A 54,019-nucleotide genomic window follows, 5' to 3' on the forward strand; every position below is an offset into this window, starting at 1 on the left:
CGAGGGCTTCGCGCGGCTGCGCGCGGCGGGAATCGCGGTGACGGAGGCTGTCGGCTGCGACGGCGCACGGTGCGCCATGGCGGGCTTCCTCACCCGGCAGGCGCTCGGCCGCCCGCATGTGACGCTGAAGCTCGCCACCTCGCTCGACGGGCGGATCGCGCTTCCCTCGGGCGAGAGCCGGTGGATCACCGGGCCGCAAGCCCGCGCCCACGCGCATCTCGAACGCGCCCGCGCGGACATGATCGTCGTCGGCCGCGGCACCTATGAAGCCGACGCGCCGCGCCTCGACGTCCGCCTCCCCGGTCTCGAAGACCGCAATCCGGCCCGCTTCATCCTGACCTCCACGCGCATGGGAATCCTGCCCGAAGGCTGGGGCCTGCTCACCCGGCCCGGGGACATCGCGCTTCCCGGCGGCAACCTCGCCCTGATCGAGGGCGGCGCGGGCGCTGCGGCAGCGTTCCTCGCGGCGGACATGGTCGACCGGCTGCTGCTCTACCGCGCGCCGATCCTGATCGGGAACGGCCTGCCCGGCATCGGCGACATCGGCCTCCACGATCTCCCTGCTGCCCATGGCCGCTGGGTTTTGACCGATTCCCGGACACTCGGGATCGACCGACTCGAAATCTACGAACGGCAGCGCTAGAGGCCTCCCATGTTCACCGGCATCATCACCGACATCGGCACCATCGCGAAGGCCGAGCAGCGTGGCGACCTCCGCCTCGTCATCGACAGCGACTATGACATGGGCGGCGTCGATCTCGGCGCGTCGATCGCCTGTTCGGGCGTGTGCCTGACGGTCGTCGACAAGGCGCCCGCTGGCCAGCCGGGCTGGTTCGCGGTCGATGTCTCGGGCGAGACCGTCTCGCGCACCGCGCCCGGCCTCTGGCACGAGGGCGCGCGCCTCAACCTCGAACGCGCGCTGAAGGTGGGCGACGAGCTGGGCGGCCATATCGTCACCGGCCATGTCGACGGCATCGGCACGCTCGTCTCCGCGGTGCCGGAGGGCGATTCCACCCGCCTCACCATCGAGGCGCCGGCCAGCCTCGCGCCCTATCTGGCCGCGAAGGGCTCGATCACGGTCGACGGCGTGTCGCTCACCGTCAACAGCGTCGAGGATCAGGCCGGCGGTGCCTGCCGCTTCGGGCTCAACATCATCCCGCACACCCAGCAACTGACGACGCTCGACGCGCTTGCGCCGGGCCGCCAGTTCAATCTCGAGATCGATATCCTCGCCCGTTATCTGGGCCGCATGGAGCAGCTTCGGAAATGACCCCGGAACCCTTGAAGCGCGCACGCCACGCTTTCCTCTCCTCCACCGAGGAGATCATCGACGAAGCCCGCAACGGCCGCATGTTCATCCTCGTCGACGACGAGGATCGCGAGAATGAAGGTGATCTCGTCATCCCCGCGCAGATGGCCACGCCGTCCGCGATCAACTTCATGGCGACGCACGGCAAGGGCCTGATCTGCCTCGCGCTCGGCAAGGAAAGGGTCGACCAACTCGGCCTCAACCTGATGAGCGCCAAGAACGGCACGCGCCACGAGACCGCCTTCACCGTCTCGATCGAGGCGCGGGACGGCGTCACCACCGGCATCTCGGCCGGCGACCGCGCGCGCACCGTCGCGGTGGCGATCGACGCCGCCAAGGGGCCGGAGCATATCGTGACGCCGGGCCATGTCTTCCCGCTGGTGGCGCGTCCGGGCGGCGTGCTGGTCCGCGCGGGGCATACCGAGGCGGCGGTCGACGTGTCGCGGCTCGCGGGGCTCAATCCATCGGGCGTGATCTGCGAGATCATGAAGGAGGACGGGACGATGGCCCGCCTCGACGATCTCGTCTCCTTCGCGCAGCTCCACGGCCTCAAGATCGGCACGATCCGCGATCTCATCGCCTATCGTCGCCGCCACGACCATAATGTCGAGAAGATTGCCGAGGCTCCCTTCACCAGCCGCTGGGGCGGCGAGTGGAACGCGATCACCTATCGCAACAAGGCGATCGACACCGAGACGCTCGCGCTGGTGAAGGGCAGGATCGATCCGTCGAAGCCCACGCTGGTGCGGATGCACGCGCTCAACATCTTCGCCGACACGCTGGGCGAGGCGAGCGCGCGCGAGGGGCTGCTCGGCGCCGCCATGCAGGCGATCGCGGACGAGGGCAGCGGCGTGGTCGTCATCCTGCACCGCGACATGCCGCTCTCGCGCGTGATCCGCGCCCGCGCCGGCGAGACGGTGCCCGAGATGAACGAGCTGCGCGACTATGGCGTCGGCGCGCAGATCCTCGCGGAGCTGGGCATCCACGACATGATCCTGCTCACCAATTCGCATCACACGCTGATCGCGCTCGACGGCTATGGCCTGAACGTCGTGGCCGAGCGCCCCATCCCTTCGGAGACCCATTGATGGCCAAGATCCTCATCGTCGAGGCGCGCTTCTATTCGCACCTCAACGACCTGCTGCTCGAAGGCGCCCGCTCGGCGATCGAGGCGGCGGGCCACAGCCATGAGACGATCACCGTGCCCGGCGCGCTGGAGATTCCGGGCGCGATCGCACTGGCGGCCGATCATTACGACGCCTTCGTCGCGATCGGCGTGGTGATCCGCGGCGAGACCTATCATTTCGAGATCGTGGCGGGCGAAAGCGCGCGCGCGCTGATGGCGATGACGCTCGACGGCCTCGCCATCGGCAACGGCATCCTCACCACCGAGAATGAGGCGCAGGCGCTCACCCGCGCCCGCAAGTCCGAGAAGGACAAGGGCGGCGAGGCGGCCAAGGCCGCGATCGCCATGCTCGAACTCCAGAAGAAGTTCGGCTGATCGAGAAAGGCCCTCTCCCCGCGCCGGGGAGAGGGCCTTGTCCGTTCAGGCCGCCACCGTCTCTTCCGCGAGCGGATAGTCGGTGTAGCCCTCGGCGCCCTGCGTGTAGAAGGTCGCCATGTCCGGCTTGTTGAAGGGCAGCCCATCCGCGATCCGGCGGACCAGATCGGGGTTGGCGATGAACGGTCGCCCGAAGGCCACCGCATCGGCGATCCCATCCTGCACGGCTCGACGGGCGCTTTCACCGTCGAAATCCGAGTTCAGGATCAGCGCGCCGTTGAACGCCGCACGGATCGCCGGCGCCACCACCGCCACCTCGTTCGGGCGGAAGCTGCTTTCGCCCTGCGGCTCGCGCAGCTCCAGGAAGGCGATGCCGATCTTCGACAGCGCCTCAGCCGCCACCGGGAAGAGCGCGTGCGGATTGCTGTCGTTGGCGCCCTGCACGTCGCCGTTGGGCGACAGGCGCACGCCGGTGCGATCCGCGCCGATCTCGTCGGCCAGCGCCTGCGTCACTTCGGCGAGCAGGCGGATGCGGTTCTCGACCGGGCCGCCATAGATGTCGTCGCGGAAGTTCGAATTGTCGCGCAGGAACTGGTCGATCAGATAGCCATTGGCGGCGTGGAGCTGCACGCCGTCGAAGCCCGCCCGGATCGCGTTGCGGGCGGCATGGCGATATTCGTCGAGCAGGCGCGGGATCTCGTGGATAGCGAGCGCGCGGGCCTCCTCATAATCCTGCTTGCCGTCATAGGTGTGCGACTGATTGGGCGCGGTCGTGACCGACGAGGAGACCGGTTGCTGGCCGGTGACGCTCGAATGGACGACCCGGCCCATGTGCCAGAGCTGGGTGACGATGCGGCCGCCGGCTTCGTGCACCGCGTCGGTGACCGGCTTCCAGGCCTCGACCTGATCGTCGCTCCACAGGCCCGGCGCATAAGGCCAGCCGAGGCCCTCCCGGGTGATGCCCGTGCCTTCGGAGATGATGAGGCCGGCGGCGGCGCGCTGGCGGTAATAATCGACCATGATCCCGGTCGGAACATGGCTGCGGGTGGCGCGGCCGCGGGTGAGCGGGGCCATCACGATGCGGTTGGACGCGTGGATGGCGCCAAGCTCGATCGGATCGAAAAGCGTGGGCATAAATTCAGTCTCCCTTTGCAACGGGACAAGCGTCGCAGGGCGCGTATATGGGACGGGATGGCCCACCAACCAGACCCGCCGACCCCGATCTTCGAAGAAGAGATTCTTTCGCCCCAGACAGCGGAAGCTGGCACGGCAGGCGCGTCGCCGCTGGCCTTCATCGCCCTGATCGTCGGCAATATCGTGCTGGCGATCGGGCCGTGGTTCGTGCGGATGGCGGATGTCGGGCCGGTCGCCTCGGGCTTCTGGCGCCTCGCGCTGGCGGTGCCCTTCCTGCTGTTGATCGCGCGCGGTTCGGGCCAGCGCTTCGGGAAGATGCCGCCGGCGCTGTGGGCGGCGACGCTGATCGCGGGCTGCTTCTTCGCGGCGGACCTGTCGACCTGGCACGCCGGCATCCTCCACACCAAGCTCGCCAACGCGACCCTGCTGGGCAACATCTCCAGTTTCTTCTTCGCCGCCTACGGCTTCATCATCGCGCGCACCATGCCCGGCCGCTGGCAAGTGGTGGCGATGGTGCTCGCGGCGTTGGGCACGGTGCTCCTGCTCGGCCGCTCCTACCAACTGTCGCCGGATCATCTCCTCGGCGACCTGCTCTGCCTGATCGCGGGGCTCGCCTATACGGGCTACATGATCGCGATCGATCGGGCGCGATCCCGGCTCGGCACCTGGCCGACCCTCTCGCTCGCGACGATCGTGAGCAGCACGCTGCTGCTGCCCGCCGCGCTCTTCATCGACGGGTCGATCTGGCCCCAGCATTGGGGGCCGCTGGTGGCGCTCGCCATCGGCAGCCAGGTGATCGGGCAAGGGCTGCTCGTCTATGCGATCGGCACCTTGTCTCCGGTGGTGGTCGGGCTGGTGCTGCTGTGCCAGCCGGTGGTGGCGGCCGTGATCGGCTGGGTCGCCTATGGCGAGAAACTGAGCACGCTCGATCTGGTCGGCGCGCTCGCCATTGCCGCATCTCTGGTGCTGGTCCGCCGCGGCCGGGCGAGCTAAAGCACGCCCATGGCCGACATCGTTCTCCCGCCCGATCCCACGCTCGACGAGATGCGCGCCGCGCTGGGCGCCGTCATTCCCGCCCACGCCATCTTCAACGGTTGGGGCGGCACGGCGCTGGAAAACGCCGCCCGCGCGATCGGCATCGATCCCGGGCATGCCCGCCTCGCTTTCCCCGACGGCGTGACCGGGATGATCGACGCCTGGTACGCCAGCATCGACACCCGACTCGCGACGGCCTTCCCGCCCGAGCGCGTCGCCGCCATGAAGTTCCGCGATCGCATCTCGGCGCTGGTGCTCGCCCGTCTCGCCCTCGCCCGGCCGGAGAAGCAGGCCGCCCGCAGCGCGCTCGCGATTCTCGCGCGGCCCCGCAACGCCGCGCTGGCCGCCCGGCTCGGCTGGCGCGCGGCGGACGTGATGTGGCGGCTGGCCGGCGACACGGCGACCGACCTCAACCACTACACCAAGCGCCTGACCCTCTCGGCCGTCTATGGCTCGACCCTGATGGTCTGGCTCGACGACGAAAGCGAGAACGAGGCCGACACCCGCGCCTTCCTGGCCCGCCGGATCGAGGGCGTGATGCGCTTCGAGAAGTTCAAGGCGCAGATCATTCCCCACCCGGAGCGCCGCTTCAGCATGAGCCGCTTCCTCGGCCGCCTGCGCTATCCGGCGCATTAAGGGGCGTTCGCGCACTGGCGCACCCCGGCACTAATTGATAATGACTTGCAGGGGAGTTTCTCCGTCGAATTGGATTCGTGCCCGTGCGCCTCGATCAACTGCCACTGAACCGCCCGGCCAAAGTTTTGGCGATCGCGTGGGCGGACCTTGCCGACACCGCTGCGAAACGCCTGCGCGAACTGGGCTTTGACGAAGGCGTGACGGTGGAGGCGGTGCATGTGGCGCCCTTCGGCAAAGACCCCATCGCCTGCCGCGTCGGCCGCATGACGGTGGCGCTCCGCCGGGCGCAGGCGCAGGCCATTTCGGTGGAAGCCACCGCCGCATGAACCCCGCACCGATGGTGGCGCTGGTCGGCAATCCCAATGCCGGCAAGAGCGCCCTGTTCAACGCGCTGACCGGCGCCCGCCAGAAGGTCGGCAACTATCCCGGCGTCACCGTCGAGCGGAAGGCCGGCCGGATGAGCCTGCCCGACGGCCGCCCGATCGAGCTGATCGACCTGCCCGGCACCTATTCGCTCGAACCCGCCTCGCCCGATGAGCAGGTGACGCGCGACGTCCTCTTCGGCAAGCAGGAGGGCGAGCGCCTGCCCGGCGCCATCCTCTGCGTGGTCGACGCGACCAATCTCGACAACCACCTGCGCTTTACGCTCCAGCTCATCGCGCTGGGGCTGCCGGTGGTGGTGGCGCTCAACATGGTCGACATGGCCGAGCGCGACGGGCTCAAGATCGACGCCGCCCGGTTGTCGAAGGAGCTGGGCGTTCCGGTGGTCCCCACGGTCGCGGTGCGCAAGCGCGGGATCGACGAGCTGAAGGCCGCGATGGCCGAGATGGTCGGCGACGGCGGCGTGCAGAAGATCGCGGCCGGCCCCGGCTTCCACCATGAGGACATCGTCGTCCTCCAGCGCCGCGCCCGGGCCATCGCGCTCGCCGCGACGACCGAGGAGCATGGCGCCCGCGCCTGGAGCCACCGCATCGACTCGGTGGCGCTCCATCCGATCTTCGGGCCGATCCTGCTGGCGACTTTGCTGTTCGTGATCTTCCAGTCGGTCTTCGCCTGGGCGCAGGCGCCGATGGACGCGATCACCGCGGGCTTCGACGATCTCGGCAAATGGGTCGACGCGACGCTGCCGGCGGGCTTCGTGCGCAACCTGCTGAGCCAGGGCGTCATCAAGGGCACGGGCGCGGTCATCACCTTCCTGCCGCAGATCCTGATCCTGTTCTTCTTCATCCTGCTCTTGGAGGCGACGGGCTATATGGTCCGTGCCGCCTTCATGATGGACCGGCTGATGGCGCGCGTGGGCTTGTCCGGCCGCGCCTTCATCCCGCTGCTGTCGAGCTTCGCCTGCGCGGTGCCCGGCATCATGGCGACCCGTACCATCGACGATCCCAAGGATCGCCTCACCACCATCCTGATCGCACCGCTCACCACCTGCTCGGCGCGTCTGCCGGTCTACACGCTCGTCATCGGCGCGTGCATCCCGGCGCGGCGGGTGCTGCCGGGGATCGGCTTGCAGGGGCTGGTGCTGTTCGGGCTCTACATCCTCGGCATCGTCGGCGCGCTGCTCGCCGCGCTGGTGCTCAGGCGGACCGTCACCAAGGGGCCGAGCCACGGCTTCATGATGGAGATGCCCAAATATCAGCGGCCGTCGCTGCGCGACGTCGGGCTGGGGCTGTGGACGCGCTGCCTGATCTTCCTCAAGCGCGCGGGGACGATCATCCTCGCCTCCAACATCATCCTGTGGGTGCTGGCCTCCTATCCGGTGGCGCCGGCGGGGCAGAAGCAGACCGAATATTCGATCGCCGGGCGGATCGCCTCGGGCATCGAGGTCGTGGTCAAGCCGATCGGGTTCAACCACAATATCGCCCTCGCCCTGCCGCCCGCGATGGCAGCGCGCGAAGTGGCCGTGGCGGCGCTCGCCACCACCTACGCCATCGACGCCGGCGACAATGAGGATGCGACCGATCAGGCGCTCTCGGGCAAGCTCGGCCGCGACTGGTCGCTGCCGACCGCGCTGGCCTTCCTGATGTGGTTCGTGTTCGCGCCGCAGTGCCTCTCGACGATCGCGGTCACGCGACGGGAAACGAATGGGTGGAAATGGCCAGCCTTCATGGTGGGCTATCTGTTCGTGCTGGCATACCTTGCCGCAGGGGCGACTTTCTGGTTAGCCACCGCGCTCGGACTCTAACGAAGAAGGCACGGACATGGCCGGCGTCAACAAAGTCATCCTCGTCGGCAATCTGGGGCAGGATCCCCAGTCGCGCAGTTTCCAGAACGGCGGCAAGGTGGTGAACCTGCGCATCGCCACCTCCGAGACGTGGAAGGATCGCAACACCGGCGAGCGCAAGGAGCGCACCGAGTGGCACTCGGTCGCGATCTTCAACGAGGGCCTCGCCAACACCGCCGAGCGCTATCTGCGCAAGGGCTCGAAGGTCTATATCGAGGGCCAGCTCCAGACCCGGAAGTGGCAGGACAATAACGGCCAGGACCGCTACACGACCGAGATCGTGCTGCAGGGCTTCAACGGCCAGATGGTGATGCTCGACGGCCCCGGCGGCGGCCAGGGCGGTGGTGGCGGCGGCTTCGGCGGCGGCCAGCGTTCGGGCGGCGACGAATGGGGCCAGGGCGGCGACGATTTCGGCGGCGGCTCGAGCTTCGGCGGCAGCGGCTTCGGTGGCGGCTCGCGCGGTGGCGGTTCGACCGGCGGCGCCCCGCGTCCGGGCGGCGCGTTCGACAGCGATCTGGACGACGACGTTCCGTTCTAAGTCCGCCGGTCGCCGGGCTGTCCCCGGTCCCGTTGCATCTCCTTTCCATGACTCCGGGGCGCCGTTGCGGCCGCGCCCGGATCATGCGACGACGAGGCATGTCGTTGCGAAGGGGGATCGAAATGCGTTCCTTGGCTTTGGTGGCGTCCCTGCTGGCCGTTCCCGCCTTTTCCGCACCGCCGGTGAAATCCGGCGATGCGCTTTTGGATCGCTGCCTCGCGCATAGCCCAAAGACGGCGATCGGCGTGTCGCATGTCCTCGACTGCTATCGCGCGGCGCAGGCCCGCGTCGACAATGCGCTGGCGGCCGAGCGGCGCGTGATCGTCGCCAAGCTCCGCGCCGATCGGGCGTCTCAGACGACGCTCGCCGCAGGCGAGGCGGCGTGGACCAGCTATCGCGACAAATGGTGCGCCTTCGAGGCCACGGCCGAGCGCGATCCCGGCTCGCGCGAGGCGACCGGCCTCGAATGCCGGGTCGAGCTGAGCCAGGCCCACCTCACCCGGCTGAAGGGCGCCTATTAGTCCTTCTTGAGGGACTTGAGCGCGGCGAAGGGGCTCGCCTCCGCGCGCTGCGCCTCGGCTTCCTCCTCGCTGGCGACGCCGGCCGCCCGGAGCCGTGTGTCGGCATCGGCCACGCGCGGGAAGGGATCGAGCGCCAGCGCGAAGCCCTGCGCCACGGCCTCGCCCAGATCGATCGCGCCGCCTTCGTAGGTGAGCAGGTCGAGGTCCGACTCCTCCAGCTCCACCTCGTCCTCGGCGGCCGCGCCGCCCTCGGGATCGAAGCGCAGCGAGAAAGGCTCGTCGACGCGCGCCCGGATCGGATCGCCGGTCGCGACGCAGCTCTGCACCGCCTGCGCCCGGATGCGGCCCTCGGCCCACACCCGCTCGCCCTCGCGGCGGATCGTGGCGTCCGCTTCCAATTGATCGATCGAGACGAGGCCGAAGCGCGTCGCCAGCGCCGCCCGCTCCGCCTCGTCCGCCTCGATATGGACCGCACGCGGTTCGCCGCCGATGCCGTCGAGACGGAACGGACGAGCGAATTCGGGGGCCTTGTTCATGCGATATCTCCGGTCAGGATCTGGGCGAGGTCGCGCACCGCCAGCGCCGCAACCAATGCCCTGATCCCCTGCTCGACATGGATACGCGCCGCAACCGGCACGTCGGCGCCCCGGTGGATATTGCGGTCGATCGCCCCGGCAAGGTCTCCCCCCTCGGCCAGCCCCTCGCGATAGGCGGTGAGGCGGCCGCCGAGCTGGCTCATCATCCGCCCGACATGCTTGCCCACCACCAGATCGCCGATGCCGCGCTGGCGGAGCTGCCCGTCCATGTCGCTGATGAACAGCTCCGTCACCCGCGCTGATGATTCGCGCGCCGGCTCGCCCAGTGCCTCCAGCCGGAGCAGCACCAGCGCCAGCACGCTCGACACCATGTCGAACCGGCCGTCGATCGTGTCGGGCACCGCGCCGTCGCGATACCAGTGTGGCAGGCGCGCCCGGCGCACGATCGCGGCATAGAGCGGGGCGAACGCGTCCGCATCGGCGCGCGGCCCCAGGATACGCTTGAAGAGTGTGACCAATTCCGCCTGCCCCGTTCGCTGTCCATCTGCCCCATGCCGCCTTGTGCGGCGCGTGCGCACGGCATATTGAGCGGCTTGAACGCCGATGCAATGGCGCTTGGTCTTGGGCCGGGAAGAGGGCTCCCCCGGCAGGTGGAGGAGATACGAATGACGGCCAGCAAGCGTCGCGTTGGGGTGATGGCCACGGCCGCCCTCGCGCTGGCCGCGGGTCTTTCGGGTTGCGCGGAAATGCGCGGCCATCAGGGCTATGTGGTAGACCGCGCCCTGGTCGCCTCGGTGCAGCCGGGTGTCGATAACCGCGAATCGGTGCAGAAGACGCTGGGCGATCCCAGCTTCGCCGCGCAGTTCGACGACAACACATGGTATTATGTGTCGCGCTCCACGCAGCAATTCTCGTTCGGCCAGCCGAAGGCGGTCACGCAGCTCGCGCTGGCGGTGCACTTCGACAAGGCCGGCGTCGTGACCGGCGTGGACCGCACCGGGCTGGAGCAGATCTCGACGATCCACCCGTCGGCCGACAAGACACCGACGCTGGGCCGCAAGCGCAGCCTGTTCCAGGAGCTGTTCGGCAATATCGGCGCGGTGGGCGCGGCGGCGACGCAGGGCCCGACCTCGGACAACCCGACCGGCGGCTCGCGCCCGTAAAGGCAGGCGCGGCGCGGATCACCCGCGCCGCCCTCCTCCCCCACGCGCCACCGGGACGCGCAGGGGCATCTCACCGCCTAGCGGGCGATCCCGGCGGCGGCGAGCACCGCCAGCGTCACCAGTTCCGACGCGGTCGACGTCATCGAGGCGATCTGCACCGGCTTGTCCATGTTGACGAGCATCGGCCCGATCATCGCATCGCCGCCCAGCTCCTTGAGCAGCTTGGCCGAGAGATTGGCCGACTGGAGCCCCGGCATGACCAGGATGTTGGCCGGGCCGGACAGGCGGCTGAACTCGTAATATTGCTTCATCTTCGGGTTGAGCGCGATGTCGGGCGCCATTTCGCCCTCATATTCGAAGCTCACCCCGCGCCCGTCGAGCACGGCCACCGCCTCGCGGATATTGCCCAGCCAGTCGCCCGTCGGATTGCCGAAGGTCGAGTAGGAGAGGAATGCCACGCGCGGCTCCTGCCCCATGCGGCGGGCAACCTCGGCGGTCTGCTCGGCGATGTCGGCGAGCTGCTCGGCGGTGGGGCGTTCGATCACCGTGGTGTCGGCGATGAACACCGAATGGTTGCGGCCGACCAGCAGATGGATGCCGAAGGGGTGATGCCCTTCGGCGCAGTCGATCACGCGGCGCACCTCGTCGAGCGTCTGGCGGAAGTGGCGCGTCACGCCCGTCACCATCACGTCGGCCAGCCCCATCTCGACCATCAGCGCGCCGAAGATGTTGCGATCGCGGTTGACCATCCGTTCCACGTCGCGGCGCAGGAAGCCCTTGCGGCGGAGCTTCTCGTAGAGCCGGTCGACCATCTCGGCCCGGAACGGCGCGCGACGGCTGTTGTGCAGCTCGAAGCCCGACGGATCGTCGACGCCCAGCGCCTTCAGCCGGTCATGCACATCGTCATGGCCGATCAGCACGGGGATGCCATAGCCGCCCTGCTGGAAGGCGATGGCAGCGCGCAGCACCACCTCCTCCTCGCCTTCCGCGAACAGCACGCGCTTGGGGTTGGCGCGCGCCGTCTCATAGACCGAGGTGAGCACCGAGGTCGTCGGATTGAGCCGCGCCTTCAGCTGCTCGCGATAGGCGGCCATGTCGGCGATCGGCTTGCGCGCGACGCCGGTGTCCATCGCCGCCTGCGCAACCGCAGAGGGCACCAGCTCGATCAGGCGCGGATCGAACGGCGCGGGGATGATGTAGTCCGGCCCGAAGCTGTGCGCGACGCCATAGGCCGCCGCCACTTCCTCGGGCACCTGCTGGCGCGCGAGATCGGCCAGCGCCTTGGCCGCCGCGACCTTCATCTCCTCGTTGATCGTGGTCGCCCGCACATCGAGCGCGCCGCGGAAGATGAAGGGGAAGCCGAGCACATTGTTGACCTGGTTCGGATAGTCCGACCGGCCGGTGGCGATGATCGCGTCGGGGGCGGCCTCCAGCGCGTCCTCGGGCAGGATTTCCGGGTCCGGGTTGGCCATGGCGAAGATGATCGGCTTCTTGGCCATCTTCCTCACCATGTCCTTGGTGAGCGCGCCCGCGACCGACAGGCCGAAAAACACGTCCGCGCCCTCGATCGCCTCGTCGAGCGTGCGCGCGGTGGTCTCGGCGGCGTGGGCCGATTTCCACTGGTTCATGCCCTCGGTGCGGCCCTTGTAGATCACGCCCTTGGAATCGCAGAGGATGACGTTGTTCGGCTTCACGCCCAGCGCCTTGGCCAGCTCGGTGCAGCTGATCGAGGCCGCGCCCGCGCCGTTGACGACGATCTTCAAGTCCTCCAGCCGCCGCCCGGTCAGATGCGCGGCGTTGATGAGGCCGGCGGCCGAGATGATCGCGGTGCCGTGCTGGTCGTCATGGAAAACCGGGATGTTCATCCGCTCGCGCAAAGTCTGCTCGATCACGAAGCATTCGGGCGCCTTGATGTCCTCGAGGTTGATGCCGCCGAAGCTCGGCTCCATCAGCTCGACCGCGTTGATGATGCGGTCGACATCCTCGGTCGCCAGTTCGAGGTCGATCGAGTCGATGTCGGCGAAGCGCTTGAACAGCACCGACTTGCCTTCCATCACCGGCTTGGACGCCAGCGCGCCGAGATTGCCGAGGCCGAGGATCGCCGTGCCGTTCGAGATGACGGCCACCAGATTGCCCTTGGCGGTATAGTCGTAAGCAGTATCGGGATCGGCGGCGATCGCCTTCACCGGAACCGCGACGCCCGGCGAGTAAGCCAGCGCCAGATCGCGCTGGGTGGCCATCGGCTTGGTGGCGACGATCTCGATCTTGCCGGGGCGCCCCTGCGAATGGAACAGCAGCGCCTCGCGCTCGGAAAACTGTAGGCGCTCGGCCATGGACGTCTCTCCCGATGTTCGTTTTGGCCCCAATGCGGCATCGGACCGCGCGCCACAAGGCAAAGCGTCTTCTCATTTTCACGAAAGCCGATATCGACGCCAGACGATGGCAACCGCAGCACAGCAGGCCGGCGCGCAGACGCCGATGATGGCGCAATATCACGGGCTGAAGGCGGAAGCGCCGGATTGCCTGCTGTTCTATCGCATGGGCGACTTCTTCGAGCTGTTCTTCGAGGATGCCAAGATCGCGGCGGCCTGCCTCGACATCGCGCTCACCCAGCGCGGCGACGGCGTGCCGATGTGCGGCGTGCCGATCCATGCCGCCGACGCCTATCTGGCGCGGCTCATCAAGGCGGGGCACCGCGTCGCCGTCGCCGAGCAGGTCGAGACGCCCGAGCAGGCGAAAAAGGCGCGCGGCTCGAAGGCGCTGGTGGCGCGCAAGATCATCCGCCTCGTGACCGCCGGCACGCTGACCGAAGAGACGCTGCTCGACAGCCGCAGCGCCAACTGGCTGGTGGCGCTCGCCGAGCAGGGCGGGCGGATCGGGCTCGCGGCAGCGGATATCTCGACGGGGCGTTTCGAGCTGGCCTCGGTCGCGGCGACGGGCCTCGATGCCGAGCTGGCACGGCTGGGGCCGTCCGAGGTGGTGGTGGCCGAAGGGTCGGAAATCGGCCCAGACGATGCCGTCGCGACGGTGCGCTCCACCTTCGCCAGCGCCGAGGGCGAGCGGTTGCTGAAGGCCCGCTTCGGCGTGGCGACGCTCGACGGCTTCGGCTCGTTCGACCGGCCGGCGCTGGCGGCGGCAGGCGGGCTCCTCGCCTATCTCGACCGCGCCGCGCAGGGGGGCACGACCTTCCTCCAGCCCCCCGCCCCGCGCACCGCCGAAGACCATATGGCGATCGACGCGGCGACGCGCGAAAGCCTCGAACTCACGCGCACGCAAGGCGGCGAGCGCAAGGGCAGTCTGCTCGATAGCATCGACCGCACGGTGACCGGGGCCGGCGCCCGCCTGCTCGCCGCCGACATCTCGGCCCCACTTCATGACGCCATCGGAATCGAGGCCCGGCTGAATCTGGTCGGCCGCTTCGTCGAGGACGGGGGCCTGCGCGACCGGCTGCGCGGATCGCTGCGCGCGCTGCCCGATATCGGCCGCGCGCTCGGCCGCCTCGTGGCAGGACGCGGTTCACCCCGCGATCTCGGCCAGCTCCGCGACGGCCTCGCCGGTGCGCGCGACCTGCACGAATTGCTCGACCGTCTCGAAGGCCCGCCCGCGCTCCTGACGGCCCTCCTGCCGAGCTTGCGCGGCCATGGCGCGCTGGTCGACAAGCTCACCCACGCGCTCGTCCAGACGCCGCCGATCGATGCGTCGGACGGCGGCTTCATCGCGGAAGGCTTCGACGCCGCGCTCGACGATCTGCGCGGCCTCGCTGGCGACGGCCGCCGCGCCATCGCCGCGCTGGAGGCGAAATATCGCGAGCAGACCGGCATCTCGGGCCTGAAAATCCGCCATAACGGCGTGCTCGGCTATCATATCGAGGTCGGCGCCAAGTTCGCCGATCCGCTGATGAAGGCGGAGTCCGGCTTCACCCACCGCCAGACGCTGGCCGGCGTCGTCCGCTTCAACGCGCCCGAGCTGCACGAGCTCGCCACCAAGGTGTCGCAGGCCGGCGCCCACGCGCTCGCCGCCGAGCAGGCGCATCTCGAAGAGCTGATCGACCTCGCCCTCTCGCACCGCGACCCCATCGCCGCTACCGCCGACGCCATCGCCCGGCTCGACGTTTCCGCAGCGCTGGCCGAGCGTGCGATCGAGGGCGGCTGGTGTCGCCCCGAAGTCGTGCCAGAGGCCTGTTTCGAGGTGGAGGGTGGCCGCCACCCCGTCGTCGAGGCCGCCGTCGCCGCGACCGGCGAGCGCTTCGTCGCCAATGACTGCACGCTCACCGAGCCATCGCGGCTGTGGCTCGTCACCGGGCCGAACATGGGCGGCAAATCGACCTTCCTGCGCCAGAACGCGCTGATCGCGGTGCTGGCGCAGGCCGGGAGCTATGTGCCGGCGAACATCGCCAAACTCGGGCTGGTCGACCGCCTGTTCAGCCGCGTCGGCGCGTCGGACAATCTCGCGCGCGGCCGCTCGACCTTCATGGTCGAGATGATCGAGACCGCCGCGATCCTCTCGCAGGCGACCGAGCGCTCCTTCGTCATCCTCGACGAGGTCGGGCGCGGCACCTCGACCTATGACGGCCTCGCCATCGCCTGGGCGGTGGTGGAGGCGGTGCACGAGGCTAACCGCTGCCGCTGCCTGTTCGCCACGCACTATCATGAGCTGACCCGGCTGGCCGAGCGGCTGGACGCGCTCTCGCTCCACCATGTCCGCGCCAAGGAGTGGAAGGGCGATCTCGTCCTCCTCCACGAGCTGGCGCAGGGCGCGGCGGACCGAAGCTACGGCCTCGCCGTGGCGCGGCTCGCCGGGCTCCCCAAGCCGGTGCTGGCGCGCGCCAAGGACGTGCTGGCCCGGCTGGAGAAGGGCCGCGAGAAGACGGGCGGCATCGCGGCGGGGCTCGACGAGCTTCCCCTTTTCGCCGCCGCCGTCGAGCGCGAGGCGGAGGCCGTCGATCCGCTGCGCGAGGCACTCACCGCCGTCGATGCCGACGCGCTCTCCCCCCGCGAGGCGCTGGAGCTGGTCTATCGGCTGAAAGGCCTCGCCGCCGGCTGAACGCGAGGCTGGCGCTCCCCCGCCAACGCGCTACATCTTGGGCCATGGTCTCCCGCTTCGAAAGCCTGCCCAGCCGCCGCGCGATCGTCGATCGCCGTAAGCTCGCCGACGCGATCGCGGCGCTGCCCGACGATCCGGCGGTGTTGAAGCGCGAGGCGACGTTGCTGCTCCGCGAGGCGCTCAACAAGGGGCGCGAGGAGATTGCGCGCCGCCTCTCCGAGCATCCCTCGCGGGGGCATGAGATTTCGGCGAGCTACGCCTTCCTCACCGACCAGATCCTGCGCATCACCTTCGATCTCGCCACCGAGCGGCTCCTCCCGTTCAGCAACCGCACGACCGGCGAGCGGCTGACGCTGATGGCGGTGGGCGGCTATGGCCGCGCCGAGATGGCGCTCCATTCGGACGTCGACATCGGCTTCCTCACCCCCTGGAAGCAGACCGCTTGGGCCGAGCAGGTGATCGAGACGATCCTCTATCTGCTCTGGGATCTGGGGCTGAAGGTCGGCCATTCGAGCCGCTCGCTCGACGAGATGGTGAAGATGTCGAAGGCCGACCTCACCATCCGCACGGCCCTCCTCGAAGGCCGCTTCGTCTGGGGCGATGCCGCGCTCTACGACGAGGCAAAGCGCCGCTTCGAGGTGGAGGTGATGCAGGGCACGGCGCGCACCTTCGTCACGGAGAAGCTCGCCGAGCGCGACGAGCGGCACCACCGCATGGGCGACAGCCGCTATGTCGTCGAGCCCAATTGCAAGGAGGGCAAGGGCGGGCTTCGCGACCTCCACACGCTCTTCTGGATCGGCAAATATATGTTCGAGGTGCGCTCCGTGCCCGAACTGGTCGATGCCGGGCTCCTCACCCGCGAGGAGCTGAAGCAGTTCCAGCGCGCGGACAATTTCCTGTGGGCGGTGCGCTGCCATCTCCACATCCTCGCGCGCCGCGCCGAGGACCGGCTGACCTTCGACCTCCAGCGCGATGTCGCCCACCGGATGCGCTATAATGACCGCCCCGGCCGCTCGGCGGTCGAGCGCTTCATGCAGCATTATTTCCTGACGGCGAAGATGGTGGGCTCGCTCACCGGCGTCTTCCTCGCCCATCTCGACGAGGCCTCGGCGCGCCGGGGCCGGCGCTTCGCCATGCCCGCGATCGTCAGCCGCCGGCGCCCGCGCAAGCTCGACGGCTTCGTGATCGATCGCGGCCGGCTCGCCACCCCGTCGGACGGCTTCTTCGCCGAAGACCCGGTGCGCCTGCTCGAACTCTTCACGCTGGCCGACCGGCACGGGCTGGAGATCCACCCGCTCACCATGCGCCAGGCCTCGCGCGACGCGAAAATGGCCGATGGTGTGCGCGACGATCCGCGCGCCAACGCGCTGTTCATGGAGGTGCTGACCAGCCCCCGCACCCCCGGCATGGTGCTGCGCTGGATGAACGAGGCGGGCGTGTTCGGCCGTTTCATGCCCGATTTCGGCCGCGTCGTGGCGCAGATGCAGTTCGACATGTACCACCATTTCACGGTGGACGAACACACCATCCACGCGATCGAGCTCTTGAACCGCATCGAGAAAGGCGAGCTGATCGCCGACCATCCGATCGCAACCGAGCTCATCCACCAGATCGTCGCGCGGCGCGTGCTCTATGTCGCGGTGCTGTTCCACGACATCGCCAAGGGGCGAAGCGGCGACCATTCGGTGCTCGGCGCCGAGGTGGCGATGAAGCTCGGGCCGCGTCTCGGCCTCACCCCCGCCGAGACGGAGATGGTGGCGTGGCTGGTCGCCAAGCATCTGCTGATGTCGGCCACCGCTTTCAAGCGCGACCTTTCCGACTTCAAGACCATCCTCGATTTCGCCGAGCAGGTGCAGTCGCCGGAGCGGCTGCGGCTTCTCCTGCTGCTCACCATCGTCGATATCCGCGCCGTCGGGCCGGGCGTGTGGAACGGCTGGAAGCGCCAGCTCCTCGGCGATCTCTACGAGGCGGCCGAAGAGGTGATCCGCCTCGGCCACAAGCAGAAAGGCCGGCGCGAGCGGATCGAGGGCAAGCAGGCGCAGACCCGCACCGCGCTCGGCTGGGACGAGGCTCGCTTCACCGCCTTCGCCGCGCGGATGCCGGACAGCTACTGGGTGGCCGAGGCGCCCGACATCCTCGAGGCCAACGCCCGCGCCATCGCCGCCGCCGATGACGCGCGGGAGGCCCTCTCGATCACCACCACCGCCGACGCCGCGCGCGAGGCGACTCTTGTGGCGGTCTACGCCTCGGACCATCCGGGCCTGTTCTACCGCATCGCCGGCGCCATCCATGTGGCGGGCGGCAACATCATCGATGCGCGCATCCACACGACGCGCGACGGCATGGCGATCGACAATTTCCTCGTGCAGGACCCGTTCGGCCGCCCCTTCGACGATCCCGAGCGGCTGGTCCGCCTGCGCGCCGCGATCGAGGATGCGCTCGCCAACCGCACCCGGCTGGCCGACCGGCTGGCCGCCAAGCCGCTGCCCCGCATCCGCGCCGACGCCTTCGACATCGAGCCGGTGGTGCTGATCGACAACAAGGCCTCCAACCGCTTCACCGTGATCGAGGTCAACGCGCGCGACCGGCCGGCGCTGCTCCATGCGCTGGCCTATGCGCTGTTCCAGTCGAAGGTGACGATCCATTCGAGCCACGTCGCCACCTATGGCGAGCGCGCGGTCGACACTTTCTACCTGACCGATCTGACCGGCGACAAATTGTCGGGCACGCAGCGGCTGAAGGCGCTCGAGCGGCGCCTGCTGGCGGCGGCGGCCGGCGAGGTTCTGAACGAGGTAGCCTGAACGACGAAAAAAGGGGGCAGATATGGGCGTGACCGGAATCGGCGGACTCTTTTTCCGCGCGCGCGATCCAGAGGGACTCGCCGCATGGTACAAGACGCATCTCGGCATCGACGCGGGCGGGATGTCGGTCTGGTCGCAACAGGCCGGCCCCACCGTCTTCGCCCCCTTCTCCGCCGACACCGACTATTTCCCGGCCGACCGGCAATGGATGCTCAACCTGCGGGTCGAGGGGCTGGACGATCTCGCCGCCGGACTCACCGCCGCCGGAATCGAGGTCGAGCGGCGGCCTGAATGGGACATGCCGGGCGTCGGCCGCTTCGCCCGCATCCACGACCCGGAGGGTCTGGCGATCGAGCTATGGGAACCCGAGGCGTGAGCTTTCCCCGGCTCTGGCACGCCGTGACGGCGGCGCTGGCGCTGGCCGGGCTCGGCATCGAGTACAAGGTGACGATCAGCGGCCATCCGGGGCAGCTCGCGGAACGGACGCTGATCTATCTGAGCTTCTTCACCATCCTCACCAATGCGCTGGTGATGGTGGCGAGCGTCGGCCTCGCGCAGCGGACGGGCGCGCTCCACCGCTGGGCACGGCGGCCGACGACGCGGACGGCCGTGTCAGTCTACATCACCGTGGTGGCGGTGATCTTCCAGCTCCTGCTGGCCGGGCTGCATCCGCTGACGCCGCTCGGCTGGTGGGGCAATCTGCTGGTGCACCAGCTCGTGCCGGCGCTGTGGCTGGGCGGATGGGTGCTGTTCCACCCGCATGGCGGGATCGGGCGGACGGCGCACTGGCGCTGGCTGATCTATCCGCTCGCCTATGGCGGCTGGACGATCGCGCACGGGGTGGCGACGGGCTGGTATCCCTACCCGTTCCTCAACGTGGCGAAGCTGGGTGCGGCGCGCGTAGCCGTGAACATGGCGCTGATGGCGCTGTTCTTTGCGGGCCTGGGTCTCGCCTTCCGCTGGATGGACGAGAAGCTCGCCACCCACATAGCCCGCCGGGCACGGGGCTGAGCGGGGTCCGGCATATGCCCCGGACCCCGGACATCAGGCTTACTTCGGCGCGATGACCATCAGCATCTGACGGCCTTCCATGCGCGGGAACTGCTCGACCTTGGCGATCTCCGCCACGTCGGCCTGCACGCGCTGGAGCACCTGCATGCCGAGCTGGCCATGCGCCAGCTCACGCCCACGGAAGCGGAGCGTGCACTTGACCTTGTCGCCTTCCTCGATGAACTCGACGATCTTCTTCATCTTGGTCTGATAATCGTGATCGTCGATGTTCGGACGCATCTTGATCTCCTTGATCTCCTGCGTCTTCTGGCTCTTGCGGGCGAGGTTGGCCTTCTTCTGCGCCTCGTACTTGTGCTTGCCCACATCGAGGAACTTGCACACGGGCGGATCGGCGTTGGGAGAAACCTCGACCAGATTGAGGCCCATCTCATGCGCCTGCTCGATCGCCTCGCGCGTGTACATCACGCCCAGATTCTCGCCCGCCTCATCGATCACGCGCACCTTGGGCACGTTGATGAATTCATCAAAGCGGGGGCCATTCAGAGGCATCGGGGGCGCGCCCAGCGGGCGGCGCATCATCGGCGGTCGTATAGCGGCTTCTCCTGTTTGTCGCCTGAACGTCGGCGATATAGTGATTCATGAGGCAGAACGGAAGCCGTACTCAACGCCGCCCGACAAGGATCACCACACATCCTGTAAGGCATAGTAGCACACCCGCCACATCCGCGCGCGTTACTGGCACCCGTTCGACCAGAACCATCCACGCCACGGCGCACAACACATAGATGCCGCCATAGGCCGCATAGGCCCGCCCAGCCGCCGAAGGCTCGGCCAGCGTGAGGAGCCAGCCGAACAGGCAGAGCGAGGCGATTCCCGGCGCCAGCCACCAGACGCTCGCGCCGGACCGCATCCACGACCAGAAGGCGAAGCAGCCCCCGATCTCCGCGAGGGCCGCCGCCAGATAGACCGCGAGCGTCGGCGCGAGGCCGGTCACCGCGCGAGGTCGGGCGCCAGCGCTTCCCGCTTCAGACGCTCGACCAGCGCGTCGAGGCCGATCACCTCCTGCTTGGCGTCGGCGCCGAGCGGACGCAGCGCCACGGTGCGCTCCTCCGCCTCGCGCTTGCCGAGGACCAGCAGGTACGGAACCTTCGCCAGCGAATGCTCGCGCACCTTGTAGTTGATCTTCTCGTTGCGCAGGTCGGTCTCGACTCGGATGCCGGCCGCGCGCAGCGTGGCGGCCACTTCCTCCGCATAGCCATCGGCGTCCGACACGATCGTCGCCACCACCGCCTGCACCGGCGCCAGCCAGAGCGGGAAGCGGCCGGCATGATGCTCGATCAGGATGCCGATGAAGCGCTCGAACGTGCCGAGGATGGCGCGGTGGAGCATCACCGGGCGATGACGGTTGCCGTCCTCGCCGACATAGGACGCGTCGAGACGCTCGGGCAGCACCGTGTCCGCCTGAATCGTGCCGACCTGCCAGGTGCGGCCGATCGCGTCGGTCAGGTGGAATTCGAGCTTGGGCGCGTAGAAGGCGCCCTCGCCCGGCAGTTCCTCCCAGCCGAACTCTTCGGTCGCGCGGCCCGAGGCGGCGACGGCGTCGCGCAGCGTCTGCTCGGCCTTGTCCCACATCTCTTCCGAGCCGAAGCGCTTGTCGGGGCGCAGCGCCAGCTTGATGGCGTAATTGTCGAAGCCCAGGTCCTTGTAGACGCTGTCGAGCAGGTCGCAGAACTGGCTGATCTCGGCGACGAGCTGGTCCTCGCGCACGAAGATATGCGCGTCATCCTGCGTGAACTGGCGGACGCGCATGATGCCGTGCAGCGCGCCGTGCGGCTCGTTGCGATGGCAGCAGCCGAACTCGGCCATGCGGATCGGCAGGTCGCGATAGGACTTGATGCCCTGACGGAAGATCAGGACGTGCGCCGGGCAGTTCATCGGCTTGAGCGCCATCAGGTCGCCCTTGCCGGAGAGGACGGGGCCGTCCTCGTCGGTGTTGGGGATCTCGTCGGGCACGACGAACATGTTCTCGCGATACTTGCCCCAGTGGCCCGACTGCTCCCACTGGCGCGCGTCCATGAGCTGCGGGGTCTTCACCTCGACATAGCCCGCGCCGTCGAGACGGCGGCGCATATAAGCCTCGAGCTGGCGCCACAGGACGAAGCCGTTGGGATGCCAGAACACCGAGCCCTGCGCCTCGGACTGGAGGTGGAACAGGTCCATCTCCTGCCCGATCTTGCGGTGGTCGCGCTTGGCGGCCTCCTCGAGGCGCGTGAGGTGCTGGTCGAGCTGCTTCTTGTTGAGCCAGCCCGTGCCATAGATGCGCGAGAGCATCGCGTTCTTCTGGTCGCCGCGCCAGTACGCGCCCGACACGCGCGTCAGCTTGAACGCCTGCGGGTCGAGCTTGCCGGTCGAGGCGAGGTGCGGGCCACGGCACATGTCGAGCCAGTCGCCGCCGGACCAATAGACCGTCAGCTCCTCATTCTCGGGAAGCTCGGCGGCCCACTCGGCCTTGAAGGTCTCGCCCTCAGCCGTCCAGCGCGCGATCAGCGCCTCGCGCGTCCAGACTTCGCGCTTCAGCGGCTTGTCGGCGGCGATCAGCTTGCGCATCTCGGCCTCGATCGCCGGCAGATCCTCCTCGGTGAAGGGGCGATCCTTGGGCGCGAAGTCGTAATAGAAGCCGTCGTCCGTCGCGGGGCCGAACGTGATCTGCGTGCCGGGGAACAGGCTCTGCACTGCCTCCGCCAGAAGGTGCGCATAGTCGTGCCGGGCGAGTTCGAGCGCGTCGGCCTCGTCCTTCGCCGTCACCAGCGCGAGCTGCGCATCGACCTCCAGCGGGCGCGTGATGTCGCGGAGTTCCCCGTCGACCTTGGCCGCGATCGCTGCCTTGGCGAGGCCCGGCCCGATCGCCGCCGCGATGTCCGCCGGGGTAGTCCCCGGAGCCACCTCACGGACGGAACCGTCGGGCAGCGTGATCTTGAGCATCGCGGACATGGAAAAGACTCTCGATGAGATAGGGAAACGACCGATGTCGCTTACCCGCGTGGTCATGATGGAGGCAAGTCGCCCCGTCACCGATCAGGCGACGGCGATGACTCCCGCTCCGAGATAATGTCCCGCGGCGTCGAAATCAAAGCCGACGACGATCGATCCCGCCGGCGCGCAGGCGTGGCAGACGGCGGTGGGCGTGGTCAGCAGCACACGCAGGTTGCCGGAAGGCGTCTTGCCGAACGACACGTCGCCCGGCGGGACCGGGAAGGCATCCGGATGCTCGGCCTGCGCGGCGCGATAGTCGGCGCGCGCCTTGTCCTCGGCGGTCAGCTCATAAGCGTCGGCGAGGATCGGATCGCCGGCGGCGGGGACGAGGACGGTCGCCATGTTGGTGTTGGCGCGAAAGGGATAGGTGACCGTGGCGACACCGATCGGCCCCACCTGCTTCCAGGCGGATACATAGCCGGGGTCCCCCGCCGCCACGAGCTTCTGGCTGAAGGCGATCGAACCCAGCGACGCGCCGCCCTTGCGCATCTGCTCGATCAGGCATTCGCCGATCCCTTCCGACCTGGCGCGGCAGGCCTCCAGCCCCTCGCCGGACCAGACGGCGCCGGCATCGAGCGCGGCGCTCAGCTTCTCGGGCGCGCGGCCGATCGGCGGGGCATAAGTGAAGCCCACCAGCCGCTCGGTGTGCGCCAGCCTGCCGCGCTGGGTGACGAGGATGGCGGCCGGCTCGGTCCTGCGGGGGCGCTGGACGAAATAGACGAAATCGGCATTGGCGAAGCGGAAGCCGCCCCGCGCGCCGACGATCTCCGATCCGCCGAGCAGGCGCAGCGTCGGCTTGTTGCTCTGCTGCACGCCGTCTGGGCGCGTCACCGGCCCGCGCTTGAGGAAATCGAAGCTCTGGTAGACGAGCCCCTGCGTCGTCTCGGTCACCACCACGCTGCGGCGCGAATCGACGCCGATGAAACGCGTATGCGCCAGCCAGCGGCAGGAGAGCTGCTTGTCGTCGAGCTTTACCTCGACGATCGGCGGCACGGTCGCGTCGCCGCCGTCGATCATCTCGGGATTGACGCCATGCACGTCGCCGACGACCTGCGCGCCCCGCGACAGCGGCCAATGGATCTGCCCCGCCCCCGGATCGGGCGGGCCCACCTGATAGCTCTGGGTGTCGAACTTGCCGGAGCGCCGATCGAGCAAGGTGATGATGCTCGCTCCCCTGGCGTCCGGCTTTCCGGCGAACAGCGCATAAGGGCCACTCACCGCATCGCAGACGAACCAGCCGTCACGCGCGGGCATCGCATTGATACGGGTGACGCTGTCGTCCGGCGCGGCCGCGCGGAGCGGCATGGCGGCCAATAGCAGGGCAAGGGAGACGAGATGCTTCATCGACCCTCCGTAACGATCTGTCACCTGAACCCACGATGATAACGCTTCACCGCACACTCTAGCATGGGTTGACCGCGGGCGCCTGCTCGCCTCTTGTGCCGGCTCTATCATTTCGGGGAGCATCCGTGGCGCAACGCCTGACCCTCTATATTCTGATCGGCATGGTTCTGGGCATCGTCGCCGGACTGGCGATGCATGCGGCCGTTGCCGAGCCGGCGCTGAGCCTGTGGGCGGGCTATCTCACCATCCCGACCGACCTGTTCCTGCGACTGATCAAGATGATCATCGCGCCGCTGGTCTTCTCCACGCTGGTGGTCGGCATCGCCCATATGGGGGATACGTCCGCGCTCGGGCGGATCGGGGCGCGCACGCTCGGCTGGTTCCTCGGCGCAACCCTCGTCTCGCTGACGCTCGGCCTCATCATGGTCAACCTGCTCCAGCCGGGCGCGCATACCGGCCTTGCCCTTCCGCCGACCGGCGAGGGCATGGGGCTCGATGCCAAGGGCTTCAACCTCCACGATTTCTTCGTCCACATCGTCCCCGCCTCGATCACCGAGGCGATGGCCAACAACGACATCCTGCCGATCGTCGTCTTCTCGGTGTTCATGGGCGTGGCGCTGGTGGCGGTCGGCGAGAAGGGCAAGCCGCTGGTCGCCGGCATCGAGGCGCTGGTCGCGGTGATGCTGAAGATCACCGACTATGTGATGCGCGTCGCGCCGATCGCGGTGTTCGCCGCCATCGCCCATGCGGTGGCGATCAACGGTGCCGGCATCCTGCTCACCTTCGGGCGCTTCGTCGGCAGCTTCTACCTGACGCTTGGCGTGCTGTGGGCGGTGCTGATCGGCGCGGGTTTCGTGATGCTGGGCGGACGCGCGCGTTCGCTCGTGCGGCTGATCCGCGAGCCGACCCTGCTCGCCTTCTCCACCGCCTCGTCGGAAGCGGCCTATCCGCGCCTCTTGGAGGCCCTGGAAGTCTTCGGCGTGCCCCGCCGCATCGCCAGCTTCGTGCTGCCCTTGGGCTATTCGTTCAACCTCGACGGCTCGATGATCTACATGACCTTCGCGACCCTGTTCATCGCGCAGGCCTATGGCATCGACATCTCGATCGGGCAGCAGATCCTGATGGTGCTGATCCTGATGGTGACGTCGAAGGGCATGGCCGGCGTGCCGCGCGCCAGCCTCGTCGTGATCGCCGCCGTGATGGGGCATTTCCACATCCCCGAGGCCGGGCTGCTGCTCGTGCTGGCGGTCGACCAGTTCCTCGACATGGGCCGTTCGGGCACCAACGTGATCGGCAATGCGGTGGCCACCGCCGTGGTTGCCAAATGGGAGGGCGCGCTCACTCCTCCGAGGGAGCGGCTGGACCTCGACACGCAAGCATAGGATAATGACGGTCGGAAGCGGTGCGCCGCTTCCCGCGTCAGTCACTAAGGAATCGCGCGATGCTGGATAAGCTGTTCCTCGATCATCCCGCCGATGTGGGCGAGACCTATGGCGAGCATATGCGCCATGCCTCGGGCTACGGCTTCGCGATGATCGGCGGCGGCATCGCCTGCCTCGTCCATGCGCTCGTGCCCGCCCTGTTCAAGACGCGCGGCAGCGAGACGATCAACCATCTCCACCAGAAGCTGGTCCGCTCGCGCGGCGCCAAGCGCGACGCCACCATCGAGATGCGCACCGGCGGATGGGTGATCTGACCGGCGCGGAGCCCCCGCGCTTCATCACAACGAGGGACGGCCGCCGCCTCGCCGTGCGCTTTCGCGGCGGGCACGGGCCGGCGCTGCTGTTCCTGCCCGGCTATGCCTCCGACATGATGGGCGGCAAGGCGGTGGCGCTCGACGCCTGGGCCGAGCGAACCGGCCACGCCATGATCCGCTTCGACTATTCGGGCACCGGCGAGAGCGAGGGTGCCTTCGAGGAGGGCACGCTCGCCCGCTGGCGCGACGATGCGCTGGCGATCGTCGATGCGTGCGAGGGCGATCTGGTGGTGGTCGGCTCGTCGATGGGCGGCTGGCTGATGCTGCTGGTGGCGCTGGCCCGGCCGGACCGGGTGCGCGCGCTGGTCGGCATCGCGGCCGCGCCCGATTTCTCGGACTGGGGCTATTCGCAGGACGAGAAGATGACGATCCTGCGCGATGGGCGGCTGGAGCAGCCCTCCCCCTATGGCGCGCCGATGGTGACGACCAAGGGCTTCTGGCAATCGGCCGAAGCACTCCGCCTGCTTCACGCGCCGATCGCCTTCGACGGGCCGATGCGGTTGCTCCATGGCGAGGCCGACGCCGACGTGCCGCCCTGGGTGTCCGGGCGGATCGCGGCGCTCGTCCGTTCAGCCGATGTGCAGACCATCCTCGTCAAGGACGGCGATCATCGCCTGTCGCGCCCGCATGACCTCATTTTGCTGGAGCGCACGGTGGAATCGCTGATGGAGAGCCTGTGATCCCCGCCCTCGCCCTGCTGCTGGCCGCCGCTCCGGCTCCGGCGCACACCGGCCCGGCCGACACGCGCAGCCCGCAGGCGCGCTATCAGGAGTGCATCAAGCAGAGCGACACCGATCCCGCCGCCGCGGCGCAGCTCGCGACGGCATGGGCGGCCTCGGGCGGCGGCGCGCTGGCGGCGCACTGCCTCGGCATCGCGCGCAGCGCCACCGAGGACTGGAAGGGCGCTGCCGATGCCTTCACCGCCGCCGCCGACATCGCCACCAAGACGCACGATCGCACGGCCGCGAGCTACTGGGTCTCGGCCGGCAACGCCGCGCTGGCGGCCGGCGACACCGCCCGCGCCCGCGCCGCGCTGTCGAGCGCGCTCGCCGACCCCGCGCTTGCCGAACAGATGAAGGGCGAGGCCTATCTCGACCGGGCCCGCGCCGATGTCGCCGCCGGAGACCTCCCCGCCGCGCGCACCGACATGAACGACGCGCTGGCGCTCGTCCCTGCCGATCCGATGGCCTGGCTGCTTTCCGCCACGCTCGCGCGGCGCATGGGCGACGGCAGCCGCGCCACCTCCGACATCAAGGAAGCGATGCTGCGCGCACCCAACGAGGCGGACGTGCTCTATGAGGCGGGCAATATCGCCGCGACCAACGGCAATATGGAGGATGCCCGCGTACAATGGTCCCGCGCGGTCGCCGCCGATCCGCAGAGCGACGTCGCGAAATCCGCCCGCGCCAATCTCGACGCCACCGGCGAGGGCGCGCCCAAGCCTGCGCCGAAACCCGGCCGCTGAGGTTCACAAGGCCCCCGCCGAAGCCTAGATTGGTGGCATGAAGTATCTGCACACCATGATCCGCGTCTCGGACCCGGCCGAGACGATCCGCTTCTTCGAGCTGCTCGGCCTGAAGGAGACCCGCCGCATGGAAAGCGAGCAGGGCCGCTTCACGCTGATCTACCTCGCCGCCCCCGGCGACGAGGCGGCCGAGGTGGAGCTGACCCACAATTGGGACGAGAAGGGCTATGACGGCGGCCGCAATTTCGGCCACCTCGCCTATCGCGTCGACGATATCTATGCGCTGTGCAGCAAGCTGATGGACGCCGGCATCACCATCAACCGCCCGCCGCGCGACGGCCACATGGCCTTCATCCGCACGCCCGACAATATCTCGATCGAGCTGCTTCAGGCTGGCGATCGCCTGCCCCCGGCCGAGCCCTGGGCCTCGATGCCCAATACGGGAAGCTGGTAAGCGCCATGATGCTGGAGATCGTCCCCGTCCCCGCGCTCAGCGACAATTATGTGTGGCTGATGCACGACGCCCGAAGCGGCGAGACGGTGGCGGTCGACCCCGGCGAGGCGGCGCCCGTGCTCGCCGCGGCCGACGCGCGGGGCTGGCGCATCACGCAGGTGTGGAACACCCACTGGCATCCCGATCATGTCGGCGGCAACGCCGCGATCCGGGAAGCCACCGGCGCCACCATCACCGGCCCGTCCGAACAGGGCCGCATCCCGACGCTCGACCGGGTGGTCGAGGAGGGCGACACCGTCCGCATCGGCGCGCAAGAGGGGCAGGTGATCGCCGTCGGCGCGCATACCGCCGGGCATATCGCCATCCACCTGCCCGGCGAGGCGGTGGTGTTCACCGGCGATACGCTGTTCGCCATGGGCTGCGGCCGGCTGTTCGAGGGGACGGCCGAGGATATGTTCGCCGCTCTTGGCAAACTTGCCAAATTGCCGGGCGAGACGCGGGTCTGCTGCGGCCATGAATATACCGTCGCCAACGGGCGTTTCGCCGTGGTAACCGAGCCCGGCAACGAGGCCGCGCGCGAGGCGCTGGCGCGCGCCGAGCGGCTGCGTGCCGAGGGCCGGCCGACGCTGCCCTCCACCATCGCCCTCGAACGGGCCACCAATCCCTTCCTGCGCGCGCGCGACGCGCGGGAACTGGCCGAACGCCGCTCCGCCAAGGACAGCTTCAAGGGATAGGAACGCAATCGGGCGTTCCTTCGCGCAGAAAGGATGGAGTCGATGCGTATCCTGACTCTCGCCACGCTGCTGGCCGTGCTGGCTTCCGGCACCGCGCAGGCCTCTCCCCCGCAGACGGTGGAGCAGGCGCTCGCCGGGCGCACCCCCGGCAAACCCACCTCCTGCATCCCGCTCACCCGCGTCGACAGCACCGAGATCTTCGATTCCGGCGCGATCCTCTACCGGATGAAGGGCGGCCCGGATTATCTCAACACGCCCCCCCACTGCTCCACCCTGCGCCACGACCGCGCCATCTCCACCCGCACGCCGACCGGCTCGATCTGTAGCGGCGACATCATACGAATCTTCGACGCGCCCGCCCATTTCGACTTCGGCGGCTGCGGGCTGGGCGAGTTCGTCCCCTATCCGCGGGTGAAGAAGGCTCAGTAGGCGGCCTGCTTGTAGAGCCCGTCGAGCCGCGCGCCATAGACGCTGCGGATGACGTGGCGGCGGATCTTCATCGACGGCGTGAGCTGCGCATTCTCGATGGTGAAGGCCTCCTCCGCCACCAGCACGCGGCGCACCTTCTCGGTGGTCGAGAGATCGGCGTTCACCCGGTCCACCGCCGCCTGCACGGCGCGGTGGAACACCGGATTCTGCGCGAGCAGGCCGATGTCGTTGGCCACCCCCTGCGCCTTCGCCCAATCCGCCTGCCATTCGGGATCGGGCACGACGAGGCCGACCAGATAGGGCCGCCGGTCGCCCATCACCATCGCCTGAAGGATCTCTGGCTGGAGCGTCAGCATCCCCTCGACGCGCTGGGGCGCGACATTGTCGCCCTTGTCGTTGACGATGATGTCCTTCTTGCGGTCGGTGATGACGAGCCGGCCCTTGTCGTCGAGATGGCCGATGTCGCCGGTCGAGAGCCAGCCGTCCGCGCTCAGCACGCGGGCCGTCTCCTCGGGGTTGTGCCAATAGCCCTTCATCACCAGTTCGCCGCGAACCTGAATCTCGCCGTCCTCGGCGATGCGGACCTCGACGCCGTCGAGCGGCGGGCCGACGGTATCGAGCTTGATCCCCGCCTTGGGCCGGTTGCACGAGATGACCGGCGCCGCCTCGGTCTGGCCATAGCCCTGGAGCATGGTGAGGCCGAGCGAGGCGAAGAAGCGGCCCACGTCCGGGTTGAGCGGCGCCCCGCCCGAGACCAGCGCCTTCATCCGCCCGCCGAAACGGCTGCGCACCTTGCGGCGGATGGTGGCGGAGAGCAGCAGGTCCATCGGCCGCTGCCAGAGCCTCGGCCGGTCGCCCATCGCCTCGGCCCGCGCGAGCAGCCAGGACGGCACGGCCCCCTGCTTCTCGATCGCCTTGGCGATGCGCGTGCGCAGCACCTCGAACAGGCGCGGCACCACCACCATGATGGTCGGGCGCACCTCCTCGATGTTGGCGGCGAGCTTCTCCAGCCCCTCGGCATAATAGATCTGCGCGCCGAGCCCGATCGGGAAATGCTGCCCGCCGGTATGCTCATAGGCGTGGCTGAGCGGCAGGAAGGAGAGGAATATCTCGTCGCCCCAGCCGAAATCCTCCGAGATGACGCGCGCCGCGCCTGCGACATTGTGGAGGATCGCGCCATGATGCTGCATCACCCCGCGCGGCGCGCCGCCGGTGCCGGAGGTGTAGATGATGCAGGCGAGATCGTCGCGGCCGAAGCGCTTTGCGTCCTCGGCACAGGCGGCGATATCGGCCTCACCCGAGGCCAGCGCCTCGAACGTCTCGAAGCGGAAGGGGCCGGCCTGCCCGATCCGCATCGCATCGATGCCGACGACGAGCGTGCACTGCCCCGAACGCAACACCGCCGGAATCAGCGTCGTGGCGAGCTTGGCGGTGGAGACGATCACCGCCTTGGCGCCGCTATTCTCCAGCACATGGGCGTGATCGCGGGTGGTGTTGGTGATGTAGGCCGGCACCGTGATGCAGCCCCCCGCCATGATGGCGAGATCGGCGATGCACCACTCGGGGCGATTCTCGGACACCAGCAGCACGCGGTCGCCCGGCTCCAGCCCCTGCGCCTTCAGGGAGGCGGCGAGCGCCGCCACCTGTCGCGCCGCCTCGCGCCAAGTCGTCGGGCGCCAGTCGCCCTCCTCCTTGTGCCAGAGGAAAGGCGCGTCACCCTTCCCGGCAGCACGCGCGAAGAACATGGTGACGAGATTCGGAAAATGTTCGAGCAGACGCATGACCTCTCCTGCCCGCGCTTCTATGTCGCAGGCTAGCATGACGTTACGGTTTTGGCCGCTTATTGCGGAAGCGCAACCCCTTCGCTGCGGGTGACATCCGCAGCGCCGCGCCAGCCGCCTTGCGGAGTGCGCTCGATCGCATTGAGCTTGGAGGGAATCGGCACCTCGTTGGCCTGCTGGCCGAGCTTCGAGATCTCGGGCGCGAGGCCGTCCATCAGCGGGCTCTTCTCAACCAGCAGCGCGCCGCCGCCGAAGAAGATGTTGGGCAGGCCGATGGCATCCTGCGCGCTCATCTTCCAGTCGATAACGCCGACCAGCGTCTTCAGCACATGCATGATGATGCGCTGCCCCCCCGCCGAGCCGACCGCCAGCACCACCTTGCCCGATGGGTCGGTGACGATCGTCGGCGACATCGAGGAGAGCGGCCGCTTGCCCGCCTCCACCCGGTTGGCGACGGGCGCGCCGTTCTTCTCCGGCGCGAAGGAGAAGTCGGTGAGCTGGTTGTTGAGCACGAAGCCGTTCACGACGAGCTGGCTGCCGAAATAGCCCTCGACCGTGCTGGTCATCGTCACGATGTCGCCATTGCCGTCGGCGGCGACGAAATCGGTGGTGCCATGCTCGTCGACGCCGAGGCCTGCGGTGCGCTTCTCGGCGCCCGGCGGCGTGCCGGGCTGGTATTGGCCGAGCGAGCGCGTCTCGGAGATCAGCTTCGCGCGGCGCGCGAGATAGGCCTTGTCGATCAGCCCCGCCACCGGAACCTTCACGAACGCCGTGTCGCCCAGATATTGCGCGCGGTCGGCATAAGCGAGCTGCATCGCCTCGCCGATCAGATGCCATGCCACCGGCGAATTGGGGCCGAGCTTGGCCATGTCGAAATGCTCCAGCATCCCGAGGATCTGGAGGATGGTGATCCCCCCGCTGGAGGACGGCGCCATCCCGCAGATCCTGTAGCCGCGATACGTGCCGCAGACCGGCGCCTGCGCGCGCGCCTCATAGGCGGCGAGATCGGCGGTGGTGAAGGGCACCGGATTGCGCGGCGCATTGCTGACGGCGGCCGCGATCGCCTCGGCGTTGGCGCCCTTGTAGAAGGCGTTCGGCCCTTCCGTGGCGATGCGCTTGAGGAGAGCGGCCAGCTCGGGATTGCGGATCGTGGCGCCCACCGGCTTGGGCACGCCATTGTCGGTGTAGAGCGCGGCGATCGCCGGAAAATCCTTCCACAGCGGCACCATCGCCTGAAGGCGACTCTCCATCAGCGGCGTCACCTGATAGCCGTCCTCGGCCAGCCGGATCGCCGGTTCGAGCAGCTTCGCCCAGGGGAGCTTGCCCCATTTCTGATGGGCCAGAGCGGCGAGGCGGACATTGCCCGACACGCCGACCGACTTGCCGCCCGGAAAGGCCTGCGAGAAGGGCATGGGCTTGCCGTCCGGGCCGAGGAAGCGATCGGGCCGGGCGGCTGACGGCGCCACCTCGCGGCCGTCGATCGTCTCGACCTTGTTGGCCTTGGCGTCATAGTGGACGAAATAACCGCCGCCGCCGATGCCCGAGCTTTGCGGCTCGACCACGGTCAGCGCGAAGATCATCGCCACCTCGGCATCGGCCGCCGAGCCGCCTTCGCGCAGGATCGCCTGCCCTGCCTCCGCCGCGCGCGGATCGGCGGCCGACACCATGCCTTTGCCCGGCGGCGAGACCGGCGGCGCATCGGCCAGAGCGGGGGTGGTGAGGAGCAGGGCGGCAGCGAGCGCGGTTCGGATCATGCCGGCGAACCTAGTGGCGACACGCAACGGGGCAACCCCTTCAGGCGCCCACCGCTTCCGCCACGCTCGCAAAGCCGTCGCGCCGGAGCAGCGGCACCAGCCCCCTGGCGATCCGCGCCGCCAGCCCCGGCCCCTCATAGACCAGCGCCGAATAGAGCTGCACAAGGCTCGCGCCGGCGCGGATGCGGGCATAGGCATCCTCGGCCGAGGCGATACCGCCCGCGGCGATCAGAGGCACCTGCCCGCCCGTCGCCTTGCGGAAGTCCTTCAGCCGCTGGAGCGCCAGCGGCCGGAGCGGCTCGCCCGACAGCCCCCCGCTCTCGCCGGCATGGCGCGAGGAAAGCGGCGGGCGCGACACGGTGGTGTTGGCGACGATCAGCGCATCGATCTTGCGGTCCACCACCACCTTGGCGATCGCATCGATGTCGGCGGGATCGAGATCGGGCGCGACCTTGAGGAAGATCGGCGGCCCCTGCTCGCCCCGCGCCTCATAGGCGGCGGCCAGCAACGCATCGAGCGCGGCCGCCTCCTGCAACGCGCGCAGGCCCGGCGTGTTGGGCGACGAGATGTTGATCGTCAGATAGTCCGCCACCGGCGCCATCGCGCGCACGCCGCGCGCATAATCGGCGGTGCGATCGGCCGAATCCTTGTTGGCGCCGACGTTGACGCCGACGATCCCGCGCCGCTCGCGCTTGGCGAGGCGCGCGAAGGCGTCCTCCTGCCCCCCATTGTTGAAGCCCATGCGGTTGATGACCGCCCGATCCTCGACCAATCGGAACAGGCGCGGCTTGGGATTGCCCGCCTGCGGCCTGGGCGTCAGCGTCCCCACCTCGACGAAGCCGAAGCCGAGCCCGAGCAGCGCGTCGGGCACGCGCGCATCCTTGTCGTATCCGGCGGCCAGCCCCACCGGGGTCGGAAAGTCGAGCCCGGCCACGCGAGTCCCGAGCGCCGGCGCGTAGCTCGGCGGCGTCTTGCGAGGCGCCTTCTCCAGCACGTCGAGCGACAGCAGATGCGCGCGCTCGCCATCGAGCCGGAAGATGAAGGGGCGAAGAAGGGGGTAGAGCGACATGGCCGACGGCGCTATGGGACCGCGCCCCGCCTGTCAAAGAATCGAGCAGCCGCGGCCTTGACCCCGCTCCCTTCCGCGACCACATGGCAATTCGGATCGAATCAGTCTGAATTGAGAACGGATCGCAACTGACCATGCGCCTGTCCAGCCTTGCCGACTATGCTGTCGTGATGATGGCGGCCGCCGCGCGCCACGGCATGGCGGGGCGCTTCTCCGCGACGATCCTGTCGGCCGAGACGGGCGTGCCGCTGCCCACAGCGCAAAAGCTGATGGGCAAGCTCGCGGGTGCCGGCCTCCTCGCCTCGCAGCGGGGCGCCTCGGGCGGCTTCGCGCTGGCGCGGGGGGCGCACGCGATCAGTCTCATCGAGATTATCGAGGCCGTGGAAGGCCCGATCGCGCTGACGAGTTGCGTGGATGAAGCGAAGCACGACTGCGCTCTGGAGCAGGCGTGCAAGGTGAAGCCGCATTGGGCCGTGGTGAACAGCGCAGTGCGCAAGGCATTCGAGGACGTGCGGCTCGACCAGCTGGCCGGCGTCGAACAAGAGGTGATGGCGTGAGCGTTCGCAACGAAGAGGCCCTGGCGGCGGCGGAGAAGCTCTCCACCTACGAGTGGGGCTTCACGTCCGACATCGAGCAGGAATTCGCGCCCAAGGGCCTCAACGAGGACACCGTGCGCTTCATCTCGGCCAAGAAGGGCGAGCCCGAGTGGATGCTCGACTGGCGCCTGAAGGCCTATCGCCGCTGGCTGACGATGACCCCGCCGGACTGGGCGAAGCTCAACGTGCCGCCGATCGATTATCAGGACGCCTATTATTACGCGGCGCCCAAGAAGAAGCCGACGCTCTCGTCCTTGGACGAGGTCGATCCCGAGATTCTGCGCACCTACGAGAAGCTCGGCATCCCGATCGCCGAGCAGAAGCTGCTCGCCGGCGTCGTCGAGGAGGAAGACCCGGACGCGCCGCCCAAGCGCAAGGTCGCGGTGGACGCGGTGTTCGACTCCGTGTCGGTCGCCACCACCTTCCGCGCCGAGCTGGAGAAGGCGGGCGTCATCTTCCGGTCGATCTCGGAGGCGATCAAGGAATATCCCGATCTCGTCCGCAAGTGGCTCGGCAAGGTCGTGCCGCAGCATGACAATTACTTCGCCACGCTCAACTGCGCGGTCTTCTCGGACGGCACCTTCGTCTACATTCCCGAGGGCGTCCGCTGTCCGATGGAGCTGTCGACCTATTTCCGCATCAACGCGGAGAATACCGGCCAGTTCGAGCGCACGCTGATTGTCGCCGACAAGGGGTCGTACGTCTCCTATCTCGAAGGCTGCACCGCGCCGCAGCGCGACGAGAATCAGCTCCACGCCGCCGTGGTCGAACTGGTCGCGCTCGACGATGCCGAGATCAAATATTCGACCGTCCAGAACTGGTATCCCGGCGACGCCAAGGGCAAGGGCGGCATCTACAACTTCGTCACCAAGCGCGCGCTCTGCCAGGGCAAGAACTCGAAGGTCAGCTGGACGCAGGTCGAGACCGGCTCCGCGATCACCTGGAAATATCCGAGCTGCGTGCTGGCGGGTGAGAACAGCGTCGGCGAGTTCTACTCGGTCGCCGTCACCACCAATCACCAGCAGGCCGACACCGGCACCAAGATGATCCACCTCGGCAAGGGGTCGCGCTCGACGATCGTGTCGAAGGGCATCTCGGCGGGCAAGTCGAACAACACCTATCGCGGCCTCGTCCGCGTCGGCCCGACGGCCGAGGGCGTGCGCAACTTCACCCAGTGCGACTCGCTCCTGCTCGGCGACAAATGCGGGGCGCACACCGTGCCCTATATCGAGGTCCGCAACCCTTCGGCCCAGATCGAGCATGAGGCGACGACCTCGAAGATTTCCGACGACCAGCTTTTCTACGCGATGCAGCGCGGCCTCGACGCCGAAGAGGCGGTGGCGCTGATCGTCAACGGCTTCGCCCGCGAGGTGCTTCAGCAGCTCCCCATGGAGTTCGCGGTGGAAGCGCAGAAGCTGCTGGGGATCAGTCTTGAGGGGAGCGTGGGATGAGTTTCTTCAAGCGTCATCCAAAACTCTGGCTGACTGTTTGGGTCATATTTGGCCTCGGCAACCTCTTAATCGCCTTCAATGCCATTTTCGATCACGGCTTTGACACGGCGCCCTTTGTGAAGGCGCTGATCGGCCTAACCCTCGCTGGCATGATGTCGGCTTATCTCATCCCGGAAATTCGGACGAACAATGCTCAACATTGAAAACCTCCACGCCGAAGTTGACGGCAAGGCCATCCTCAAGGGCATCACGCTCTCGATCAATCCGGGCGAGATCCACGCGATCATGGGCCCGAACGGAGCCGGCAAGTCGACCACGGCTTATGTCCTCGGCGGGCGGCCCGGCTATGAGGTGACGGAGGGTTCCGCCACCTTCGAGGGCACCGACCTGCTCACTATGGAGCCGCACGAGCGCGCCGCCGCCGGCCTGTTCCTCGGCTTCCAATATCCGGTCGAGATTCCCGGCGTCTCCAACCTCCAGTTCCTGCGCACGGCGCTCAACGCCCAGCGCAAGGCGCGTGGCGAAGCGGAGCTCAGCGGTGGCGAGTTCATCAAGCTCGCCCGCAAGGAGGCCGACGCGCTCGGCCTTGACCCGGAGATGCTGAAGCGCCCGGTCAATGTCGGCTTCTCGGGGGGCGAGAAGAAGCGCAACGAGATGGTCCAGATGGGCATCATCGGCCCGAAGCTCGCCATCCTCGACGAGACCGACTCCGGCCTCGACATCGATGCGCTCCGCCATGTCGGCCACGGCATCAACACGATCATGCGCCGGCCGGACCGCGCCGTGCTGCTCATCACCCATTATCAGCGGCTTCTCGACTATGTGAAGCCGGACTTCGTGCACGTGCTCGCCGCCGGCCGCATCGTCCGCTCGGGCGGACCGGAGCTGGCGCTGGAACTGGAGCGCGAAGGCTACGGCCAGATCACGGACGAGCTGGCGGCATGAGCCTGCTCGCCCTCCCCTCGGCGCGCGACGAGGCGTGGCGCTGGTCGGACCTGTCCGGCCTGCCCGCCATCGCCGATACGACGCCCACGGGCGCGGCGCGCTCGGTTGACGATCTCTGGATCGACACGCCTGGCCCGCGCCTGCTGTTCGTCGACGGCGCCTATGACGCCAGCCGCTCGAACCCCGGCCCGGTGCAGGTCGGCAGCGCCGATGCCCGTGCGGACCGCCATGCGCTCGGCAAGCTCGCCGGCGCGAACGGCTGGACGCTGACGCTCGGCCGCGATTGCGCGACGCAGGGTCCGGTCCAGATCGTCCATGTCGCCACCGGCGGCGCGAACCATCTCGCCGCCGAAGTCCGCCTCGACGAGGATGCGCAGGCGAGCATCGTCGAGAGCTTCGTCGGCGAGGGCTGGGTCAACCGTGCCGCCTCGCTCCGCCTCGCGCGCTCGGCGCGGCTGATGGTGGCGCGCCGCTTCCTCCACGAGACGGGCTTCCAGAGCCACGCCGACACCGCCGAGATCGGTCAGGCCGCGAGCCTCACCATCGCCTCGCTGGTCGCGGGCCAGGCCGACAGCCGCCTCGACGGCCATCTGACGCTGACCGGCATCGAGGCGTTCGCGGAGGCCGGCGGCGCGCTGCTCGGCCGCCAGAAGCAGCGCCATGACGCCGCCTTCGTCGTCCGCCACGCCGCCGCCCACGGCCAGAGCCGCCAGCTCTGGCGCGCGGTCGCCGACGAGCAGGCGGTCGCCTCCGCCTCGGCCCGCGTCGAAGTCGCGCGAGACGCCCAGAAGACCGACGGCGAGCAGTCGCTGCGCGGCCTGCTGATGGCACGCACGGCGGCGGTGAATCTCAAGCCCGAGCTCGAGATTTTCGCCGACGACGTGAAGTGCGGCCATGGCGCCACCGTCGGCGAGCTCGATCGCAACAGCCTTTTCTATCTCGCCTCGCGCGGCATCACGCCCCATGAGGCGCGCGCGATCCTCACCCACGCCTTCGTCGCCGACGCGCTCGCCCGGATCGGCGAGGATGCGGTGCGCGAGGCGTTCGAGGCGACCGCCAACGCCTGGCTGGGGATGATCGCATGAGCACCGTCCTCGCCTCCGACCGCCCGCTCGACCGGGTGAGCGACTTCCCGGCGATCCCGTCGGGCTGGGCCTATCTCGACACCGCCGCGACCGCGCAGAAGCCGACGCCGGTGGTGGACGCGATCGATCGCGCCTATCGCGAGACCTACGCGACGGTGCATCGCGGCGTGTATCAGCGCTCGGCCGACATGACGCTCGCCTATGAGGCGGCGCGGCGGCGCGTGGCGGGCTTCATCGGCGCGGCTTCCGACAGCGAGATCGTGTTCGTGCGCGGCGCGACCGAGGCGATCAACCTCGTGGCCCAAAGCTGGGGCACGACGCACCTCAAGCCCGGCGACCGCATCCTGCTTTCGCAGCTCGAGCATCACAGCAACATCGTGCCGTGGCAGCTGATCCGTGAACGGACCGGCATCGCCATCGACGTCTGCTCGCTCACCGAAGACGGCCGCATCGACCTCGACGCCGCCGAGCGGATGCTGACGCCGCAACACAAGCTGGTCGCCTTCGGCCATGTCTCGAACGTGCTCGGCTCGATCCTCGACGTGAAGCGTGCGGCGGATCTGGCACACGCGGTCGGAGCCAAGATTCTCATCGACGGCTGCCAGGCGGTCCCCCGCCTGCCGGTGGATGTCGCGGCGCTCGGCGTCGATTTCTACGCCTTCTCGGGCCACAAGCTCTATGGGCCGACCGGCATCGGCGTGCTCTGGGCGCGTGCCGAGATTCTCGAGTCCATGCCTCCCTATCAGGGCGGCGGATCGATGATCGACAAGGTGACGTTCGAGAAGACCACCTTCCTTCCCGCGCCGTCGCGCTTCGAGGCGGGGACGCCGCACATCGTCGGCGTGATCGGCCTCCATGCCGCGATCGACTATGTGGAGGGTATCGGTCTCCCCGCGATCCATGCGCATGAGGCAGCGCTCGTGGCGGAAACCCGCGCGGCGCTGGCCTCGATCAACTCGGTGACGCTGTTCGGGCCGGAGGATTCGGCCGGCATCGTCAGCTTCGCGATCGAAGGGGTTCATCCCCACGACATCGGCACCATATTGGACGAGAGCCGGGTCGCCATCCGCGCCGGGCATCATTGCACCCAGCCGCTGATGGCGCATCTCGGCGTCGAGGCGACGGCTCGCGCCAGCTTCGGGGTCTATAATGGTCCGGCCGACGTGGCCGCGCTGGTCGAGGGTATCGAGCGTGTTACGCGCATTTTTGGATAGGATTCGCCGGGTGAGCGACAAGGGTATCATGGTCGAGGAAGCGTCTGCTGCGCCCGAAAAGCCCGAACGCCCGCGTCTCACCGACGCCGACGTGCGGAGCGACATGCGCGAGGAGTTCGAGCGCAAGAAGGACTATCTGGAAGGCTTCCTCTCCCAGAAGCCGGCCGAACCCGGCGCGGGCGAGCCCGGCGGCGCGCTCTATGAAGCCGTGATCGACGCGCTCAAGGAAATCTACGATCCCGAGATTCCGGTGAACATCTACGATCTCGGCCTCGTCTACGGCGTCGAGATCGCAGACGCGCACGCGGTCGTCACGATGACGCTCACCACGCCGCATTGCCCGGTCGCGGAATCGATGCCGGGGGAGGTGGAGATGCGCGTCGGCGCGGTTCCGGGGATCGGATCGGCCGAGGTCAACCTCGTCTGGGATCCGCCGTGGGACCCACAGAAGATGTCCGACGAGGCCAAGCTCGAACTGGGGATGCTGTGATGACGACGACCACCACCCGTCGCCCTCGCCCCGCCGCGATCATCCTGACTCCGTCGGCGGAAGAGCGCATCGCCGAGCTGATGGCGAAGGCTCCGGAAGGCGCGATCGGCGTCAAGCTCTCGACGCCCCGTCGGGGCTGCTCGGGCCTCGCTTATTCGGTTGATTATGTCACCGACGCCGACCCGATGGACGAGCGCATCGAGACGCCCGGCGGCACCTTCTTCGTCGATGGCGGATCGGTGCTCTATCTGATCGGCTCGACGATGAGCTGGGTGGAGGACGACTTCACCGCCGGCTTCGTCTTCGAGAATCCGAACGCCAAGGGCAGCTGTGGCTGCGGCGAAAGCTTCATGGTGTGATGGACGTGGGGCGCGGGCGCGGCTAGGCCGTGCGCCCATGACGCCCGCGTTCGACCATATCCGCGCCTGGATCTTCGACCTCGACAACACGCTCTATCCGGCGTCCGCCGATCTGTTCGGCCTGATGGACGTCAGGATGACGGCTTACGTCGCCAAGACGCTCGGGATCGACGATCTCGTCGAGGCGCGGCGCATCCAGAAGAGCTATTTTCAGGCGCATGGCACGACGATGGCCGGCCTCATGCTGGAGCATCAGGTCGATCCGCACCACTACCTCGCCGACGTCCACGACATCGATCTCGACGTGCTGGCCGAGGACGCCCGCCTCGCCCGCCTGATCGCGCGGCTTCCGGGCCGCAAGCTGATCTTCACCAACGGCGATGTGCCCTATGCGGAGCGCGTGCTGGCGAGGCTCGGCCTGTCGAAGACCTTCGAGGCGATCCACGACATCCACGCCAGCGCCTACAAGCCCAAGCCGCACGAGGCGAGCTACGCCTCCATGGTGGCCGGGCTCGGCGTCGACCCCGCGACCAGCGTGTTCGTCGAGGACATGGCTCGCAATCTCAAGCCCGCCAAGGCGCTGGGCATGACCACCGTGTGGCTCGACAACGGATCGGAACAGGGCCACGACGCCGACCGATCCTATGTGGACCACCACATCACCGACCTCGCCGACTGGCTCCATTCACTGCTTGGGGACGACCAATGACCGCCGATCTCGCCCGCACCATCGACGAAGCCTGGGAGGCCCGCGACGGCCTCAACTTCCAGACGCAGGGCGCCGTGCGCGAGGCAGTGGAGGCCGCGATCCTCGGGCTCGACAACGGCCATTACCGCGTCGCCGAGAAGATCGACGGCGAGTGGCACGTCCACCAGTGGCTGAAGAAGGCGGTGCTGCTCTCCTTCCGCCTCAACGATAACGCCGTGATCGACGGCGGCTCGGCGGGCGCGCCGGGCTTCGACAAGGTGCCGAGCAAGTTCGCCGGCTGGGGCGAGGCCGCCTTCCGCGACGCGGGCTTCCGCGCGGTGCCGGGCGCGGTCGCGCGCCGGGGCGCGTTCATCGCCAAGGGCGTGGTGCTGATGCCGAGCTTCGTGAACATCGGCGCCCATGTCGACGAAGGCACGATGGTCGATAGCTGGGCGACCGTCGGCTCCTGTGCGCAGATCGGCCGCAACGTCCACCTGTCGGGCGGCGTCGGCATCGGCGGCGTGCTGGAGCCGCTCCAGGCGAACCCGGTCGTGATCGAGGACGGGTGCTTCATCGGCGCGCGCGCGGAAGTCGCCGAGGGTGTCATCGTCCGCGAGGGCGCGGTGCTGTCGATGGGCGTCTATCTCGGTGCGTCCACCAAGATCGTCGATCGCGCCACCGGCGAGGTGTTCGTGGGCGAAGTGCCGGCTTATTCGGTGGTCGTGCCCGGCGCGCTCCCCGGCAAGCCGCTCGCCGACGGCACGCCCGGCCCGTCGCTCTATTGCGCGGTGATCGTGAAGCGCGTCGACGCGCAGACCCGCGCCAAGACCGGCATCAACGAGCTGCTCCGCGACTGATGCGGCGCATCGGCCGGCTCGCTGTCCTGTTGCTGACGCTCGCGCCCTTCGCGGCGCGGGCGGCGCTGCCGGTCGAACAGGCAGAGGTGGTCCGCACCTATCCGCACGACACGGGGGCTTTCACCGAAGGCCTGCTGTTCCGCGACGGCTTCCTCTACGAGAGCACGGGGCGCGAGGGGCAGTCCTTCATCCGCAAGGTGGACCTCGCCACCGGCCGCACGGTCGAGAGCGTGGCACTGGCGCCGGGCATCTTCGGCGAGGGCATCGTCGACTGGAAAGACCAGCTCTACAGCGTGATCTGGCACGGCGGTGTCGGCTCGCGCTGGACGCTCAGGGGATTCAGGCATCTCGGCACCTTCCGCTACAGCGGCGAAGGCTGGGCGATGACGCAGGATGGCAAGGCCGTCATCCTGTCGGACGGCACGCCGGTGCTGCGCTTCCTCGATCCCAAATCGCTGAAGGTCGTGCGCACGCTGACCGTCACCGCCGATGGCGTGCCGATCCGCCAGGTCAACGAGCTGGAATATGTCCATGGCGAGATCCTCGCCAACATCTGGATGACCAACGCGATCGCGCGCATCGATCCGGCGTCCGGTCATGTGAAGGGCTGGATCGACATCAGCGCGCTCGCCGCCAGGGTCGGCGCGACCGACCGGGACGCCGTGCCCAACGGCATCGCCTATGACAAGGCCGGCAACCGCCTGTTCGTCACGGGCAAGAACTGGCCCCTGCTGTTCCAGATCAGGCTGCCGTCGGCGCGCTGATCTCAGCGGCGGGTGAGCGTCACCGAGAGGCCACCCTCGCCCTCCAGCGTCACCGGCTTGCCCTGCGGCAGATCGACCCGGCTTTCGAGGCGCACCGTGCTGCTGGCACCGCGCCCGCCGCAATCCTTGTCGTCGCCATAGGGCGCGGTCCGCTCGATGCTCACGCGCGCCGAGTCTGCGCCGTTCGGATAATCGGGATTGATCGACACCGAGAAGGTGGTGAAGCGCGTCCCCATCGTGCCGGTCCGCGGATCGGCATCGGGGCAGGCGCGCGATTCCCGCACCTGCTGCGAAAAGCTGGCGGTGCCGTCCGACGCGCGGCTGAGATCGCCGCTCCACAGCACGCGCCCGCCATGGCGGAGCTGGACCGCGATCGTCTCGGTGGTGCGCGGCGCCGTCGTGCGGATGAAAGGCGGGGACATCACCGCCGACGACACGGTGGCCGGCGCCATGACGAGCGGAGTCGTGATGATCAGCGGCGGCGCGGGCGCCACGGTGAGAAACGCGAGCAACGGAATCACGGCCATCTCGTCCCCCCCGGATGCATGAAGGCTCCGGGGACTGTGATCGCCCGCCGTTAAGCCTCCGTTACGAGGCCTGCGCGATCAGCCTGGCCGCATCCTCGCTGGTCCAGTCCATGCCGCCGCTGACGCGCCAGACCTCCTTGCCCTTCGAGTCGTAGAGGATCGTGGTCGGCAGATCGGCGGCCGCCATCGCGCTCATCAGCTGGTTCTTGGCGTCGGTATAAGGCGTGAGCGCCTTCATCCCACGGCTCTTCCAGAAGGGCTGGACCTGCGCGTCGCCGCCCATGTCTTGGCTCACCGCCACCACCGCGAGCTTGCCCGTCTCACGCGCCGCCAGCGCGTCGAGCGCCGGCAATTCCTTGACGCACGGTCCGCACCAGGTCGCCCAGAGATTGACCAGCACCGGATGGCCCCGGAAACTGGTCAGCGTCGCCGGAGACCCGCCGGGCGCGGCGAAGGGCATGCCCGGCATCGCTTCGCCCTTATGACTGTTGTCGACGCGGCTGGTCTCGACGAGCGGGGTTGCGGCTGGCGTGGCCTGATTCCCGGCGGCACTTGCTTGCTCCGCCGACGGCTTGGGCTTATCGCAGCCGGCGGTTCCCAAGGCGACCATGAGCGGGAGAAGAACGATTAGCGAGCGGGCCGACAACGAGCGCAAGACAGGCTCCAATCAGATGTGGGGCGGGCGCTTCGCCGAAGGGCCGGCCGCGGTGATGCGCGAAATTAACGCCTCGATCCCGTTCGACAAGAGACTCTGGAAGCAGGATATCGCCGGCTCCAAGGCCCATGTCGCCATGCTGGGCGCGCAGGGGATCATCCCGGCCGACGACGTCTCCGCGATCGACGCCGGCCTCGACCGCGTGGCCGCCGAATATGCGGAAGCCGGCGTCACCGCCGATCTCGCGCTCGAAGACATCCATATGGCGACCGAGAGTCGTCTGGCCGAACTGATCGGGCCGGCGGCGGGGCGCCTGCACACCGCGCGGTCGCGCAACGATCAGGTCGCGACCGACTTCCGCCTCTGGGTGCGCGATGCGATCGATTCGGTCGACGCCGGCCTCGCCGCGCTCCAGCGTGCGCTGGTGACGCGGGCCGACGAGCATGCGGAAAGCGTCATGCCCGGCTTCACACACCTTCAGGCCGCCCAGCCGGTGACGCTCGGCCATCATCTGATGGCCTATTACGAGATGGTCCGCCGCGACCGCTCGCGCTTCGCCGATGCCCGTGTCCGCATGAACGAGTCGCCGCTGGGTGCGGCGGCACTCGCCGGCACCGGCTTCCCGATCGACCGACAGGCGACGGCCAAAGCGCTCGGCTTCGACCGGCCGACCGCCAATTCGCTGGACTCGGTGTCGGACCGCGACTTCGCGCTCGATTATCTGATGGCGGCGAGCCAAGCCTCGCTGCACCTCTCGCGCCTCGCCGAGGAGATCGTGCTCTGGGCCTCGCAGCCCTTCGGCTTCGTCGCGCTGCCCGATCAATGGTCGACCGGCTCGTCGATCATGCCGCAGAAGCGCAATCCCGATGCCGCCGAGCTGGTGCGCGGCCACTCCGGCCGGATCATGGGCTGCCTCACCGCGCTTATGGTGACGATGAAGGGTCTGCCACTCGCCTATTCGAAGGATATGCAGGACGACAAGCCGCCCGTCTTCGAGGCGCACGACCTGCTCGCCCTCTCGATCGCGGCGATGACCGGCATGATCGAGACGCTCACCTTCCGCACCGACCGGATGCGCGCCGCGGCCGAAGCCGGCTTCTCGACCGCGACCGATCTGGCGGACCGGCTCGTCCGCGTGGCGGGCGTGCCCTTCCGCGAGGCGCACCACATCACCGGCACCGTGGTGAAGCTCGCCGAGAGCAAGGGTTGCGCCCTCTCCGACCTGACGCTCGACGAATTGCAAGCGGTCGACGCCCGCATCGACGAGGGCGTGAAGGCGGCACTGTCGGTCGATGCGTCGGTGGCCGCGCGCGCCAGCGAGGGCGGCACCGCGCCGGACCGCGTGCGCGAAGCGGTCGCCAAGGCGCGTGCCAAGCTGGAGGCGGAAGCATGAAGCGAACGGCGATCCTCGCGCTCGCGGCGCTGGCGCTGCTGGCGGGCTGCGGCAAGAAGAACGTGCTGCGCCCCGCCGACGGCCGGACGCTGCCGCAGAAATCGGCGACCGCCGCGAGCCAGCCGGGCGTGAACGACCTGCTCAACCCCGGCACCGAGGCCCGCCCGACCCGCGAGGACGAGCTGGTGACCAAATCCAAGCCGCTCGAACCCGACCGTTTCGACCTTCCCCCGCCCGGCTGAGACTCACAATCCATGGATCATTTCGACCTTCACGACGGCGCCCTCCACGCCGAGCAGGTGCCGCTGGACGCGATCGCGGATGCGGTCGGCACCCCCGTCTATGTCTATTCGGCGGCCACCATCCGCCGCCATGTCCGCGTGTTCCGCGAGGCGCTGGCGGGTCTCGAGCATGACGGCCAAGCGCCGCTCGTCGCCTTCGCGGTGAAGGCCAATCCCAACGCCGCCGTGCTGTCGGTGCTGGCGGGCCTCGGCTGCGGCGCCGACGTGGTTTCGGGCGGCGAGCTGATGCGCGCTCGGGCAGCGGGCATTCCGGGCGAGAAGATCGTCTTCTCCGGCGTCGGCAAGACGGCGGACGAGATGGCCCTCGCGCTCCGGGAGGGCATCGGCCAGTTCAACCTCGAATCCGAGGAAGAGGCACGCACCCTCTCGAAGGTCGCAGCCGACCTCGGCCTCACCGCCCGCGTCGCCTTCCGCGTGAACCCGGACGTCGATGCCGGCACCCACGCCAAGATCTCGACCGGCCGATCCGAGAACAAGTTCGGCATCGCCTATGATCTGGCGCCAGACGCCTATGCGCGCGCCGCCGCGCTGCCCGGTCTCGTGGTGCAGGGCGTCGCCGTCCATATCGGCAGCCAGCTCACCGACCTCGGCCCGCTGGAGACCGCCTTCGGCCGCATCGGCGCGCTGATCGCGACGCTCCGCGCGGCGGGCCACGACATCCGCACCGCCGATCTCGGCGGCGGTCTCGGCGTTCCCTACGACCCGACCAAGCCCGCACCGCCGGCCCCCTCAGCCTATGGCGAGATGGTGCGCCGCGCGACCGCCGGGTGGAATGTCCGCCTGATGTTCGAGCCGGGCCGGCTGATCGTCGGCAATGCGGGCGTTCTCCTCACCAGCGTCATCCGCGTGAAGCCCGGCGCGCAGGCCCCGTTCGTCATCGTCGACGCCGCGATGAACGACCTGATGCGCCCCGCGCTCTACGACGCCTGGCACGACATCCGCGCCGTCCGCCCCTCGGGCGAGCGATTCGTGGCGAACGTCGTCGGGCCGGTTTGCGAGACCGGGGACACCTTCGCGATGCAGCGTTCCATGGATCGGGTGGATGAAGGCGAGCGTGTCGTCTTCATGACAGCCGGAGCCTATGCGGCCACCATGGCGAGCACCTATAACAGCCGCGCGCTCACACCCGAAGTTCTGGTATCGGGGGACCGTTGGGCGGTGGTGAGAAAAAGACAGAAGATCGAGGCACTGATCGCCGCCGACAGCGTTCCCGCGTGGGCTCTCAACGAACCGACGGAGGATTGATGGTACGCAAGCTGCGCAAGGCCGTGTTCCCAGTGGGAGGCCTCGGCACGAGATTTCTGCCTGCGACCAAGGCGATGCCGAAGGAGATGCTGCCCGTCGTCGACAAGCCGCTGATCCAATATGCGGTGGAAGAGGCGCTGGAAGCCGGCATCGAGCAGATGATTTTCGTCACGGGCCGCGGCAAGCACGCGATCGAGGACCATTTCGATATCGCCTATGAGCTGGAAGCGACCATGGCTGGTCGCGGCAAGTCGCTCACCGTTCTCGAAGGCACGCGGCTCACCCCCGGCAATATCGCCTACTGCCGCCAGCAGGAGCCGATGGGCCTCGGCCACGCCGTCTGGTGCGCGCGCGACATCGTCGGCGACGAACCCTTCGCCGTGCTGCTCGCCGACGACTTCATGGTCGGCAAGCCGGGCTGCCTGAAGCAGATGGTCGAGGCCTATGAGAAGGTCGGCGGCAACATGATCTGCGCGCAGGAAGTCGCGCACGAGAATACCGACAAGTACGGCATCATCACGCCGGGCACGCGCGACGGCGCGTTGACCGAGGTGAAGGGTCTGGTCGAGAAGCCCAAGCCCGAGGCCGCGCCCTCCAACCTCGCGATCGTCGGCCGCTACATCCTCCAGCCCGAGGTGATGCGCGTCCTCGAAAGCCAAGAGAAAGGCGCCGGCGGGGAAATCCAGCTCACCGACGCGATGGCGCGGATGATCGGCGAGATGCCGTTCCATGGCGTCACCTTCGACGGCGTGCGCCACGATTGCGGCGACAAGGCCGGCTTCATCCAGGCGAACATCGCGCTGGCGCTGGAACGCGCCGACGTCGGCCCGGCGGTGAAGGCCTTCATCGACCGGCTCTGAATCACGGGGCGGCCTGCCGGCTTGGCAAGGCCGCCCTTCCCGGCGACAAGACGGGCGATGCACAGCCTCCCCGTCTTCCTGCGCCTCGAAGGCCGGCCAGTGATCCTGATCGGTTCCGGCGATACCGCCGACGCCAAGCGCCGCCTGCTCGAACGGGCGGGTGCGCGGATCGTCGATGAAGCCGGGAACGCCGCCCTCGCCATCGTCGCGCTCGACGAGGATGCGGAGGCCGAAGCGGCCGTGGCCCGGCTCAAGGCGCGCGGAATCCTCGTCAACGCGGTCGACCGGCCGGCGCTGTGCGACTTCACCCTCCCCGCCATCGTCGACCGCGATCCGGTGCTGGTCGCGATCGGGACGGGCGGGGCCTCCGCAGGGCTCGCCAAGGCGCTCCGGCAGCGTCTGGAGGCGCTCCTCCCCTCCGGCCTCGGCGCGCTGGCAGACGCGCTCCACGGCGCCCGTGGCGCGATCCGCGCGCAATTCCCCGATGCCACCACTCGCCGCCGCGCCATCGACGCCGCGCTCGATCCCGGCGGGCCGCTCGACCCGCTGGGCGACGTGCCGGCCACCGCCGTGGCACGCTGGCTCGCCGCACCCGATGCGCCACGCCCGGCCGTCACCGTCCGCATCGCGCTCCGCTCCGACGATCCGGACGACCTGACCCTCGCCGAGGCCCGCTGGCTGGGTCAGGCGGATCGGGTCTATCATGACGTCGGCGTGCCGCCCGCGATCCTGCGCCGGGTGCGCGCCGACGCCGCCTGCATCGCCGGATCGCCGCCCGAAGACCTCCCCGCCGGCGTGACGATCCTTTTGACGCTCGATTGACGGACGGGGATCGCCTCCCCATTTTCCCGCCCATGGAGAAGATGCACCTCACCGACGACGAATGGCGCCAACGCCTCAGCGCCGAGCAGTATCATGTGCTGCGCGAGGCCGGCACCGAGCGCGCCTTCACCGGCCGCTACTGGAACAACCACGAGACCGGCGAGTATCTCTGCGCCGGCTGCGGCACGCAGCTTTTCGACAGCGGCACCAAATATGATTCCGGCTGCGGCTGGCCGAGCTTCACCGCGCCGGCTGGCGAATCCCTGATCGAGGAGCGCGTCGACACCAGCCATGGCATGGTCCGCACCGAGGTGCGGTGCGCGCGCTGCGGCGGGCATCTCGGCCACGTCTTCCCGGACGGCCCGGGGCCGGCGGGTCTGCGCTATTGCATCAACTCGGCCTCGCTCGATTTTGAGGGCGACGGCGGCAACTGACAGCAGACCGCTTGTCGTGCCGCGCAGGACGGGCTAACCGCTGCGCACAAGCATGGCTCGCCCGATACGCCCCACCAACCGACAGGCCCCGCCGCCCGAGCCCCGCCGCCGCCAACGGAGTGGCTTTGTGAAAGCGTTGCGCACGTCCCTCAAGATTTTCGCTGGTCTGGCCCTGCTCGCGCTGATCGGGCTGGGGGTGGCGATCGGCATCACCATGTCCTCGCTGCCGAGCTTCGACGCGCTCAAATCGTCGCCCAACGGGCAGATGATCCGCGTCCACGCCGTCGACGGCACCGTGCTGGTGTCGATCGGCCCGAGCTACGGCCAATGGCTGCGCGCGGACCAGATCCCGCAGGTGATGAAGGACGCGATGGTCTCGGTGGAGGACCGGCGCTTCTATGAGCATCCCGGCGTCGACCCGATCGGCATCGTGCGCGGCGCGTGGATCGGCTTCCGGCATCGCGGCGAAGGCCGGCGGCTACAGGGTGGCTCGACCATCACCCAGCAGCTCGCCCGCAACATCTTCCTGACCAACAAGTACACGTTCAGCCGCAAGATCAAGGAAGCGATCGTCGCCCTGTCGCTGGAGCGGAAATTCTCGAAGGACCAGATCCTCGAGCTGTACCTCAACAAGGTCTATTTCGGCGGCGGCAGCTACGGCATCGATGCGGCAAGCCGCAAATTCTTCGGCCACGGCGCGGATCATCTGAGCCTCGGCGAAGCCGCGATCATCGCCGGCCTCGTCAAGGCACCGTCCAACTATTCGCCCACCGCCGACGTGCAGGCGGCCGTCGGCCGCGCCTCGGTCGTGCTCGACACGATGGTCGAGACGGGCAAGATCAGCCGCGTCGAGGCCGCCGCCGCCGATCCCTCCGCCGTGAAGCTCGCGCCCGACAGCAAGCAGAACAGCGTCCGCTATTTCACCGACTGGGCCCTGCCCCAGCTCAGCACGCTGATCGACGACCAGACCGACCCGCTCGACGTCTGGACCACGCTCGACATCAACATGCAGAATTCGGCCGACCGCGCGATCCAGCAGGATACGCCGGCGGGCCTCCAGGGCGCGCTGGTCTCGATGGAGCGCGACGGCGCGGTGCGCGCCATGGTCGGCGGCCGTGACTACATCAACTCGATCTACAACCGCGCGACGCAGGCGCAGCGCCAGCCGGGCTCGGCATGGAAGCTGTTCGTCTATCTGGCGGCGATCGAGGCCGGGCATAAGCCCGACGAGGCGATCGTCGACGAACCTGTCACCATCGACGGCTGGAGCCCGCGCAACGACGAGCGCAATTATTCGGGCCAGATCAACATCCGCACCGCCTTCGCCTTCTCGCTCAACACGGTGGCGGCGAAGCTCGGGCAGATGGTGGGCTTCCAGACAGTGGCCGACATGGCGCGCCGCTTCGGCATCACCACGCCGATCAACACGCATCCCTCGATGGTGCTCGGCACCTCGGACGTGCGCCTGATCGACATGACCCGCGCCTTCGCCGAGATCGACAACAAGGGCGCGGTGGTGATCCCTTATGCGATCACCAAGGTGGTCGGCCCTGAGGGTCGCCTGCTCTACGAACACACCCCGCCGGAACCGCGCGTGCTGGTCGCGCCGCAGGTGGCCCAGCAGATGACCGACCTGCTCCAGACGGCGGTCAACACCGGCACGGCGCGCGCCGCGCAGATCGGCCGCCCGGTGGCGGGCAAGACGGGCACCACCTCGTCCAACAAGGACGGCTGGTTCCTCGGCTTCTCCTCGGGGCTCACGACGGGCGTGTGGATGGGCCGCGACGACGCCAGGCCCAACCCCGGCCTCTATGGCGGCCGCGCGCCCGCGCGCGCCTTCGCCGACTATATGAAGCAAGCCGTCGCCAAGCGCCCGGTCGAGCAGTTCGACACGGCGGTGACGCTCCCCGAATGGCAGCTCGAGCCCGACGACGAGGCCTATTATGGCCAGCCCGACAACGGCATCCCCACGATCGACGCCGATGGTCAGGTGGTCCAGCCGGGCGCGTCGCCGGACGGTCTGCCCGCCCAGCCGGGTGACAATGGCGGCATTCCGCAGGGTCAGCCGGCGGTGCAGGTCCATCGCGGCGCCGACACCAGCACCGACGACGACTGGCGCGGCCCCCCGCCGCCGCCCTCGCCCACGCCGCAGCAGCCCCAGCAGCGGCTCGACCAGCATTGGCTGGACGGCGTCCTCGGGCGCGGCAACAGCAAGGCTCCTCCGCCGCGTGGTGGGGGCGGTCAGCCCTCGCAGCCGATCCAGTAAAGCCCCGCCCCGTTCGCCCGGAGCCAGGCGCGCGCCGGCCCCGGATCGGTGCCGAGCAGCCGGGCCTCGGCAGCGCGGAAGGCAGGCGAGTGATCCATGTGCAGCCGGTGCGCGACTTCATGCGCGACCGTCGAGCTGAGCACGAAGGGCGGCGCCAGGATCAGCCGCCACGCGTAGCGGATATTCCCCGACGAGGAGCAGCTCCCCCAACGCGCGCGCGGATCGCCGATCGAGACTCGCCCGACCGTGACGCCGGCCCGCGCCGCCACCTCGCGAGTCTCCGCTTCGAGCTGGCGCAGCGCCTCGCGCTTCGCCCAGGCGATGACCCGCTTGGCGACGCCCTCCTCCGGGCCGCCGACGAGCAGCCGGTCGCCCTCCAGTCTCACGATGCGCGAGTGAGCGGGCGACCAGTCGATCCGGTTCTCCATCCCGCGAAAGGGGATGAGCCCGCCCGCGACGATCGGCCGGGGTTGCGGGAGGAGCGCGAGCTGCGCCTCGATCCAGTCGCGATGCGCCTCCACCCACTGGCGGGCGGCACGCTCCGATCCCCGGCGTGGGAGGGTGAGCCGCACGCTGCCGTCCCGCGGGTCGACCGCCAGCCGCACGCGCCGCGCGCTCGCGACACGGCGCACGATCAGCGGACGGCGGAGCGCCCCGCCGACGAAGATCGGCTCAGAGTTCACGCTCGACGATATGCAGTTCGAGATCGCCTGCCTCGTCCTCGGACACCGTCCATCCCCGCACCGAGATGCCGGCGCGATGCACCGATTCCGGATCGCCCGAGATCAGCGGATGCCAGTCCTCCAGCGGCCGCCCTTCCGCGAGCAGGCGATAGGCGCAGGTGCTGGGCAGCCAGTCGATCGTCGCCAGCGTCCGCGGGTTCAGCCGCACGCATTCGGGGACATAGGCATGGCGGTGCCGGTAATCCTTGCAGCGCCCGGCGCGCCGGTCGAGCAGGCGGCAGGCGACGTTGGTGGGGTAGATCTCCCCCGTCGCATCATCCTCCAGCTTGTGCAGGCAGCATTTTCCGCAGCCGTCGCACAGCGACTCCCACTCGTCCCGAGTCATGTCCTCGAGGCGCTTGGTTTCCCAGAAACGATCAGCCGGAACGGCCATGACTCAATGTACCCACTCAGCGAACGTGTCGGCGACGGCCTTGGCGCCCTGATCGGTCGGAACCAGGGCGATGGGCTGGCCGTCCGGGCCGAACAGGATCACCTGGCTGCTATGATCCACAAGATAGCCGCTCGCGCCCGCTGCTGTCGCCTGCTTATGATAATAAACGCCATAGGCCTTGGCAGCGGCGGCGATCGCGTCCGGCGTGCCGGTGAGCCCCACCAGTGGCTTGCCGAAAGCGGCGACATAGGATTTGAGCACCGCCGGCGTGTCGCGCTCGGGATCGACCGTGATGAAGACGGGCGCCAGCCTGGCCGCCGCCCCCGGCGAGGCCGAGGCGAAGCTCCGATAGCCCTGCATCAGCACCTGCAACGTCGTCGGGCAGACATCCGGGCAGAAGCTGTAGCCGAAATAGACCGCGCGGTAGCGCCCGGCGAAGCTCTTGTCGGTGGCCGTCCGGCCATCCTGATCGACCAGCGCGAAAGGCCCTCCCAGCCGAGCGCCCGCCAGCGGCGGCGTTTCGGCGGCGGGTTGGCGGGAACAGCCCGCGAGCGCCGTCAGCGACAGGGCAAAAGCGGCGGCGATGGCGACGGAGGAGGTACGCACATTCATGGCAACGCCAGCCATGCTTTGCTATGGCGCGCGATGCAAGCAAGGCGGGCGTTTCCCGCGGATAGGGAGTGAGGTCGATGGGGCGTTGTGTAGGGCGCGTATTCGGGGCGCTGATCTTGGCCGGCACGCTGGCGGCCCTCCCCACGTCGCTCCTGGCCGAGGATCTCCTGGGATACGGCTTTATCAAAGCGGTGCGCGACCGGGATGGCGACAAGGTTCAGAGCGCGCTCGACAAGCCTGGCAACACCATGATCCTCTCGCGTGACGACAAGACGGGCGAGAATGCGCTGCACATCGTCGTGAAGCGCCGCGACATGGCGTGGGTGCGCTACATGCTGGCCAAGGGCGCGGCGATGGACGGGCGCGACAATCAGGGCAACACCCCGCTGCTCGACGCCGCGCAGATCGGGTTCGTCGAGGCCGAGCAGCAGTTGCTCGACGTCGGCGCTTCGGTGGACCTCGCCAACAATCGCGGCGAGACGCCGCTCATCATCGCCACTCAGACGCACGACCTCGCTTCGGTGCGCGTGCTCGTCTCCCACGGCGCGGACCCGAAGGAGACCGATCATGTCGCCGGCATGTCGGCTTATGATTATGCCAAGCGGGACGGCCGCTCGGCCGCGATCCTGAAGGTACTCGAAGAGGCCAAGCCGGTCGTGAAGAAGAAGGTCTCCGGCCCCACGCTGAACTGAGGTCGGACGGCGCGGGCGTCAGTCCGCGCCTTCGAGGCCGGGGTCGAGGCCCGCCATCATCCGCCGCGCCGCCCGTCTGGCGAAGCGCAGCGTCTCGGCCTTGCGCCGCGCCGCCGCCAACGGACGGCACGCGGCCTCGCGCAGGATCGCCGCGTCATAGCGGTCCGCCACGATCAGCCCCGCCAGATCGGGCCGGAATGCCGCCTCCTCCAGCGGCGTGAGATCGAAGCCCGTCGGCAGCGCCCAATAGAAGCGGTCGCAATAATCGAGATAGTCCGGCCACTTCATGTCGCCGAGCAGGTCGGCCCGCGACACCTTGATCTCGACGATGGTGACGAGACCCTTGCCATCGATCGCCATAATGTCGGCGCGGCGGCCATTGCCGAGCGGCACCTCGCACAGCGCCATCCAGTCCGCCCGGTAGAAGAGACGCGAAACGCCCCGCGCGACGTCGCCCGCGATCAGCGGGGCGTCGGCGAGGCATGTCGGAAGCTCAGCGGGAGTCGCCATCCCGCCTGATTAGAACATCAGGCGAACGGACGAAAGATCGATCAGCGGAAGAAGATGTGGTTGCCGAGCGAGGCGACCTTGATCTTGCCCCAGCCCGGCGAAACGCGGCGGGCGTGGAAGAAGAGCGCATCGGGGGCCACCTGCTTCCACAGGCCGTCTCGGGCGATCATCGCGATCGCCACGGCGCGCTTCCACGCCGTGCTCGCGCGCGGCGGGGTCGGCATCGAGCCCTTGTGCAGGAAGGAGAACTGGCCCGGCTGGCGCACGACGCCGCACACCGAAGCCGGGAAGCGGCCCGAGGCGGCGCGGTTCATGATCGTCTGCGCGACGGCGAGCTGGCCGTTCAGCGGCTCGCCCTTGGCTTCGAAATAGACCGAAGTGGCAAGGCAGTCGCCCTGCTGGTCGCCGGTGGTGTTGGCGACACGCTCGGCCACGAGGTCTTCGAGGCTCTGGGGCGTGGGGGCCGCGGCCTGCTGGTCATCGGCCTGGGCCGGAGGCGCCAGGGGAATGTCGGCCGAGGAGGCGGTGGAGAAATCGGAATTGCGGGCTTCGAGAGAGCGCACATCCACGGCGAGAAGAGGAGCCGTGACCGCTGCCAGCATCACTGTGGCGGTTCCCCGGGGGGCGGAGCCTTCGGCTGCGAAGGACGGCGCCGCGACGGTCAGGGTGCCAAGCAGGCAGAAAAGGGACGCCACCGCGAGGGCAGCGCGCGAAAACGTGCGCATTATGATCCGCGAACATGCGGCAGACCGTACGCTCCGTCCCCCAAGGATACGCTGGGACGGTGTCAATCTCCCGACTACGGGGGCTGCCCTGGAAACGCAGGCGACCGCCGTTATCAAAATGTGCAGCCTCTTTCGCGGGG

General features: G+C 68.6%; 59 protein-coding genes (1 of these 59 only partly in view). 41 read left to right on the forward strand and 18 right to left on the reverse strand.

Annotated elements, in window-relative coordinates; translation table 11 throughout:
* The 4 genes in view from ribD to ribH are tightly spaced (at most 9 nt apart) and all read left to right on the forward strand, a layout consistent with a single transcriptional unit that may run on beyond the window.
* On the forward strand, nt 1–643 hold the 3' portion of the coding sequence (gene ribD, locus ST3T6A_RS0116885; RefSeq protein ID WP_026359816.1) for a bifunctional diaminohydroxyphosphoribosylaminopyrimidine deaminase/5-amino-6-(5-phosphoribosylamino)uracil reductase RibD. Its footprint begins 311 nt before the window's first position; only the last 643 of its 954 coding nucleotides appear in the window; the start codon falls outside the window, past its left edge; it ends in the stop codon at nt 641–643.
* 9 nt (nt 644–652) lie between these two features.
* Nucleotides 653–1,270, forward strand: a complete 618-nt coding sequence (locus ST3T6A_RS0116890; protein WP_019834135.1) for a riboflavin synthase — start codon at nt 653–655, stop codon at nt 1,268–1,270.
* Nucleotides 1,267–2,397: a 3,4-dihydroxy-2-butanone-4-phosphate synthase gene (gene ribB / locus ST3T6A_RS0116895; RefSeq protein WP_019834136.1), complete on the forward strand. Its 1,131-nt coding sequence runs from the start codon at nt 1,267–1,269 to the stop codon at nt 2,395–2,397. The genes ST3T6A_RS0116890 and ribB overlap by 4 nt, the downstream gene beginning before the upstream one ends.
* On the forward strand, nt 2,397–2,810 hold the full coding sequence (gene ribH / locus ST3T6A_RS0116900) for a 6,7-dimethyl-8-ribityllumazine synthase (RefSeq protein ID WP_019834137.1): 414 nt from the start codon (nt 2,397–2,399) through the stop codon (nt 2,808–2,810). The genes ribB and ribH overlap by 1 nt, the downstream gene beginning before the upstream one ends.
* Before the next feature lie 45 nt (nt 2,811–2,855).
* On the opposite strand, the gene ST3T6A_RS0116905 is transcribed toward ribH, so the two are convergent.
* Nucleotides 2,856–3,944, reverse strand: a complete 1,089-nt coding sequence (locus ST3T6A_RS0116905; RefSeq protein WP_019834138.1) for an alkene reductase — start codon at nt 3,942–3,944, stop codon at nt 2,856–2,858.
* Between the two features lie 57 nt (nt 3,945–4,001).
* Between ST3T6A_RS0116905 and ST3T6A_RS0116910 the strand changes: the two genes are divergently transcribed.
* The 6 genes from ST3T6A_RS0116910 (at nt 4,002) to ST3T6A_RS0116935 (ending at nt 8,898) form a co-directional block, all read left to right on the forward strand.
* Nucleotides 4,002–4,937: a DMT family transporter gene (locus tag ST3T6A_RS0116910; protein WP_019834139.1), complete on the forward strand. Its 936-nt coding sequence runs from the start codon at nt 4,002–4,004 to the stop codon at nt 4,935–4,937.
* 9 nt (nt 4,938–4,946) lie between these two features.
* Complete coding sequence (locus ST3T6A_RS0116915; RefSeq protein WP_019834140.1) at nt 4,947–5,615, forward strand: COQ9 family protein; 669 nt, start codon at nt 4,947–4,949, stop codon at nt 5,613–5,615.
* A gap of 83 nt (nt 5,616–5,698) precedes the next feature.
* Entirely contained in the window at nt 5,699–5,941 is a 243-nt protein-coding gene (locus ST3T6A_RS0116920) for a FeoA family protein (protein ID WP_019834141.1), read from the forward strand.
* A complete protein-coding gene (feoB, locus tag ST3T6A_RS0116925; protein ID WP_019834142.1) occupies nt 5,938–7,800 on the forward strand; it encodes a ferrous iron transporter B in 1,863 nt (620 codons plus the stop codon). Before ST3T6A_RS0116920 ends, feoB begins: the two co-directional genes overlap by 4 nt.
* Before the next feature lie 16 nt (nt 7,801–7,816).
* A complete protein-coding gene (gene ssb / locus ST3T6A_RS0116930) occupies nt 7,817–8,377 on the forward strand; it encodes a single-stranded DNA-binding protein (RefSeq protein WP_019834143.1) in 561 nt (186 codons plus the stop codon).
* A gap of 122 nt (nt 8,378–8,499) precedes the next feature.
* The gene (locus ST3T6A_RS0116935; RefSeq protein WP_026359817.1) at nt 8,500–8,898 is read left to right on the forward strand and encodes a lysozyme inhibitor LprI family protein; all 399 of its coding nucleotides are present in this window, start codon (nt 8,500–8,502) and stop codon (nt 8,896–8,898) included.
* Here the strand turns inward: ST3T6A_RS0116935 and ST3T6A_RS0116940 are convergent.
* A complete protein-coding gene (locus tag ST3T6A_RS0116940) occupies nt 8,895–9,434 on the reverse strand; it encodes a YceD family protein (RefSeq protein ID WP_019834145.1) in 540 nt (179 codons plus the stop codon). The genes ST3T6A_RS0116935 and ST3T6A_RS0116940 overlap by 4 nt on opposite strands.
* Nucleotides 9,431–9,952 carry a ubiquinol-cytochrome C chaperone family protein gene (locus tag ST3T6A_RS0116945; RefSeq protein WP_019834146.1) on the reverse strand — a complete coding sequence of 174 codons (522 nt, stop codon included), beginning with the start codon at nt 9,950–9,952 and terminating at the stop codon, nt 9,431–9,433. The genes ST3T6A_RS0116940 and ST3T6A_RS0116945 overlap by 4 nt, the downstream gene beginning before the upstream one ends.
* Before the next feature lie 147 nt (nt 9,953–10,099).
* On the opposite strand from ST3T6A_RS0116945, the gene ST3T6A_RS20485 reads away from it, so the two are divergent.
* A complete protein-coding gene (locus ST3T6A_RS20485; RefSeq protein WP_019834147.1) occupies nt 10,100–10,597 on the forward strand; it encodes an outer membrane protein assembly factor BamE in 498 nt (165 codons plus the stop codon).
* Nucleotides 10,598–10,674: 77 nt separating this feature from the next.
* On the opposite strand, the gene ST3T6A_RS0116955 is transcribed toward ST3T6A_RS20485, so the two are convergent.
* Nucleotides 10,675–12,930 carry an NADP-dependent malic enzyme gene (locus tag ST3T6A_RS0116955; RefSeq protein ID WP_019834148.1) on the reverse strand — a complete coding sequence of 752 codons (2,256 nt, stop codon included), beginning with the start codon at nt 12,928–12,930 and terminating at the stop codon, nt 10,675–10,677.
* A 106-nt stretch (nt 12,931–13,036) separates the two neighbouring features.
* Between ST3T6A_RS0116955 and mutS the strand changes: the two genes are divergently transcribed.
* The 4 genes from mutS to ST3T6A_RS0116975 are packed head-to-tail and all read left to right on the forward strand — an operon-like array spanning nt 13,037 to nt 19,452.
* Nucleotides 13,037–15,640: a DNA mismatch repair protein MutS gene (gene mutS, locus ST3T6A_RS0116960; RefSeq protein WP_019834149.1), complete on the forward strand. Its 2,604-nt coding sequence runs from the start codon at nt 13,037–13,039 to the stop codon at nt 15,638–15,640.
* 44 nt (nt 15,641–15,684) lie between these two features.
* Nucleotides 15,685–18,441 (forward strand): [protein-PII] uridylyltransferase, encoded by a 2,757-nt coding sequence (locus tag ST3T6A_RS0116965; RefSeq protein ID WP_019834150.1) that lies wholly within the window; start codon nt 15,685–15,687, stop codon nt 18,439–18,441.
* A 22-nt stretch (nt 18,442–18,463) separates the two neighbouring features.
* A complete protein-coding gene (locus tag ST3T6A_RS0116970) occupies nt 18,464–18,817 on the forward strand; it encodes a VOC family protein (RefSeq protein ID WP_019834151.1) in 354 nt (117 codons plus the stop codon).
* Nucleotides 18,814–19,452: a Pr6Pr family membrane protein gene (locus tag ST3T6A_RS0116975; RefSeq protein ID WP_019834152.1), complete on the forward strand. Its 639-nt coding sequence runs from the start codon at nt 18,814–18,816 to the stop codon at nt 19,450–19,452. The genes ST3T6A_RS0116970 and ST3T6A_RS0116975 overlap by 4 nt, the downstream gene beginning before the upstream one ends.
* A 39-nt stretch (nt 19,453–19,491) precedes the next feature.
* Here the strand turns inward: ST3T6A_RS0116975 and infC are convergent, their stop codons facing one another.
* The 4 genes from infC to ST3T6A_RS20975 form a co-directional block, all read right to left on the reverse strand.
* A complete protein-coding gene (gene infC / locus ST3T6A_RS0116980) occupies nt 19,492–20,031 on the reverse strand; it encodes a translation initiation factor IF-3 (protein WP_019834153.1) in 540 nt (179 codons plus the stop codon).
* A gap of 82 nt (nt 20,032–20,113) precedes the next feature.
* Nucleotides 20,114–20,446 (reverse strand): YnfA family protein, encoded by a 333-nt coding sequence (locus tag ST3T6A_RS0116985; protein ID WP_019834154.1) that lies wholly within the window; start codon nt 20,444–20,446, stop codon nt 20,114–20,116.
* Nucleotides 20,443–22,443 carry a threonine--tRNA ligase gene (gene thrS / locus ST3T6A_RS0116990; RefSeq protein ID WP_019834155.1) on the reverse strand — a complete coding sequence of 667 codons (2,001 nt, stop codon included), beginning with the start codon at nt 22,441–22,443 and terminating at the stop codon, nt 20,443–20,445. Before thrS ends, ST3T6A_RS0116985 begins: the two co-directional genes overlap by 4 nt.
* An 84-nt stretch (nt 22,444–22,527) precedes the next feature.
* On the reverse strand, nt 22,528–23,829 hold the full coding sequence (locus ST3T6A_RS20975) for a hypothetical protein (RefSeq protein ID WP_019834156.1): 1,302 nt from the start codon (nt 23,827–23,829) through the stop codon (nt 22,528–22,530).
* Between the two features lie 125 nt (nt 23,830–23,954).
* On the opposite strand from ST3T6A_RS20975, the gene ST3T6A_RS0117000 reads away from it, so the two are divergent.
* The 7 genes from ST3T6A_RS0117000 to ST3T6A_RS0117030 are packed head-to-tail and all read left to right on the forward strand — an operon-like array spanning nt 23,955 to nt 28,667.
* The gene (locus ST3T6A_RS0117000) at nt 23,955–25,211 is read left to right on the forward strand and encodes a dicarboxylate/amino acid:cation symporter (protein ID WP_019834157.1); all 1,257 of its coding nucleotides are present in this window, start codon (nt 23,955–23,957) and stop codon (nt 25,209–25,211) included.
* A gap of 59 nt (nt 25,212–25,270) precedes the next feature.
* Nucleotides 25,271–25,525: a DUF6356 family protein gene (locus ST3T6A_RS0117005; protein ID WP_019834158.1), complete on the forward strand. Its 255-nt coding sequence runs from the start codon at nt 25,271–25,273 to the stop codon at nt 25,523–25,525.
* Nucleotides 25,513–26,265, forward strand: a complete 753-nt coding sequence (locus ST3T6A_RS0117010) for an alpha/beta fold hydrolase (RefSeq protein ID WP_037538960.1) — start codon at nt 25,513–25,515, stop codon at nt 26,263–26,265. Before ST3T6A_RS0117005 ends, ST3T6A_RS0117010 begins: the two co-directional genes overlap by 13 nt.
* A complete protein-coding gene (locus ST3T6A_RS20495) occupies nt 26,262–27,050 on the forward strand; it encodes a tetratricopeptide repeat protein (protein ID WP_019834160.1) in 789 nt (262 codons plus the stop codon). The genes ST3T6A_RS0117010 and ST3T6A_RS20495 overlap by 4 nt, the downstream gene beginning before the upstream one ends.
* A gap of 37 nt (nt 27,051–27,087) precedes the next feature.
* The gene (locus ST3T6A_RS0117020; protein ID WP_019834161.1) at nt 27,088–27,504 is read left to right on the forward strand and encodes a VOC family protein; all 417 of its coding nucleotides are present in this window, start codon (nt 27,088–27,090) and stop codon (nt 27,502–27,504) included.
* Between the two features lie 5 nt (nt 27,505–27,509).
* Nucleotides 27,510–28,238 carry a hydroxyacylglutathione hydrolase gene (gene gloB, locus ST3T6A_RS0117025; RefSeq protein WP_019834162.1) on the forward strand — a complete coding sequence of 243 codons (729 nt, stop codon included), beginning with the start codon at nt 27,510–27,512 and terminating at the stop codon, nt 28,236–28,238.
* 42 nt (nt 28,239–28,280) lie between these two features.
* Complete coding sequence (locus tag ST3T6A_RS0117030) at nt 28,281–28,667, forward strand: hypothetical protein (RefSeq protein ID WP_019834163.1); 387 nt, start codon at nt 28,281–28,283, stop codon at nt 28,665–28,667.
* Here ST3T6A_RS0117030 and ST3T6A_RS0117035 read toward each other — a convergent pair.
* Genes ST3T6A_RS0117035 through ST3T6A_RS0117045 form a run of 3 tightly spaced genes read right to left on the reverse strand, consistent with a single transcriptional unit; the run spans nt 28,661 to nt 33,271 of the window.
* Nucleotides 28,661–30,448, reverse strand: a complete 1,788-nt coding sequence (locus tag ST3T6A_RS0117035; protein ID WP_019834164.1) for an AMP-dependent synthetase/ligase — start codon at nt 30,446–30,448, stop codon at nt 28,661–28,663. The genes ST3T6A_RS0117030 and ST3T6A_RS0117035 overlap by 7 nt on opposite strands.
* A 59-nt stretch (nt 30,449–30,507) precedes the next feature.
* Nucleotides 30,508–32,202, reverse strand: a complete 1,695-nt coding sequence (gene ggt, locus ST3T6A_RS0117040; protein WP_019834165.1) for a gamma-glutamyltransferase — start codon at nt 32,200–32,202, stop codon at nt 30,508–30,510.
* Between the two features lie 40 nt (nt 32,203–32,242).
* Nucleotides 32,243–33,271, reverse strand: coding sequence for a quinone-dependent dihydroorotate dehydrogenase (locus tag ST3T6A_RS0117045; protein WP_019834166.1), 1,029 nt, complete (start codon nt 33,269–33,271; stop codon nt 32,243–32,245).
* Between the two features lie 134 nt (nt 33,272–33,405).
* Here ST3T6A_RS0117045 and ST3T6A_RS0117050 point away from each other — a divergent pair, with 134 nt between their 5' ends.
* The 11 genes from ST3T6A_RS0117050 to ST3T6A_RS0117100 are packed head-to-tail and all read left to right on the forward strand — an operon-like array spanning nt 33,406 to nt 41,720.
* Complete coding sequence (locus ST3T6A_RS0117050) at nt 33,406–33,828, forward strand: SUF system Fe-S cluster assembly regulator (protein ID WP_019834167.1); 423 nt, start codon at nt 33,406–33,408, stop codon at nt 33,826–33,828.
* Nucleotides 33,825–35,318 (forward strand): Fe-S cluster assembly protein SufB, encoded by a 1,494-nt coding sequence (gene sufB / locus ST3T6A_RS0117055; protein ID WP_019834168.1) that lies wholly within the window; start codon nt 33,825–33,827, stop codon nt 35,316–35,318. Before ST3T6A_RS0117050 ends, sufB begins: the two co-directional genes overlap by 4 nt.
* Nucleotides 35,315–35,521, forward strand: a complete 207-nt coding sequence (locus ST3T6A_RS0117060; RefSeq protein ID WP_019834169.1) for a hypothetical protein — start codon at nt 35,315–35,317, stop codon at nt 35,519–35,521. The genes sufB and ST3T6A_RS0117060 overlap by 4 nt, the downstream gene beginning before the upstream one ends.
* A complete protein-coding gene (gene sufC, locus ST3T6A_RS0117065; protein WP_019834170.1) occupies nt 35,508–36,263 on the forward strand; it encodes a Fe-S cluster assembly ATPase SufC in 756 nt (251 codons plus the stop codon). The genes ST3T6A_RS0117060 and sufC overlap by 14 nt, the downstream gene beginning before the upstream one ends.
* The gene (locus ST3T6A_RS0117070; protein ID WP_019834171.1) at nt 36,260–37,348 is read left to right on the forward strand and encodes a SufD family Fe-S cluster assembly protein; all 1,089 of its coding nucleotides are present in this window, start codon (nt 36,260–36,262) and stop codon (nt 37,346–37,348) included. The genes sufC and ST3T6A_RS0117070 overlap by 4 nt, the downstream gene beginning before the upstream one ends.
* Entirely contained in the window at nt 37,345–38,562 is a 1,218-nt protein-coding gene (locus ST3T6A_RS0117075; RefSeq protein WP_019834172.1) for a cysteine desulfurase, read from the forward strand. Before ST3T6A_RS0117070 ends, ST3T6A_RS0117075 begins: the two co-directional genes overlap by 4 nt.
* A gap of 28 nt (nt 38,563–38,590) precedes the next feature.
* Nucleotides 38,591–39,052: an SUF system Fe-S cluster assembly protein gene (locus ST3T6A_RS0117080; protein WP_037539021.1), complete on the forward strand. Its 462-nt coding sequence runs from the start codon at nt 38,591–38,593 to the stop codon at nt 39,050–39,052.
* On the forward strand, nt 39,052–39,411 hold the full coding sequence (locus ST3T6A_RS0117085; RefSeq protein WP_019834174.1) for a HesB/IscA family protein: 360 nt from the start codon (nt 39,052–39,054) through the stop codon (nt 39,409–39,411). Before ST3T6A_RS0117080 ends, ST3T6A_RS0117085 begins: the two co-directional genes overlap by 1 nt.
* Before the next feature lie 37 nt (nt 39,412–39,448).
* Entirely contained in the window at nt 39,449–40,120 is a 672-nt protein-coding gene (locus ST3T6A_RS0117090; RefSeq protein ID WP_019834175.1) for a pyrimidine 5'-nucleotidase, read from the forward strand.
* Nucleotides 40,117–40,956: a 2,3,4,5-tetrahydropyridine-2,6-dicarboxylate N-succinyltransferase gene (gene dapD, locus ST3T6A_RS0117095; RefSeq protein ID WP_019834176.1), complete on the forward strand. Its 840-nt coding sequence runs from the start codon at nt 40,117–40,119 to the stop codon at nt 40,954–40,956. Before ST3T6A_RS0117090 ends, dapD begins: the two co-directional genes overlap by 4 nt.
* On the forward strand, nt 40,956–41,720 hold the full coding sequence (locus tag ST3T6A_RS0117100; RefSeq protein WP_019834177.1) for a glutaminyl-peptide cyclotransferase: 765 nt from the start codon (nt 40,956–40,958) through the stop codon (nt 41,718–41,720). The genes dapD and ST3T6A_RS0117100 overlap by 1 nt, the downstream gene beginning before the upstream one ends.
* 2 nt (nt 41,721–41,722) lie before the next feature.
* Here the strand turns inward: ST3T6A_RS0117100 and ST3T6A_RS0117105 are convergent, their stop codons facing one another.
* Both ST3T6A_RS0117105 and ST3T6A_RS0117110 read right to left on the reverse strand, forming a co-directional pair.
* Nucleotides 41,723–42,247 carry a hypothetical protein gene (locus ST3T6A_RS0117105; protein WP_019834178.1) on the reverse strand — a complete coding sequence of 175 codons (525 nt, stop codon included), beginning with the start codon at nt 42,245–42,247 and terminating at the stop codon, nt 41,723–41,725.
* A gap of 61 nt (nt 42,248–42,308) precedes the next feature.
* A complete protein-coding gene (locus ST3T6A_RS0117110) occupies nt 42,309–42,857 on the reverse strand; it encodes a TlpA family protein disulfide reductase (RefSeq protein ID WP_051103485.1) in 549 nt (182 codons plus the stop codon).
* Between the two features lie 61 nt (nt 42,858–42,918).
* Between ST3T6A_RS0117110 and argH the strand changes: the two genes are divergently transcribed.
* Genes argH through ST3T6A_RS20500 form a run of 7 tightly spaced genes read left to right on the forward strand, consistent with a single transcriptional unit; the run spans nt 42,919 to nt 50,224 of the window.
* Nucleotides 42,919–44,295 carry an argininosuccinate lyase gene (argH, locus tag ST3T6A_RS0117115; RefSeq protein WP_019834180.1) on the forward strand — a complete coding sequence of 459 codons (1,377 nt, stop codon included), beginning with the start codon at nt 42,919–42,921 and terminating at the stop codon, nt 44,293–44,295.
* Nucleotides 44,292–44,537 carry a hypothetical protein gene (locus ST3T6A_RS0117120; RefSeq protein WP_019834181.1) on the forward strand — a complete coding sequence of 82 codons (246 nt, stop codon included), beginning with the start codon at nt 44,292–44,294 and terminating at the stop codon, nt 44,535–44,537. The genes argH and ST3T6A_RS0117120 overlap by 4 nt, the downstream gene beginning before the upstream one ends.
* Before the next feature lie 12 nt (nt 44,538–44,549).
* Complete coding sequence (lysA, locus tag ST3T6A_RS0117125; RefSeq protein ID WP_019834182.1) at nt 44,550–45,842, forward strand: diaminopimelate decarboxylase; 1,293 nt, start codon at nt 44,550–44,552, stop codon at nt 45,840–45,842.
* Entirely contained in the window at nt 45,842–46,702 is an 861-nt protein-coding gene (gene galU / locus ST3T6A_RS0117130) for a UTP--glucose-1-phosphate uridylyltransferase GalU (protein WP_019834183.1), read from the forward strand. Before lysA ends, galU begins: the two co-directional genes overlap by 1 nt.
* Before the next feature lie 57 nt (nt 46,703–46,759).
* Nucleotides 46,760–47,524, forward strand: coding sequence for a precorrin-2 dehydrogenase/sirohydrochlorin ferrochelatase family protein (locus ST3T6A_RS0117135; protein WP_019834184.1), 765 nt, complete (start codon nt 46,760–46,762; stop codon nt 47,522–47,524).
* A gap of 32 nt (nt 47,525–47,556) precedes the next feature.
* Nucleotides 47,557–47,958, forward strand: coding sequence for a peptide-methionine (R)-S-oxide reductase MsrB (gene msrB / locus ST3T6A_RS0117140; RefSeq protein WP_019834185.1), 402 nt, complete (start codon nt 47,557–47,559; stop codon nt 47,956–47,958).
* 52 nt (nt 47,959–48,010) lie between these two features.
* The gene (locus tag ST3T6A_RS20500; protein ID WP_083937570.1) at nt 48,011–50,224 is read left to right on the forward strand and encodes a PBP1A family penicillin-binding protein; all 2,214 of its coding nucleotides are present in this window, start codon (nt 48,011–48,013) and stop codon (nt 50,222–50,224) included.
* Here ST3T6A_RS20500 and ST3T6A_RS0117150 read toward each other — a convergent pair.
* Genes ST3T6A_RS0117150 through ST3T6A_RS0117160 form a run of 3 tightly spaced genes read right to left on the reverse strand, consistent with a single transcriptional unit; the run spans nt 50,200 to nt 51,952 of the window.
* On the reverse strand, nt 50,200–50,907 hold the full coding sequence (locus tag ST3T6A_RS0117150; RefSeq protein WP_019834187.1) for a M48 family metallopeptidase: 708 nt from the start codon (nt 50,905–50,907) through the stop codon (nt 50,200–50,202). The two genes, ST3T6A_RS20500 and ST3T6A_RS0117150, sit on opposite strands and share 25 nt — an antisense overlap.
* The gene (locus ST3T6A_RS0117155) at nt 50,897–51,340 is read right to left on the reverse strand and encodes a YcgN family cysteine cluster protein (RefSeq protein WP_019834188.1); all 444 of its coding nucleotides are present in this window, start codon (nt 51,338–51,340) and stop codon (nt 50,897–50,899) included. The genes ST3T6A_RS0117150 and ST3T6A_RS0117155 overlap by 11 nt, the downstream gene beginning before the upstream one ends.
* Before the next feature lie 3 nt (nt 51,341–51,343).
* Nucleotides 51,344–51,952: an SCO family protein gene (locus ST3T6A_RS0117160; protein WP_019834189.1), complete on the reverse strand. Its 609-nt coding sequence runs from the start codon at nt 51,950–51,952 to the stop codon at nt 51,344–51,346.
* Nucleotides 51,953–52,029: 77 nt separating this feature from the next.
* Here ST3T6A_RS0117160 and ST3T6A_RS0117165 point away from each other — a divergent pair, with 77 nt between their 5' ends.
* Nucleotides 52,030–52,644, forward strand: coding sequence for an ankyrin repeat domain-containing protein (locus ST3T6A_RS0117165; RefSeq protein WP_083937572.1), 615 nt, complete (start codon nt 52,030–52,032; stop codon nt 52,642–52,644).
* 18 nt (nt 52,645–52,662) lie between these two features.
* On the opposite strand, the gene ST3T6A_RS0117170 is transcribed toward ST3T6A_RS0117165, so the two are convergent.
* Both ST3T6A_RS0117170 and ST3T6A_RS0117175 read right to left on the reverse strand, forming a co-directional pair.
* Nucleotides 52,663–53,154, reverse strand: coding sequence for an MmcB family DNA repair protein (locus ST3T6A_RS0117170; RefSeq protein ID WP_019834191.1), 492 nt, complete (start codon nt 53,152–53,154; stop codon nt 52,663–52,665).
* Nucleotides 53,155–53,195: 41 nt separating this feature from the next.
* Nucleotides 53,196–53,756 (reverse strand): cell wall hydrolase, encoded by a 561-nt coding sequence (locus ST3T6A_RS0117175; RefSeq protein ID WP_157602953.1) that lies wholly within the window; start codon nt 53,754–53,756, stop codon nt 53,196–53,198.
* Nucleotides 53,757–54,019 lie beyond the last annotated feature (263 nt).

Origin of the sequence: Sphingomonas sp. PR090111-T3T-6A (assembly GCF_000383095.1) — a bacterium.
GTDB lineage: Bacteria > Pseudomonadota > Alphaproteobacteria > Sphingomonadales > Sphingomonadaceae > Solisphingomonas.

Excerpts from the sequence above, each read along its gene's own strand:
- ST3T6A_RS0116890 (WP_019834135.1), top strand. The coding sequence starts at position 653 with ATGTTCACCGGCATCATCACCGACATCGGCACCATCGCGAAGGCCGAG.
- ribB (WP_019834136.1), top strand. The coding sequence starts at position 1,267 with ATGACCCCGGAACCCTTGAAGCGCGCACGCCACGCTTTCCTCTCCTCC.
- ribH (WP_019834137.1), top strand. The coding sequence starts at position 2,397 with ATGGCCAAGATCCTCATCGTCGAGGCGCGCTTCTATTCGCACCTCAAC.
- ST3T6A_RS0116905 (WP_019834138.1), bottom strand. The coding sequence starts at position 3,944 with ATGCCCACGCTTTTCGATCCGATCGAGCTTGGCGCCATCCACGCGTCC.
- ST3T6A_RS0116910 (WP_019834139.1), top strand. The coding sequence starts at position 4,002 with ATGGCCCACCAACCAGACCCGCCGACCCCGATCTTCGAAGAAGAGATT.
- ST3T6A_RS0116915 (WP_019834140.1), top strand. The coding sequence starts at position 4,947 with ATGGCCGACATCGTTCTCCCGCCCGATCCCACGCTCGACGAGATGCGC.
- feoB (WP_019834142.1), top strand. The coding sequence starts at position 5,938 with ATGAACCCCGCACCGATGGTGGCGCTGGTCGGCAATCCCAATGCCGGC.
- ssb (WP_019834143.1), top strand. The coding sequence starts at position 7,817 with ATGGCCGGCGTCAACAAAGTCATCCTCGTCGGCAATCTGGGGCAGGAT.
- ST3T6A_RS0116935 (WP_026359817.1), top strand. The coding sequence starts at position 8,500 with ATGCGTTCCTTGGCTTTGGTGGCGTCCCTGCTGGCCGTTCCCGCCTTT.
- ST3T6A_RS0116940 (WP_019834145.1), bottom strand. The coding sequence starts at position 9,434 with ATGAACAAGGCCCCCGAATTCGCTCGTCCGTTCCGTCTCGACGGCATC.
- ST3T6A_RS20485 (WP_019834147.1), top strand. The coding sequence starts at position 10,100 with ATGACGGCCAGCAAGCGTCGCGTTGGGGTGATGGCCACGGCCGCCCTC.
- ST3T6A_RS0116955 (WP_019834148.1), bottom strand. The coding sequence starts at position 12,930 with ATGGCCGAGCGCCTACAGTTTTCCGAGCGCGAGGCGCTGCTGTTCCAT.
- mutS (WP_019834149.1), top strand. The coding sequence starts at position 13,037 with ATGGCAACCGCAGCACAGCAGGCCGGCGCGCAGACGCCGATGATGGCG.
- ST3T6A_RS0116965 (WP_019834150.1), top strand. The coding sequence starts at position 15,685 with ATGGTCTCCCGCTTCGAAAGCCTGCCCAGCCGCCGCGCGATCGTCGAT.
- ST3T6A_RS0116970 (WP_019834151.1), top strand. The coding sequence starts at position 18,464 with ATGGGCGTGACCGGAATCGGCGGACTCTTTTTCCGCGCGCGCGATCCA.
- infC (WP_019834153.1), bottom strand. The coding sequence starts at position 20,031 with ATGATGCGCCGCCCGCTGGGCGCGCCCCCGATGCCTCTGAATGGCCCC.
- thrS (WP_019834155.1), bottom strand. The coding sequence starts at position 22,443 with ATGTCCGCGATGCTCAAGATCACGCTGCCCGACGGTTCCGTCCGTGAG.
- ST3T6A_RS20975 (WP_019834156.1), bottom strand. The coding sequence starts at position 23,829 with ATGAAGCATCTCGTCTCCCTTGCCCTGCTATTGGCCGCCATGCCGCTC.
- ST3T6A_RS0117005 (WP_019834158.1), top strand. The coding sequence starts at position 25,271 with ATGCTGGATAAGCTGTTCCTCGATCATCCCGCCGATGTGGGCGAGACC.
- ST3T6A_RS0117010 (WP_037538960.1), top strand. The coding sequence starts at position 25,513 with ATGGGTGATCTGACCGGCGCGGAGCCCCCGCGCTTCATCACAACGAGG.
- ST3T6A_RS0117020 (WP_019834161.1), top strand. The coding sequence starts at position 27,088 with ATGAAGTATCTGCACACCATGATCCGCGTCTCGGACCCGGCCGAGACG.
- gloB (WP_019834162.1), top strand. The coding sequence starts at position 27,510 with ATGATGCTGGAGATCGTCCCCGTCCCCGCGCTCAGCGACAATTATGTG.
- ST3T6A_RS0117030 (WP_019834163.1), top strand. The coding sequence starts at position 28,281 with ATGCGTATCCTGACTCTCGCCACGCTGCTGGCCGTGCTGGCTTCCGGC.
- ST3T6A_RS0117035 (WP_019834164.1), bottom strand. The coding sequence starts at position 30,448 with ATGCGTCTGCTCGAACATTTTCCGAATCTCGTCACCATGTTCTTCGCG.
- ggt (WP_019834165.1), bottom strand. The coding sequence starts at position 32,202 with ATGATCCGAACCGCGCTCGCTGCCGCCCTGCTCCTCACCACCCCCGCT.
- ST3T6A_RS0117045 (WP_019834166.1), bottom strand. The coding sequence starts at position 33,271 with ATGTCGCTCTACCCCCTTCTTCGCCCCTTCATCTTCCGGCTCGATGGC.
- ST3T6A_RS0117050 (WP_019834167.1), top strand. The coding sequence starts at position 33,406 with ATGCGCCTGTCCAGCCTTGCCGACTATGCTGTCGTGATGATGGCGGCC.
- ST3T6A_RS0117060 (WP_019834169.1), top strand. The coding sequence starts at position 35,315 with ATGAGTTTCTTCAAGCGTCATCCAAAACTCTGGCTGACTGTTTGGGTC.
- sufC (WP_019834170.1), top strand. The coding sequence starts at position 35,508 with ATGCTCAACATTGAAAACCTCCACGCCGAAGTTGACGGCAAGGCCATC.
- ST3T6A_RS0117070 (WP_019834171.1), top strand. The coding sequence starts at position 36,260 with ATGAGCCTGCTCGCCCTCCCCTCGGCGCGCGACGAGGCGTGGCGCTGG.
- ST3T6A_RS0117075 (WP_019834172.1), top strand. The coding sequence starts at position 37,345 with ATGAGCACCGTCCTCGCCTCCGACCGCCCGCTCGACCGGGTGAGCGAC.
- ST3T6A_RS0117080 (WP_037539021.1), top strand. The coding sequence starts at position 38,591 with ATGGTCGAGGAAGCGTCTGCTGCGCCCGAAAAGCCCGAACGCCCGCGT.
- ST3T6A_RS0117085 (WP_019834174.1), top strand. The coding sequence starts at position 39,052 with ATGACGACGACCACCACCCGTCGCCCTCGCCCCGCCGCGATCATCCTG.
- ST3T6A_RS0117090 (WP_019834175.1), top strand. The coding sequence starts at position 39,449 with ATGACGCCCGCGTTCGACCATATCCGCGCCTGGATCTTCGACCTCGAC.
- dapD (WP_019834176.1), top strand. The coding sequence starts at position 40,117 with ATGACCGCCGATCTCGCCCGCACCATCGACGAAGCCTGGGAGGCCCGC.
- ST3T6A_RS0117100 (WP_019834177.1), top strand. The coding sequence starts at position 40,956 with ATGCGGCGCATCGGCCGGCTCGCTGTCCTGTTGCTGACGCTCGCGCCC.
- ST3T6A_RS0117105 (WP_019834178.1), bottom strand. The coding sequence starts at position 42,247 with ATGGCCGTGATTCCGTTGCTCGCGTTTCTCACCGTGGCGCCCGCGCCG.
- ST3T6A_RS0117110 (WP_051103485.1), bottom strand. The coding sequence starts at position 42,857 with ATGGTCGCCTTGGGAACCGCCGGCTGCGATAAGCCCAAGCCGTCGGCG.
- argH (WP_019834180.1), top strand. The coding sequence starts at position 42,919 with ATGTGGGGCGGGCGCTTCGCCGAAGGGCCGGCCGCGGTGATGCGCGAA.
- ST3T6A_RS0117120 (WP_019834181.1), top strand. The coding sequence starts at position 44,292 with ATGAAGCGAACGGCGATCCTCGCGCTCGCGGCGCTGGCGCTGCTGGCG.
- lysA (WP_019834182.1), top strand. The coding sequence starts at position 44,550 with ATGGATCATTTCGACCTTCACGACGGCGCCCTCCACGCCGAGCAGGTG.
- galU (WP_019834183.1), top strand. The coding sequence starts at position 45,842 with ATGGTACGCAAGCTGCGCAAGGCCGTGTTCCCAGTGGGAGGCCTCGGC.
- ST3T6A_RS0117135 (WP_019834184.1), top strand. The coding sequence starts at position 46,760 with ATGCACAGCCTCCCCGTCTTCCTGCGCCTCGAAGGCCGGCCAGTGATC.
- msrB (WP_019834185.1), top strand. The coding sequence starts at position 47,557 with ATGGAGAAGATGCACCTCACCGACGACGAATGGCGCCAACGCCTCAGC.
- ST3T6A_RS20500 (WP_083937570.1), top strand. The coding sequence starts at position 48,011 with ATGGCTCGCCCGATACGCCCCACCAACCGACAGGCCCCGCCGCCCGAG.
- ST3T6A_RS0117155 (WP_019834188.1), bottom strand. The coding sequence starts at position 51,340 with ATGGCCGTTCCGGCTGATCGTTTCTGGGAAACCAAGCGCCTCGAGGAC.
- ST3T6A_RS0117160 (WP_019834189.1), bottom strand. The coding sequence starts at position 51,952 with ATGAATGTGCGTACCTCCTCCGTCGCCATCGCCGCCGCTTTTGCCCTG.
- ST3T6A_RS0117165 (WP_083937572.1), top strand. The coding sequence starts at position 52,030 with ATGGGGCGTTGTGTAGGGCGCGTATTCGGGGCGCTGATCTTGGCCGGC.
- ST3T6A_RS0117170 (WP_019834191.1), bottom strand. The coding sequence starts at position 53,154 with ATGGCGACTCCCGCTGAGCTTCCGACATGCCTCGCCGACGCCCCGCTG.
- ST3T6A_RS0117175 (WP_157602953.1), bottom strand. The coding sequence starts at position 53,756 with ATGCTGGCAGCGGTCACGGCTCCTCTTCTCGCCGTGGATGTGCGCTCT.